At 63.8% G+C, this 56,365-nt stretch carries 54 protein-coding genes (1 of these 54 only partly in view); 27 read left to right on the top strand and 27 right to left on the bottom strand.

From position 1 onward, the window contains the following. From LB557_RS11080 to LB557_RS11065, 4 genes are all read right to left on the bottom strand, one after another. Window positions 1-465, bottom strand: partial view of an alcohol dehydrogenase family protein gene (locus LB557_RS11080; protein ID WP_224643388.1) — the beginning only. The gene continues 630 nt to the left of window position 1, outside the view; 465 of the gene's 1,095 nt are visible here — the first part of the coding sequence; it begins with the start codon at window positions 463-465; its stop codon lies beyond the left edge, outside the window. A gap of 8 nt (window positions 466-473) precedes the next feature. After that, entirely contained in the window at window positions 474-1,853 is a 1,380-nt protein-coding gene (locus LB557_RS11075) for an aspartate aminotransferase family protein (protein ID WP_224643389.1), read from the bottom strand. 33 nt (window positions 1,854-1,886) lie between these two features. Then, window positions 1,887-3,380, bottom strand: coding sequence for an NAD-dependent succinate-semialdehyde dehydrogenase (locus tag LB557_RS11070; RefSeq protein WP_224643390.1), 1,494 nt, complete (start codon window positions 3,378-3,380; stop codon window positions 1,887-1,889). Window positions 3,381-3,509: 129 nt separating this feature from the next. Next, window positions 3,510-4,001 carry an Lrp/AsnC family transcriptional regulator gene (locus LB557_RS11065; protein WP_140823474.1) on the bottom strand — a complete coding sequence of 164 codons (492 nt, stop codon included), beginning with the start codon at window positions 3,999-4,001 and terminating at the stop codon, window positions 3,510-3,512. 83 nt (window positions 4,002-4,084) lie between these two features. Here LB557_RS11065 and LB557_RS11060 point away from each other — a divergent pair, with 83 nt between their 5' ends. From LB557_RS11060 to LB557_RS11000, 13 genes are all read left to right on the top strand, one after another. Continuing rightward, window positions 4,085-5,470 (top strand): PLP-dependent aminotransferase family protein, encoded by a 1,386-nt coding sequence (locus LB557_RS11060; protein WP_140823473.1) that lies wholly within the window; start codon window positions 4,085-4,087, stop codon window positions 5,468-5,470. A 178-nt stretch (window positions 5,471-5,648) separates the two neighbouring features. Further along, entirely contained in the window at window positions 5,649-6,440 is a 792-nt protein-coding gene (gene ehuA / locus LB557_RS11055; RefSeq protein WP_140617493.1) for an ectoine/hydroxyectoine ABC transporter ATP-binding protein EhuA, read from the top strand. A 91-nt stretch (window positions 6,441-6,531) separates the two neighbouring features. Beyond that, window positions 6,532-7,383 (top strand): ectoine/hydroxyectoine ABC transporter substrate-binding protein EhuB, encoded by an 852-nt coding sequence (gene ehuB, locus LB557_RS11050; RefSeq protein ID WP_015319079.1) that lies wholly within the window; start codon window positions 6,532-6,534, stop codon window positions 7,381-7,383. A gap of 172 nt (window positions 7,384-7,555) precedes the next feature. Further along, a complete protein-coding gene (ehuC, locus tag LB557_RS11045) occupies window positions 7,556-8,215 on the top strand; it encodes an ectoine/hydroxyectoine ABC transporter permease subunit EhuC (protein ID WP_015319078.1) in 660 nt (219 codons plus the stop codon). Between the two features lie 34 nt (window positions 8,216-8,249). Next, the gene (gene ehuD / locus LB557_RS11040) at window positions 8,250-8,909 is read left to right on the top strand and encodes an ectoine/hydroxyectoine ABC transporter permease subunit EhuD (RefSeq protein WP_015319077.1); all 660 of its coding nucleotides are present in this window, start codon (window positions 8,250-8,252) and stop codon (window positions 8,907-8,909) included. A 3-nt stretch (window positions 8,910-8,912) separates the two neighbouring features. Beyond that, window positions 8,913-9,692, top strand: coding sequence for an ectoine utilization protein EutA (gene eutA, locus LB557_RS11035; RefSeq protein ID WP_140877894.1), 780 nt, complete (start codon window positions 8,913-8,915; stop codon window positions 9,690-9,692). 5 nt (window positions 9,693-9,697) lie between these two features. After that, window positions 9,698-10,690: a hydroxyectoine utilization dehydratase EutB gene (gene eutB, locus LB557_RS11030; RefSeq protein ID WP_140617491.1), complete on the top strand. Its 993-nt coding sequence runs from the start codon at window positions 9,698-9,700 to the stop codon at window positions 10,688-10,690. Continuing rightward, window positions 10,687-11,679: an ectoine utilization protein EutC gene (gene eutC, locus LB557_RS11025; protein WP_224643391.1), complete on the top strand. Its 993-nt coding sequence runs from the start codon at window positions 10,687-10,689 to the stop codon at window positions 11,677-11,679. Before eutB ends, eutC begins: the two co-directional genes overlap by 4 nt. A 132-nt stretch (window positions 11,680-11,811) precedes the next feature. Next, complete coding sequence (gene doeA, locus LB557_RS11020; RefSeq protein WP_224643392.1) at window positions 11,812-12,990, top strand: ectoine hydrolase DoeA; 1,179 nt, start codon at window positions 11,812-11,814, stop codon at window positions 12,988-12,990. A 5-nt stretch (window positions 12,991-12,995) separates the two neighbouring features. Further along, on the top strand, window positions 12,996-13,997 hold the full coding sequence (gene doeB / locus LB557_RS11015; RefSeq protein WP_224643393.1) for a N(2)-acetyl-L-2,4-diaminobutanoate deacetylase DoeB: 1,002 nt from the start codon (window positions 12,996-12,998) through the stop codon (window positions 13,995-13,997). Continuing rightward, window positions 13,994-14,221, top strand: a complete 228-nt coding sequence (locus LB557_RS11010) for an FCD domain-containing protein (RefSeq protein WP_224643394.1) — start codon at window positions 13,994-13,996, stop codon at window positions 14,219-14,221. Before doeB ends, LB557_RS11010 begins: the two co-directional genes overlap by 4 nt. Window positions 14,222-14,321: 100 nt before the next feature. Next, window positions 14,322-15,110 (top strand): DeoR/GlpR family DNA-binding transcription regulator, encoded by a 789-nt coding sequence (locus LB557_RS11005; RefSeq protein ID WP_224643395.1) that lies wholly within the window; start codon window positions 14,322-14,324, stop codon window positions 15,108-15,110. An 82-nt stretch (window positions 15,111-15,192) separates the two neighbouring features. Further along, on the top strand, window positions 15,193-17,670 hold the full coding sequence (locus tag LB557_RS11000) for an FAD-dependent oxidoreductase (RefSeq protein WP_224643396.1): 2,478 nt from the start codon (window positions 15,193-15,195) through the stop codon (window positions 17,668-17,670). Here LB557_RS11000 and LB557_RS10995 read toward each other — a convergent pair. Beyond that, window positions 17,667-18,536, bottom strand: a complete 870-nt coding sequence (locus tag LB557_RS10995; RefSeq protein ID WP_140617485.1) for a LysR substrate-binding domain-containing protein — start codon at window positions 18,534-18,536, stop codon at window positions 17,667-17,669. The two genes, LB557_RS11000 and LB557_RS10995, sit on opposite strands and share 4 nt — an antisense overlap. A 265-nt stretch (window positions 18,537-18,801) precedes the next feature. Here LB557_RS10995 and LB557_RS10990 point away from each other — a divergent pair, with 265 nt between their 5' ends. From LB557_RS10990 to LB557_RS10960, 7 genes are all read left to right on the top strand, one after another. Continuing rightward, a complete protein-coding gene (locus LB557_RS10990; protein ID WP_224643397.1) occupies window positions 18,802-20,001 on the top strand; it encodes a 2-aminoethylphosphonate--pyruvate transaminase in 1,200 nt (399 codons plus the stop codon). A gap of 24 nt (window positions 20,002-20,025) precedes the next feature. Further along, a complete protein-coding gene (gene phnA / locus LB557_RS10985; protein ID WP_224643398.1) occupies window positions 20,026-21,282 on the top strand; it encodes a phosphonoacetate hydrolase in 1,257 nt (418 codons plus the stop codon). A gap of 72 nt (window positions 21,283-21,354) precedes the next feature. Then, on the top strand, window positions 21,355-22,812 hold the full coding sequence (gene phnY, locus LB557_RS10980; RefSeq protein ID WP_224643399.1) for a phosphonoacetaldehyde dehydrogenase: 1,458 nt from the start codon (window positions 21,355-21,357) through the stop codon (window positions 22,810-22,812). A 73-nt stretch (window positions 22,813-22,885) separates the two neighbouring features. Next, a complete protein-coding gene (locus LB557_RS10975; RefSeq protein WP_224643400.1) occupies window positions 22,886-24,244 on the top strand; it encodes an aspartate aminotransferase family protein in 1,359 nt (452 codons plus the stop codon). 2 nt (window positions 24,245-24,246) lie between these two features. Then, window positions 24,247-25,260 carry an NAD(P)-dependent oxidoreductase gene (locus tag LB557_RS10970; protein ID WP_224643401.1) on the top strand — a complete coding sequence of 338 codons (1,014 nt, stop codon included), beginning with the start codon at window positions 24,247-24,249 and terminating at the stop codon, window positions 25,258-25,260. A 250-nt stretch (window positions 25,261-25,510) separates the two neighbouring features. Further along, window positions 25,511-26,539 carry a 2-aminoethylphosphonate ABC transporter substrate-binding protein gene (locus LB557_RS10965; RefSeq protein WP_224643402.1) on the top strand — a complete coding sequence of 343 codons (1,029 nt, stop codon included), beginning with the start codon at window positions 25,511-25,513 and terminating at the stop codon, window positions 26,537-26,539. A gap of 32 nt (window positions 26,540-26,571) precedes the next feature. After that, on the top strand, window positions 26,572-27,717 hold the full coding sequence (locus LB557_RS10960; protein ID WP_224595434.1) for an ABC transporter ATP-binding protein: 1,146 nt from the start codon (window positions 26,572-26,574) through the stop codon (window positions 27,715-27,717). Window positions 27,718-27,810: 93 nt separating this feature from the next. Here LB557_RS10960 and LB557_RS10955 read toward each other — a convergent pair whose 3' ends face one another. Continuing rightward, window positions 27,811-28,086 carry a hypothetical protein gene (locus LB557_RS10955; RefSeq protein WP_224643403.1) on the bottom strand — a complete coding sequence of 92 codons (276 nt, stop codon included), beginning with the start codon at window positions 28,084-28,086 and terminating at the stop codon, window positions 27,811-27,813. A gap of 83 nt (window positions 28,087-28,169) precedes the next feature. Here LB557_RS10955 and LB557_RS10950 point away from each other — a divergent pair, with 83 nt between their 5' ends. Together LB557_RS10950 and LB557_RS10945 are read left to right on the top strand one after the other, a co-directional pair. Then, entirely contained in the window at window positions 28,170-28,571 is a 402-nt protein-coding gene (locus tag LB557_RS10950; protein WP_224713061.1) for an ABC transporter permease subunit, read from the top strand. A gap of 2 nt (window positions 28,572-28,573) precedes the next feature. Beyond that, the gene (locus LB557_RS10945; protein ID WP_140823460.1) at window positions 28,574-29,371 is read left to right on the top strand and encodes an ABC transporter permease subunit; all 798 of its coding nucleotides are present in this window, start codon (window positions 28,574-28,576) and stop codon (window positions 29,369-29,371) included. Window positions 29,372-29,382: 11 nt separating this feature from the next. Here the strand turns inward: LB557_RS10945 and LB557_RS10940 are convergent, their stop codons facing one another. The 8 genes from LB557_RS10940 to LB557_RS10905 form a co-directional block, all read right to left on the bottom strand. Next, complete coding sequence (locus tag LB557_RS10940) at window positions 29,383-29,832, bottom strand: MaoC/PaaZ C-terminal domain-containing protein (protein WP_181171274.1); 450 nt, start codon at window positions 29,830-29,832, stop codon at window positions 29,383-29,385. Next, complete coding sequence (locus LB557_RS10935; protein WP_140793959.1) at window positions 29,829-30,905, bottom strand: Gfo/Idh/MocA family protein; 1,077 nt, start codon at window positions 30,903-30,905, stop codon at window positions 29,829-29,831. The genes LB557_RS10940 and LB557_RS10935 overlap by 4 nt, the downstream gene beginning before the upstream one ends. After that, the gene (locus tag LB557_RS10930; protein ID WP_140715275.1) at window positions 30,898-31,227 is read right to left on the bottom strand and encodes an L-rhamnose mutarotase; all 330 of its coding nucleotides are present in this window, start codon (window positions 31,225-31,227) and stop codon (window positions 30,898-30,900) included. The genes LB557_RS10935 and LB557_RS10930 overlap by 8 nt, the downstream gene beginning before the upstream one ends. Before the next feature lie 9 nt (window positions 31,228-31,236). Next, window positions 31,237-32,349 carry a mandelate racemase/muconate lactonizing enzyme family protein gene (locus LB557_RS10925; RefSeq protein ID WP_140617474.1) on the bottom strand — a complete coding sequence of 371 codons (1,113 nt, stop codon included), beginning with the start codon at window positions 32,347-32,349 and terminating at the stop codon, window positions 31,237-31,239. Between the two features lie 5 nt (window positions 32,350-32,354). Continuing rightward, the gene (locus LB557_RS10920; RefSeq protein ID WP_140715273.1) at window positions 32,355-33,452 is read right to left on the bottom strand and encodes an ABC transporter ATP-binding protein; all 1,098 of its coding nucleotides are present in this window, start codon (window positions 33,450-33,452) and stop codon (window positions 32,355-32,357) included. A 4-nt stretch (window positions 33,453-33,456) separates the two neighbouring features. Beyond that, on the bottom strand, window positions 33,457-34,323 hold the full coding sequence (locus LB557_RS10915; protein ID WP_140617472.1) for a carbohydrate ABC transporter permease: 867 nt from the start codon (window positions 34,321-34,323) through the stop codon (window positions 33,457-33,459). Window positions 34,324-34,325: 2 nt separating this feature from the next. Further along, window positions 34,326-35,222, bottom strand: a complete 897-nt coding sequence (locus LB557_RS10910) for a carbohydrate ABC transporter permease (protein WP_224595444.1) — start codon at window positions 35,220-35,222, stop codon at window positions 34,326-34,328. A gap of 125 nt (window positions 35,223-35,347) precedes the next feature. After that, window positions 35,348-36,667: an ABC transporter substrate-binding protein gene (locus LB557_RS10905; protein ID WP_224640998.1), complete on the bottom strand. Its 1,320-nt coding sequence runs from the start codon at window positions 36,665-36,667 to the stop codon at window positions 35,348-35,350. A 168-nt stretch (window positions 36,668-36,835) separates the two neighbouring features. Between LB557_RS10905 and LB557_RS10900 the strand changes: the two genes are divergently transcribed. Then, window positions 36,836-37,621 (top strand): IclR family transcriptional regulator, encoded by a 786-nt coding sequence (locus LB557_RS10900; protein WP_015319051.1) that lies wholly within the window; start codon window positions 36,836-36,838, stop codon window positions 37,619-37,621. 63 nt (window positions 37,622-37,684) lie between these two features. Continuing rightward, complete coding sequence (locus LB557_RS10895) at window positions 37,685-38,524, top strand: amidohydrolase family protein (protein WP_224640996.1); 840 nt, start codon at window positions 37,685-37,687, stop codon at window positions 38,522-38,524. 9 nt (window positions 38,525-38,533) lie between these two features. Here LB557_RS10895 and LB557_RS10890 read toward each other — a convergent pair whose 3' ends face one another. The 3 genes from LB557_RS10890 to LB557_RS10880 are packed head-to-tail and all read right to left on the bottom strand — an operon-like array spanning window position 38,534 to window position 41,393. Then, the gene (locus tag LB557_RS10890; protein ID WP_181177810.1) at window positions 38,534-39,682 is read right to left on the bottom strand and encodes an extracellular solute-binding protein; all 1,149 of its coding nucleotides are present in this window, start codon (window positions 39,680-39,682) and stop codon (window positions 38,534-38,536) included. Then, window positions 39,679-40,839 (bottom strand): CaiB/BaiF CoA transferase family protein, encoded by a 1,161-nt coding sequence (locus LB557_RS10885; RefSeq protein WP_015319048.1) that lies wholly within the window; start codon window positions 40,837-40,839, stop codon window positions 39,679-39,681. Before LB557_RS10885 ends, LB557_RS10890 begins: the two co-directional genes overlap by 4 nt. A 2-nt stretch (window positions 40,840-40,841) precedes the next feature. Then, window positions 40,842-41,393, bottom strand: a complete 552-nt coding sequence (locus tag LB557_RS10880; protein ID WP_015319047.1) for a MaoC family dehydratase — start codon at window positions 41,391-41,393, stop codon at window positions 40,842-40,844. A 198-nt stretch (window positions 41,394-41,591) separates the two neighbouring features. Between LB557_RS10880 and LB557_RS10875 the strand changes: the two genes are divergently transcribed. Continuing rightward, window positions 41,592-42,689, top strand: a complete 1,098-nt coding sequence (locus LB557_RS10875) for a lactonase family protein (protein WP_224640994.1) — start codon at window positions 41,592-41,594, stop codon at window positions 42,687-42,689. 25 nt (window positions 42,690-42,714) lie between these two features. Here the strand turns inward: LB557_RS10875 and LB557_RS10870 are convergent, their stop codons facing one another. From LB557_RS10870 to LB557_RS10860, 3 genes are all read right to left on the bottom strand, one after another. Next, on the bottom strand, window positions 42,715-43,707 hold the full coding sequence (locus LB557_RS10870; protein WP_224640992.1) for a Tim44 domain-containing protein: 993 nt from the start codon (window positions 43,705-43,707) through the stop codon (window positions 42,715-42,717). A gap of 75 nt (window positions 43,708-43,782) precedes the next feature. Then, window positions 43,783-44,082, bottom strand: coding sequence for a zf-TFIIB domain-containing protein (locus LB557_RS10865; RefSeq protein ID WP_224640990.1), 300 nt, complete (start codon window positions 44,080-44,082; stop codon window positions 43,783-43,785). Window positions 44,083-44,267: 185 nt separating this feature from the next. Next, a complete protein-coding gene (locus LB557_RS10860) occupies window positions 44,268-45,257 on the bottom strand; it encodes a zinc-dependent alcohol dehydrogenase family protein (protein WP_224640987.1) in 990 nt (329 codons plus the stop codon). Between the two features lie 103 nt (window positions 45,258-45,360). Here LB557_RS10860 and LB557_RS10855 point away from each other — a divergent pair, with 103 nt between their 5' ends. Further along, on the top strand, window positions 45,361-46,320 hold the full coding sequence (locus LB557_RS10855; protein ID WP_224640986.1) for a LysR family transcriptional regulator: 960 nt from the start codon (window positions 45,361-45,363) through the stop codon (window positions 46,318-46,320). Window positions 46,321-46,351: 31 nt separating this feature from the next. Next, window positions 46,352-47,998, top strand: a complete 1,647-nt coding sequence (locus LB557_RS10850; RefSeq protein ID WP_224640983.1) for an acetolactate synthase large subunit — start codon at window positions 46,352-46,354, stop codon at window positions 47,996-47,998. Window positions 47,999-48,035: 37 nt separating this feature from the next. Here LB557_RS10850 and LB557_RS10845 read toward each other — a convergent pair whose 3' ends face one another. The 7 genes from LB557_RS10845 to LB557_RS10815 form a co-directional block, all read right to left on the bottom strand. Continuing rightward, the gene (locus tag LB557_RS10845) at window positions 48,036-49,205 is read right to left on the bottom strand and encodes a substrate-binding protein (protein WP_140661558.1); all 1,170 of its coding nucleotides are present in this window, start codon (window positions 49,203-49,205) and stop codon (window positions 48,036-48,038) included. 41 nt (window positions 49,206-49,246) lie between these two features. Beyond that, a complete protein-coding gene (locus LB557_RS10840) occupies window positions 49,247-49,948 on the bottom strand; it encodes an ABC transporter ATP-binding protein (protein ID WP_224640982.1) in 702 nt (233 codons plus the stop codon). Between the two features lie 2 nt (window positions 49,949-49,950). Then, window positions 49,951-50,655, bottom strand: a complete 705-nt coding sequence (locus LB557_RS10835; protein WP_140617462.1) for an ATP-binding cassette domain-containing protein — start codon at window positions 50,653-50,655, stop codon at window positions 49,951-49,953. Beyond that, window positions 50,655-51,638 carry a branched-chain amino acid ABC transporter permease gene (locus tag LB557_RS10830; RefSeq protein WP_224640979.1) on the bottom strand — a complete coding sequence of 328 codons (984 nt, stop codon included), beginning with the start codon at window positions 51,636-51,638 and terminating at the stop codon, window positions 50,655-50,657. Before LB557_RS10830 ends, LB557_RS10835 begins: the two co-directional genes overlap by 1 nt. Beyond that, window positions 51,635-52,492 (bottom strand): urea ABC transporter permease subunit UrtB, encoded by an 858-nt coding sequence (gene urtB, locus LB557_RS10825; RefSeq protein ID WP_224640978.1) that lies wholly within the window; start codon window positions 52,490-52,492, stop codon window positions 51,635-51,637. Before urtB ends, LB557_RS10830 begins: the two co-directional genes overlap by 4 nt. Window positions 52,493-52,496: 4 nt before the next feature. Beyond that, the gene (locus LB557_RS10820) at window positions 52,497-53,618 is read right to left on the bottom strand and encodes a class II histone deacetylase (RefSeq protein ID WP_224640976.1); all 1,122 of its coding nucleotides are present in this window, start codon (window positions 53,616-53,618) and stop codon (window positions 52,497-52,499) included. A gap of 80 nt (window positions 53,619-53,698) precedes the next feature. After that, entirely contained in the window at window positions 53,699-56,341 is a 2,643-nt protein-coding gene (locus LB557_RS10815; RefSeq protein WP_224523776.1) for a LuxR C-terminal-related transcriptional regulator, read from the bottom strand. Window positions 56,342-56,365 lie beyond the last annotated feature (24 nt).

The following is a 56,365-nucleotide window of genomic DNA, read 5'->3' as shown; positions in this document are numbered from 1 at the left end:
GTCGACAACATGCGCGTTCTCGGCCGGCACGGTCTGATACTCGGCATAGCCGCCGTCGCGGCCATGGCCCATATAGTCGATGTCGGCAAGTGAATCGTCGTCGCGGTTGTAGATGGAGAAATCGACCATCACCCGTTCGCCGATTCGATCCGACGAAACGCCTTCGCCGACGGCAACGATGGTGCCGACAGTGTCGGTGCCCTGGATGCGCGGGAAGGTCAGCGTGTTGCCCTGGCGGCGCCAAGTCGAAACGGCGGCCGCGTCTTCTTCGGTGCCATAGGCGCCTTGGCGCACCCAGACATCGGTATTGTTCATGCCGCAAGCGGTGACTTTCACCAGCACTTCACCTGACGCGGGCGCGGGCACTTTCACATCGGTTCGGTAGACGAGCTTTTCCGGTCCGCCGTGCCCGGTGAGCAGCACGGCGGCCATGGTGGCGGGGACGGTTTTGGTCATGGCATTCATCGGTCGTCTCAGAGATTGGCAAATACGCTGTTCACGGCATCGGCGGTCTTGGCCACCACGATGTCGGCTTCCTCGCGGGTCAGGCACAGCGGCGGCGCGAAGCCAAGAATGTCGCCCTGCGGCATGGCGCGGCCGATGACGCCGCTTGCGGCAAGGGCCGTGGCGACCTGCGGCCCGATCTTCTGCGAAGCATCGAAGAAGACACGGTCGTCACGGTCTTTGACGAATTCCACCGCCGCCAGCATGCCGTCGCCGCGCACCTCACCGACGTGTTTGTGACCCCCGACGGCCTTGGCCAGTTCGGCACGGAAATAAGCGCCGGTCTCGCCGGCATTCCGCACCAGGTCCATCTCATCGATCAGTTCGAGATTGGCGACGCCGGCGGCAACGCAGATCGGATGCGCCGAATAGGTCCAGCCATGGCCGAGCGAGCCGAGCTTGTCGGAGCCTTGCACCAGCACCTGCCACATCTTGTCGGCCACGATGACGCCCGACAGCGGCGCATAGGCCGAGGTCAGGCCCTTGGCGATGGTGATAAGGTCGGGCTTGATGCCGTAATGGTCGGAGCCGAACATGGTGCCCAGCCGGCCGAAGCCCGTCACCACCTCGTCGGCGACCAGGAGCACGTCATACTTCTTCAGCACCGCCTGGATCTTTTCCCAATAGCCGGCGGGCGGCGGCACGATGCCGCCGGTGCCGAGGATCGGCTCGCCGATGAAGGCGGCGACGGTTTCGGGCCCTTCGGCGAGGATCATCTCCTCGAGCTTGTCGGCGCAATGCTGCGAGAACTGCTCCTCGCTCATCGATCGGTCGGCGCGGCGGAAATAGTAGGGCGCCTCGGTGTGCAGGATCGGCGCGCGCGGCAGGTCGAAGGCATTGTGGAAGAGGTCCAGCCCGGTCAGCGAGCCCGTCATGACGCCCGAGCCGTGATAGCCGCGCCAGCGCGAGATGATCTTCTTCTTCTCCGGCCGCCCCAGCACATTGTTGTAGTACCAGATCAGCTTGATGTTGGTTTCGTTGGCATCCGAACCGGAGAGGCCGAAATAGACCCTCGACATGCCTTTCGGCGCGCGGTCGATGATCATCTTGGCGAGCGTGATCGACGCCTCGGTGCCGTGCCCGACATAGGCGTGGTAATAGGCGAGGTTCTTCGCCTGGGTCGCGATGGCATCTGATATCTTCTGGCGGCCATAGCCGACATTGACGCAATAGAGGCCGGCGAAGGCATCGATGCTCTTCCTGCCATTGTTGTCCCAGACGGTGACGCCTTCACCGCCGGCCATGATCCGCGTCGGCGATTCACCGCGTGCGTGCGTGCCCATATGCGTTGAGGGATGGAAGAAATGGTCGCGATCCCATGCGGCGAGTTCGTTGGATTGGTCGAGCATTTTTAACTCCTTGAAAGAGATCCGGGTGCGAGCCTACGCCACATCCAGGCAAAGGTATTTGAGGTCGGTAAAAGCTTCTAGCCCGTGGCGCGAACCTTCGCGGCCGATGCCGGACTGCTTGACGCCACCGAACGGGATCGGCGCGCCGGTGATCTTCACACGGTTGATGGCGACCATGCCGTAGTCGAGCGCGCGGCCCATGCGCTGCTGGCGCGCGCCGTTCTCGGTCACCACATAGGCGACCAGGCCATATTCGGTCGCATTGGCGCGTGCGATGACTTCGTCCTCGCTGTCGAAAGGCGTGACGGCGGCGACCGGACCAAAGGTCTCTTCGCGCATGATCAGCGCGTCGTCGGCGACATCGGCCAGCAGCGTCGGCTGGTAGAAGAGCGGTCCGGCCTGATGGCGCTTGCCGCCGGCGAGGCAACGCGCGCCGAGGACCACGGCGTCGGCGACCTGTTCCTCGACCTTCTTGACGGCGCGCTCATGCATCAGCGGCCCGATGTCGATGTCATCGGCCAAGCCATTGCCGGCCCGCAGCGCCTCGACGCGCTTGGCGAAAGCGGCGCAGAAGCGGTCATAGAGCGGACGCTGGACATAGATGCGGTTGGCCGCAAGGCAGTCCTGGCCTGATGTGGCGAATTTGGCGTCGATGGCAATGGTGACCGCTTTGTCGAGATCGGCATCGGCAAAGACGATCAGCGGCGCGTGACCACCAAGCTCCATCACCAGCCGCTTCATCGTCGGCGCGCTTTGGGCGGCGATCAGCCGGCCGATCTCGGTCGAGCCGGTAAAACTCATGGCGCGCACGCGCGAATCTTCGCACATGCGTCCAACGATCGTCGCGGCCTTGCCGGTGACGATGTTGAAGACGCCGGCCGGCAGTCCGGCGCGTTCGCCGAGTTCGGCCAGCGCCAGCGCCGAAAGTGGCGTCTCAGAAGACGGATGGGTAACGATGGTGCAGCCGGCGGCAAGAGCGGCGGCTGCCTTGCGGGTCAGCATCGCCGAAGGAAAATTCCACGGCGTGACCACGCCGACGACGCCGAGTGGTTCGCGCCGCACCATCATTTCCGCGTTCGGCAGATGGCTGGTGACGCTCTCGGCGTTGAGGCGTTTTGCTTCCTCGGCATACCACTCGATGAAAGAGGCGGCGTAGTCGATTTCGCCAAGCGACTCCTTGAGCGGTTTGCCCTGCTCAAGCGTCATCAGCAAAGCGAGGTCGTCTTTCGCTGCGATGATCAGCTCGAACCATTTTCGCAGGATTTTGGAGCGCTCCTGCGGCAGCAGCGCCCGCCAGGCCGGAAAGGCGCGCGCGGCGGCGTCGATGGCTTTTGTCGTCTGGCCGGCATCGAGCGCTGCGACGAAGGCCACGGTGGTGCCGGTCGCGGGATCGGTGACCTCGAAACTCTCGGCCGCCTCGCTTGCCGTCCAGTGGCCGTCGATATAGGCGAGTTCGCGCAGCAGCCGGCGGTCGGCGAGCCGGTCGAGCGCTTCGTGGCGATGCGAGCGGGCGAAATGCGCGGACATGGTCGAAGCCTCCCGGTTCGGTTTGATGCGGGGAGACTACCCATCACCGGCAGACAGAGAGGCTGTTTGGACGCCTGGCCGTAGAGAGAGTCTCTCTATTGCGGCGAGGGGGCAGTCGATCTCTCCGGTCTAGGTCGACGCCGGCAGCAGGTCCGCTATCGGCAGCGCGACATCATCCTTCACTGTCTTGATGACGATGTAGGTGAAGTAGCGGTCGATGCCGATCTCGCGATCGAGCAAGCCGTCGACCAGCCGCTGATAGGCGTCGATGTCGCGCGCCATCACCTTCAGCACATAATCGACGCCGCCGCCCACCGACCAGCAGGCGACGATCTCGGGAATGTCGCGGACGACGCGCTCGAAGCGGTCGAAATCGGCCTGGCGATGGCTGGCCAGCGTCACCTCCATCAGTACGGTGGCGACTGGCGCCACAACGCGCATGGCGATCCGGGCATGATAACCCGAGACGATGCCGGCCTTTTCCAGCTTGCGCAGCCGCATCCAGCACGGCGTCGGCGACAGCCCGACCTGCTCGGCCAACGCCAGCTTGGTGATGCGTCCATCACGCTGGATGGCGTCGAGGATTTTGAGGTCGATCGCGTCGAGTTTCGCAGCAGTCATCAGCGCTCACTTTTTCGTCGATCGTACCATGACGGCGCATTATTTCGATTGTCAATTGCACTGATTTCGATCTCTAATAAGTCATGACATTGTGGCACCCTGATCCCGCGCTCATCCGGCGGCCGGCCTATCAATCGTTGGCCGACCAGTTCGCGCGCGCCATCCACGACGGCCGCCTCGCCAACGGCACGCGGTTGCCGACCCACCGCCGCCTGGCCGACGACCTCAAGCTTTCAGTGCAGACGGTCAGTCGTGCCTATGAGGAACTGATCCGGCGCGGCCTGATTTCGGGCGAGATCGGCCGCGGCAGCTTTGTGCAGACGCAGCGCCGCGAACCGGAGCCGCCTTATCTGCCGGAGCGCCTGGGTGAAGTCATCGACCTGTCGATCCTGAAGCCGGTCTGCGAGCCGATGCACCTGGAGCAGATGAAGCAGGCGCTGGGCTGGCTCGCCGAAAACCTGCCTTCGAGTTCGGCACTGTCGTTCCGGCCAAACATGGTGTTCCCGCGCCACCGTGCCGTGGCGGTCGAATGGCTGAAGCTGTGCGGGCTGGACGCCTCCGCGCAGAACATCAGCCTCACCAATGGCGCCACGGCCGGCATGACGGTGGCGCTGATGAGCGTGGCGCCGCCCGGCTCCACCGTTGCCACCGAGGCGATCGGTCATCATACGCTGGTGCCGCTGGCGCGCTATCTCGGCTTCAATCTTCAAGGCCTGCCGATCGACAGCAATGGCCTGATTCCGGAAGCGCTGGACGAAGCCTGCCGGCTGTCCGACATCCGCGCCGTCTTCGTGCAGCCTTCGGTAATCAATCCCACGGCAACGCTCATGGATGCGGAGCGTCGCGAGCAGATCGCGGCGGTGGCGCGCAAGCACGACATCGCCATCATCGAGAACGACGTGCTGGGTCCCTTGGTCGAGGATCGACCGCCGCCGGTCGCCGCTTTCGCGCCGGAACGGACGCTCTACGTCACCTCCTTCACCAAGATCACCGTGCCCGGCCTGCGCATCGGCTATCTCGCCGCGCCCGATCGCTACGTTGCCGCTGTCGCCAACCGGCATCTCGTCTCGAACTGGATGGCGACACCGCTGGTGGCCGAGATCGCCACCAAATGGGTGACCGACGGCACCGCGATGGAGCTGGTGCGCTGGCAGCGCGCGGCGTTGCGGCGGCGACAGGACATCGCGGGCGAGGTGCTGGCCGGCGTCGACTACCGTGCCCGTCGCGACGGGTTGCATATCTGGCTGCAACTGCCGGCCGACCGTTCCGAGGAAAGCTTTGTCGCCCAGGCTCGGCTGCAAGGCGTGGCCATTGCGCCGGGCACCTCCTTCCGTATTTCGGATACGCCCTGGCATCCGGCGGTGCGCATTTCGCTGGGTTCGACCACCGAGGGGGAACTGCGCGCGGGTCTCGGCGTTGTCACCAAGCTCTTGCTTGGCGATCCGGAGCATCTGCTGCTTGCAATCTGAGCATGCCGCCCAATACACCAAGGCGTTCTGACAAAGGCATGTCCAAAAAGCCGGCTGGGATTGACCGGAAAATGTGCGCAATCAGAATAATTGTCATGATATTATTTTCCCAATTGACATGATTTGGCGCGTTCCGCATCGTTAGGGCACCAGGCTTCTCCAGCACGGGGAAATTCATTTGTCCGCAACCGCGCCCATCATCAAGATCGACAGCATCTCGAAGAGCTTTGGCAGCTTCAAGGTTCTGGACGGCCTGTCGATGCAGGTCATGCCGCGTGAGAAGCTGGCGCTGATCGGCCCCTCCGGCTCGGGCAAGACGACGATCTTGCGCATCCTGATGACGCTGGAGCGCATCGACGGCGGTCACATCCAGATCGACGGCGAGCAACTCTACCACATGGAGCGCAACGGCCAGCTGCTGCCGGCCGACGAGCGCCACCTGGCGCGAATGCGCCAGAAAACCGGCATGGTCTTCCAGCTGTTCAACCTGTTTCCGCACAAGAGCGTCATCGATAATGTGACCCTGGCGCCGATGCTGACCAAGGGCACGCCGCGCGCCGCCGCGCAGAAGCGGGCGATGGAACTGCTCGAGATGGTCGGCATGGCCGACAAGGCGAAGGCGATGCCGGCGCAGCTGTCAGGCGGTCAGAAGCAGCGCGTGGCGATCGCCCGTGCGCTCGCTTTGCAGCCGAAGATCATGCTGTTCGACGAGGTGACGTCGGCGCTCGACCCGGAACTGGTCGAGGAGGTGCTCAACGTCTTGTGGCGGCTCTGCGCCGAGACCGACATGACCATGCTGCTGGTCACCCATGAGATGGGTTTCGCCCACGACTTCGCCGACCGGGTGCTGTTCTTCGATCGCGGCAGAATAGTCGAGGAAGGCAAGCCCGACGAGATTTTCCGCAATCCCAAGCAGGAGCGCACGCAAGGGTTCCTGAAGAAGATCATCGCGGCCGGACATCGTGTCTGACCGCATGCCAAAGGCGGCAATGCCGTCCCCATGGGCGGTTGAGCCGTCCTAAGATCACGCAAACCAAGACAAGAACAAGGAGTTGGGAACAATGAAGAAACTTGGCACTCTGGCCGGCGTCGCCGGTCTCGCGCTTTCGGCGGTTCTGGCCGCCTCGATCACGGGTTCGGCCGACGACAGCAAGCTCGAACAGCTGAAGTCGCAAGGCTTCGCTCGCTTGGCCATCGCCAATGAGCCGCCCTATACGGCTGTCGCCGCCGACGGCAAGGTTTCGGGTGCCGCGCCCGACGTCGCGCGCGAGATATTCAAGCGGCTGGGCGTCGCCGATGTCGCTGCCTCGATCTCGGAATATGGCGCCATGATTCCCGGCCTGCAGGCCGGCCGCTTCGACGTCGTCACCGCCGGCCTGTTCATGAAGCCGGAGCGTTGCGCCGCCGTTGCCTATTCCGAGCCGGTTCTGTGCGACGCCGAAGCGATGCTGGTGAAGAAGGGCAATCCGAAAGGCTTCAAGAGCTACGAGGATGTCGCCAAGGACACGTCCGCCACCATCGGCGCGCCGGGCGGCGGCACCGAGGAGAAGCTTGCGCTCAACGCCGGCGTGCCACGCGAACGCGTCATCGTCGTGCCGGACGGCCAGAGCGGCCTGAAGATGGTGCAGGACGGCCGCATCGACGCCTATTCGCTGCCTGTCCTTTCGATCAACGACCTGATGAAGAAGGCCGCCGATCCGAACCTCGAAGTCATCGCCCCGGTGCAGGGCGCGCCGGTCTATTGCGACGGCGCGGCCTTCAAGAAGGGCGACGAGGCGTTGCGCGATGCCTTCGACGTCGAACTCGCCAAGATGAAGAAGTCGGGTGAGTTCGCAAAGATCATCGAGCCCTACGGCTTCTCGGCGGCGGCGGCTATGTCGACCACGCGCGACAAGCTCTGCGCGGCGAAATAAGGGCGTCTTTCTTGCCTTCTCCCCGTTCACGGGGAGAAGGTGTCACGAAGTGACGGATGAGGGGCGGCGCCATATTTGGACAAGCTGGCGCTGCCCCTCATCTGCCTGCCGGCATCTTCTCCCCATAAACGGGGAGAAGGAAGCTGAAACCAACGTTGGAAACTTCAACTCAATGACCCAGTGGTCCGGCTATTTTGGCCTGATATTGCAGGGAGCGCTTGTCACCATCGAGCTGACGCTGATGGGGTCGGTGCTCGCCCTGATCATGGCCTTTCTCGCCGGCATGGGGCGCCTGTCGCGCTTCTTCGTGCTGCGGGCCCTGGCCACGGCCTATATCGAGTTCTTCCGCGGCACCTCGATCTTCGTGCAGCTGTTTTTCGCCTATTTCGTGTTGCCGCTGGTGGGCTTCGAACTGACCCCGCTGCAGGCCGGTGTGTTGGCGCTGGGCTTGAATGTGGGCGCCTATGCAGCCGAGGTGGTGCGCGGCGCCGTGCAGTCGATCGGCCGCGAACAGCATGAGGCCTGCGTCGCGCTCAATCTCGGCCGTTGGCAAGGCATGCGACACGTCATCCTGCCGCAGGCGTTTCTGGTGATGCTGCCGACGTTCGGCAACAACGCCATCGAGCTGCTCAAGGCGACATCGGTGGTCTCGCTGATCTCGCTCGCCGACCTGACGTTCCAGGCACAGGTGGTGCGCGCCCAGACCGGCAACACCATGGTGCCGTTCACCACCATCCTCATCATCTATTTCATCCTGGCGCTGCTCATCTCGTGGGGTGTGCGCTCGCTGGAACGCCGCATGGCGCGCGGCCTCGACGGAGTGCGCGTCTGATGGCCAGAGCATTCCTGATGAATTGGGTCCGCTGATGGATTGGGACTGGGACTTCGTCCGGCAGATCCTGCCGACCCTGATCCAGGGGGTGAAGATCACCATCCTGGCGACGCTGCTCGGCTCGGTGCTGGCCGCGATCGTCGGTCTGGGCATCGCGCTGGCGCGCCGCTCGCCCAACAAGGCGCTGTCGCGTACCGTCGGTTGGGTGGCTGAATTCATCCGCGGCACACCGCTCCTGGTGCAGCTCTATTTCATCTTCTACGTCTTGCCCGACATCGGCATTCTCTTGCCGCCGCTGGTCGCCGGCGTCATCGGACTTGGCCTGCACTACGGCACCTACACGGCGGAGGTCTACCGAGCCGGCATCGACAATGTGCCGCGTGGTCAGTGGGAGGCCGCCAAGGCGTGCAATCTCAGCGCGCGGCAGACCTGGTCCCACATCATCATCCCGCAGGCTATTCCGCCGATGATCCCGGCGCTGGCCAACTACTTCATCGCCATGTTCAAGGAGACGCCGCTGCTCTCGGCGATCACAGTGCTGGAGCTGATGAACCAGGCGAAAAGCGTCGCCAACACCTATTATCGCTACCTTGAGCCGATCACGCTGGTCGGCGCCTTCTTCCTCGCCATCAGCCTGATTTCGGTCGTGCTGCTGCGCTGGCTGGAACGCCGCTACGGCAAGATCGAAAGATAAAAGATGAAGCCCTTGTCCGAGATCAAGCTTGTGCCCGACCGGCCAGCGCTCGATGAGCGTCCGCTGGAGCGGCGTGTCGGGCTGATCATCCTGGCCACCGACCACACGACCGAGCCGGATTTTCGCCGCATGGTGGCGAGCGAACGGATCGGCGTCTATGTCGCGCGCATTCCCTACGCCAACCCGACGACGCCTGAGAACCTGCGCAAGATGCAGCCGGCGCTGACGGCGGGCGCTGCCTTGATCCTGCCCGACGAGCCGCTCGACGCCATCTGCTACTCCTGCACGTCGGCCTCGGTGGTGATTGGCGATGCCGAGATCGAGACGGCGATCCAGGCCGCCAAGTCAGGTATACCCGTTGTCACTCCTCCGATGGCTGGCGTGCGCGGGCTGAACGCCTTCGGGGTGCGCCGGATCAGCATCCTCACGCCCTATACCGTGGAAACCTCCAGACCGATGGCGACCTATTTCGCCGAACGTGGCTTCGAAGTCCTAAGCTTCACCTGTCTCGGCTTCGAGGACGACCGCGAGATGGCGCGCATTGCCCCGGCAGCCCTCATCAATCTCGCGCGCCGGGCGATGCATCCGCAGGCAGACGCGCTGTTCGTGTCGTGCACGGCGCTGCGCGGCGCGCTGGCGGTCACTGGCATGGAACAGGCGATCGGCCGCCCGGTGGTGACCAGCAACCAGGCGACCGCCTGGAATTGCCTGCGCCTTTGCGGTGATGAGACAGCCCATCCCGAATTCGGCCGTCTGATGACGCTGCCCTTGCCGCGCGGTTGACGACCATGGCGACCGTGACCCTTGGCGATATCCGTACCGCGCGCGCTCGAATTGCCGGCAAGATCGAGCGCACGTCGATCGTGCTTTCGGCAAGTCTCTCCGAAAGGCTGGGCGTTCCGGTTCAACTCAAGCTCGAGCACCGCCAGACCACCGGCAGCTTCAAATTGCGGGGCGCTTCGAACGCCGTCGCTTCGCTCAGCGCAGGGGAGAAGGCGCGCGGCGTCGTCGCGGCATCGACCGGCAATCATGGCCGTGCGCTTGCGCATGCGGCAAAGCTCGAGGGCATGCGTGCTGTGATCTGCATGTCTCGACTGGTACCCAGGAATAAGCTGGACGAAATCCGCCGCCTCGGCGCGGAAATCCGTATCGTTGGCAACAGCCAGGACGATGCCCAGCAGGAGGTCGAGCGGCTGGTGACGGAGGAGGGGCTTGTCATGCTGCCGCCCTTCGACCATCCGGCCATCATTGCCGGTCAAGGCACGCTCGGGCTGGAGGTGATGGAGCAGGTCCCGGATGCCGCTCTGGTACTGGTGCAACTCTCCGGAGGTGGGTTGGCCTCGGGTGTAGCGGCGGCCGTCAAGGGTGTCCGTCCCGGAACAAGAGTCGTCGGCGTTTCGATGGCGCGGGGCGCCGCGATGAAGGCCAGCCTCGATGCGGGCCGCCCCGTGCTGGTCGAGGAACTGCCGACGCTGGCGGATTCGCTCGGCGGCGGCATCGGCCTCGACAACCGGCTGACCTTCGCCATGTGCCGCGACCTGCTCGACGATGTCGTCCTGCTCAGCGAGGACGAAATCGCTGCCGGCATTCGCCACGCCTATGAACAGGAACGCGAGATCGTCGAGGGAGCCGGTGCGGTAGGCATCGCGGCGCTGCTCGCCGGCAAGGTCAAGGCGGAGGGGCCGGTTGTGGTTCTGCTTTCCGGCCGCAACATCGACATGCAACTGCACAGGAAGATTGTCTGCGGGGAAATGCCATCGATTTCGGAGCGCGCCGCATGAGCAGGATGACCATCCTCACCGAAGCTGAACTGCGCGCAATCGTGACGCTCGATCTCGACGCCGTCGCCTGTGTCGAGAACGCTTTTCGTGCGCTCGCCACGCTGCCGGTGGCGATGCCGCCGATCCTGCGGCTCGATATCCCCCAGCATCGCGGCGAGGTTGACGTCAAGACCGCCTATGTGCCTGGTATCGATGGCTTCGCCATCAAGATCAGCCCCGGCTTCTTCGACAATCCCAAACTTGGCCTGCCCAGCGTTAACGGCATGATGGTGCTGCTGTCGTCGAAGACAGGGTTGGTCGAGGCTTTGCTGCTCGACAACGGCTATCTCACCGATGTCCGCACCGCTGCTGCGGGAGCCGTCGCGGCCAAGCATCTGTCGCGGCCGGACTCGTCGGTCGCCTCGATCTTCGGCGCCGGCGTGCAGGCCGGGCTGCAACTGCAAGCGCTGACGCTGGTGCGGCCGATCACGCAGGCCCGCATCTGGGCGCGCGATGCCGCCAAGGCCGAAGTGACCGCGGCCACCTTACGCGAAAAGCTCGGCATCGACGTGCGCGCCGAGACTGACGCAGCCAACGCTGTTGCCGGTGCCGACATCGTCGTCACGACCACCCCGTCGACCGAACCACTGATCAAGGCAGGGTTTGTCTCGGCCGGCCAGCACATCACCGCCATGGGTTCGGACGCCGAGCACAAGAACGAGATAGCGCCGGCGATCCTGCGCATGGCCGATCTCTATGTCGCCGACAGCGCGAAACAGACGCGGCGCCTGGGCGAATTGCACCATGCCATCGCGGCGGGCGTGATGGCTGGAGACGCGGAGGTGACCGAGCTCGGCCAGATCATCGCCGGCGCGAGGCATGGCCGGCGCTCGGCTGGCGACATCACCATCGCCGATCTGACCGGCACGGGCGTGCAGGATACGGCGATCGCCACGCTCGCCCGCGACCGTGCGCTGGCCGCGAAAGCCGGAACGATCTTTGAAAGCTGACGCCGGCCGCAGGAGCATGATCCGGAAAATGGCAACCGGTTTCCCCAGCATCATGCTCAATCAAAAAATTCCCTGGAGCCAGATTCAACGAGTTGAAACGGGCTCCAGCCCCAACAAACGAGGACCAACAAAATGCAGCCGAACCTGAAATTCTCGCGAAGCGAATATGCGGAACGCCTCGCCAAGACGCGGAAAGCCATGGAGGCGAAAGGCGTCGATCTTTTGATCGTCAGCGATCCCTCCAACATGGCCTGGCTGACCGGCTACGACGGCTGGTCCTTCTACGTCCACCAGGCGGTCATCGTGCCGCCATCGGGCGAGCCGGTCTGGTACGGCCGTGGCCAGGACGCGAACGGCGCCAAGCGCACCGCCTACCTCGCACATGACAACATCGTCGGCTATGCCGACCACTATGTGCAGTCGACCGAGCGCCACCCGATGGATTTCCTGTCGAGCGTGCTGACCGATCGCGGCTGGGGCAAGCTCACCGTCGGCGTCGAGATGGACAATTACTGGTTCTCCGCCGCCGCCTTCGCCTCGCTGCAAAAGCATATGCCCAACGCCCGTTTCGTCGACGCCACCGCGCTGGTCAACTGGCAGCGCGCGGTGAAGAGCCCAACCGAGATCGACTATATGCGCAAGGCCGCCCGTATCGTCGAGGCGATGCACCAGCGCATCGTCGACAAGATCGAAGTCGGCATGCGCAAGAACGATCTCGTCGCCGAGATCTACGATGCCGGCACGCGCGGCGTCGACGGCATTGGCGGTGACTACCCCGCGATCGTGCCGCTGCTGCCCTCGGGCGCCGACGCCTCGGCGCCGCACCTGACCTGGGACGACAAGCCGATGAAGTCGGGCGAGGGCACTTTCTTCGAGATCGCCGGCTGCTACAACAGGTACCATTGCCCGCTGTCGCGCACCGTCTTCCTCGGCAAGCCGACGCAGGAATTCCTCGATGCCGAGAAGGCAACGCTGGAAGGCATGGAAGCCGGCCTTGCCGCCGCAAAGCCGGGTAATGCCTGCGAGGACATCGCCAATGCCTTCTTCGCCGTGTTGAAGAAATACGGCATCGTCAAGGACAACCGCACCGGCTATTCGATCGGGCTTTCCTATCCACCGGACTGGGGCGAGCGCACGATGAGCCTGCGCCCCGGCGATCGCACCGAACTCAAGCCCGGCATGACCTTCCATTTCATGACCGGCCTGTGGTTGGAGACGATGGGGCTGGAGATCACTGAATCCATCCTGATCACCGAAACCGGTGTGGAGTGCCTGGCCAACGTGCCGCGCAAGCTGGTGGTGAAGGATTGAGCCCGATGTCCAGTCTTCGCCCGTCGCCGGTCACGCCGACCGTCGATTTCGATCGTGACGGCGTCCAGCATGGTTTCCTGCGCCTGCCCTATAGCCGCGACGACTCGGCCTGGGGCTCGGTGATGATCCCGATCTGCGTCATCCGCAACGGCAAGGGGCCGGCGGCGCTGCTGACCGGCGGCAATCATGGCGACGAGTATGAAGGGCCGCTGGCGCTCTACGAACTCGCCCGCACGCTCGATCCCAGCCAGGTCAGCGGCACCGTCATCATCGTGCCGGCGATGAACTATCCTGCTTTTCGGGCCGGCACGCGCACCTCGCCGATCGAAAAGGGCAACATGAACCGCAGTTTCCCCGGCCGGCCCGACGGCACGGTGACGCAGAAGATCGCCGATTATTTCCAACGCGAGCTGCTTCCCCGCGCCGACATCGTCTTCGACTTCCATTCCGGCGGCAGGACGCTGGATTTCGTACCGTTCTGTGCCGCCCACACTTTGCCCGACAAGGCGCTGGAGCAGAAAGCCTTTGCCGCGGTGGCGGCATTCTCGGCACCATTCTCGATGCGCATGACCGAGATCGATGCGATCGGCATGTATGACACGGCGGCCGAAGAGATGGGCAAGGTCTTCGTCACCACCGAGCTCGGCGGTGGCGGTACGTCGCGAGCCGAGACGGTGCGGATCGCGCGGCGCGGCATCCTCAACGTGCTGCGTCATGAGGGTATCGTCGCCGGGGCGGTCGAGATGGGCAGAACGCAGTGGCTGGACATGCCCTCGGGCGATTGCTTCTGCTTCGCCGAGGATGACGGCATGATCGAAACCATGGTCGATCTCGGCGAACCTGTCGAAGAAGGCGCGGTGGTGGCCCGCATTCATTCCACCGGCCGCACCGGCGTCGCGCCGCGGGAAATCCGGGCCAAAATGTCGGGCATGCTGGCGGCGCGGCATTTCCCTGGCCTGGTCAAGGCCGGCGACTGCGCCGCGGTGGTCGCCGTAAAGGTCGATTGACTGATTTCTCCGCCCGGACCATGCCGGGCGGACCCACTCTTCTGCTCGAGCTGTCGAATCCGGATTATCGCACCCGCTCGCAGAGCGAACACCGCGATCTGCTGACCGCCTGCCGCCGGCGCGATGGCAAGAAGGCGGTGAGCGTTCTGAGACAGCATCTTCGCGAGGGAAGCGACACGCTGGTCAACGCGACGGATGGCGGCGGGTTGTCGCGAAAATTCTAACCCCGAAGGGCAGGGGGCCGCCCGCAAGCGTGGCGCGTGGTTGCCACCGCGCCGGTTCGCTGCCACATATTGCAACATCAATGCTCGACACGAGGATGCCATGTCTCCCGTCAGCCGCCTGCCGGCACGTGCCCTTGCCCCGCGCCGCCATGACGAGATCCTGCGGCGGCTGGGCGCCCAGGGTTCCGTTAGCGTCGCCGAACTGGCTGGGTTCTTCGACGTCTCGCGCGAAACCATCCGCCGCGATTTGAAGCTGCTTTCCGACCAGGGCAGGCTCGGCATCGTGCATGGCGGGGCCGCCCGCTTCGAACCCAGCGAACCCGCGATGAGCCAGCGCAGCCAGGAAAATGCCCAAGGCAAGGCCGCGATCGGCAGGGCGGCCGCCGGGCTGGTCAGGGATGGCATGGTGGTCTTTCTCGATTCCGGCACCACCACGTTGGCCATCGCGCATGCAATGACGGAACTGCGCGATGTGACGATCTGCACGGCCAGCCTGAAGATAGCGCTGCACCTATGCCATGTCCCCGGCATGCGCGTGCACATGCTGGGCGGCGAAGTCGACCCGGGCGAGGAGGCGGCTTCCGGCATCGACACGCTCGATGCGATGGCGCGCTTTCGCGTCGATATGGCCTTTCTGGGTGGCGGAGCGCTGTCTCCGGACGGCGAGGTGACCGATTTCACCCGCGCCGGGGCCGAACAGCGGGGCCGGATGATTAGCCTCGCCGGCAAGGCCTATTTCGTGCTCGACAGCAGCAAATTCGGCAAGCTGACGCCGCTCAGGATTCCGAATTTCGAACGTGCCGCTGGGGTAATCGTCGACACCGACCCCGAATTCGCGCTTGCCGAGGCGCTTTCGCAAAGGGGGCCTGAACTCATCGTTGCAGCTTGATGTGATATTTTGTGATATTATGAGTTGATATTTGGTTTTCCCATGGTAATGTCTCGGCCATCCCTCAAATGGCGGAACGCTCATGGCACATGAATTTCCCACCCAGGCTCGAATTGTCATTGTCGGCGGCGGCATCATCGGCTGCTCGGTCGCCTATCATCTGACCAAGCTGGGCTGGAGCGATGTGGTGCTGCTTGAGCAGGGACAACTCAGCGGCGGCACCACCTGGCACGCGGCTGGCCTTGTCGGTCAGCTGCGCAGCCATTCCAACATGACCAGCCTGATCCGGTACTCCACGCAGCTCTACAGCGAACTGGAGGCCGAGACCGGCCTCGCCACCGGCTGGAAGAACTGCGGTTCGCTGTCCGTCGCGCGCACCACCGACCGCATGACGGTGTTGAAGCGCACGGCCGCGTCGGCGCGTGCCCAAGGGGTCGAGATCGACGTCATCTCGCCTCGCGAGGCAGCCGAGCTCTGGCCGGTGATGGCGACAGACGATCTGGTCGGCGCCGTCTGGCTGCCCGGAGACGGCAAGGCCAATCCCACCGATCTCACGCAATCGCTGGCCAAGGGCGCGCGCAATGGTGGCGTCAAAATCTTCGAGCGGGTGCAGGTCACCGGCATCACGGTGAAAAACGGCGTCGCCTGCGGCGTCGAGACGGACCGCGGCGACATCGCCGCCGAGATCGTCGTCAACTGCGCAGGCCAATGGGCGCGCAAGGTCGGGCTGATGTGCGGCGTCTCGGTGCCGCTGCATTCGGCCGAGCACATGTACATCGTCACCGGCCGGATCGAGGGTGTGCATCCGGACCTGCCTGTCATGCGCGACCCCGATGGCTTCATCTACTTCAAGGAGGAGGTCGGCGGTCTGGTGATGGGTGGCTTCGAGCCGCACGCCAAGCCGTGGGGCATGAACGGCATTCCCGAAAATTTCGAATTCGCGCTGCTGCCCGACGACTGGGACCAGTTCGAGATCCTGATGGAAAACGCGCTGGTGCGCGTGCCGCAGCTGGCGCGGGCCGAAGTCAAGAAATTCTACAACGGACCCGAAAGCTTCACGCCGGACAACAATTTCCTCCTCGGCGAGGCGCCGGAGTTGAAGAATTTCTATGTCGGCGCCGGCTTCAATTCGATGGGCATTGCCAGTGCCGGTGGCGCCGGCAAGGCACTGGCCGAATGGATCGTCAACGGCGCGCCGACCATGGATTTGTGGCCGGTCGACATCAGGCGCTTCGCCGCTTTCAACAACAATCCGCGCTGGCTGCATGACCGCGTCAAGGAGACGCTCGGCCTGCATTACGCCATGCCGTGGCCGAACCGCGAATTGGATACCGCGCGGCCGTTCCGCCGCTCGCCGCTCTATGATCGGCTCGCCGCCAAGGGCGCCTGCTTCGGTTCCAAGATGGGCTGGGAGCGTGCCAACTGGTTCGCGGCGCCGGGAGAGAAAGCCGGGAACGACTATGCCTTCGGTCGCCAGAACTGGCACGAGGCCGTGCGGCGCGAGATGAAGGCGACGCGCGAAGCCGTCGCCATCTTCGACCAGACCTCCTTCGCCAAGCTTCTTGTCCAGGGCCGCGATGCCTGTGCCGTGTTGAACCGCATCTGCGCCGGCGACATCAATGTGCCGGTCGGCACGTCGGTCTACACCGGCGTGCTCAATGCGCGCGGCGGTTACGAAAGCGATCTCACCGTGATGCGGCTTGGCGCGGAAAGATTCCTCATCGTTACCGGCTCCGCCCAGGCGGTCCACGATGCCGACTGGATCGTCAAGAACATTCCGGCCCATGCCCACGCCGCCCTGACCGACGTTACCTCTGCTTACGCGGTGCTGGCGTTGATGGGGCCGCGTTCGCGCGATCTCCTCTGCAAACTGTCGTCGGCCGATCTTTCCAACGCCGGCTTCCCCTTCGCCAGCATTCGCGAAATCGATATCGGCTACGCCACTGCCTATGCCAACCGCATGACCTATGTCGGCGAACTCGGCTGGGAACTGATCGTGCCGGCCGAATTCGCCGTCGGCGTCTACGAGGCGTTGCACAAGGCCGGCCGTGAATTCGGCTTGGCCGACGCCGGCTACTACGCGCTCGACGCCTTGCGCATCGAAAAAGGTTTTCGAGCCTGGGGTCGGGAACTGACGCCTGATATCAATCCCTGGCAGGCGGGGCTTGGCTTCGCCGTTGCTATGGACAAACTGGGTGGGTTCATCGGCCATGACGCGCTTGTTGAGGCAAAGTCGTCGTCGGCACCGGCAAAGCGTATCGTGCTCCTTACGCTCGACGATACCGAGCCGATGCTGTGGGGCGGCGAGTTGGTCCTACGCGACGGCAAGCCGGTCGGCGAGGTTCGCTCGGCCGCCTACGGCCATACGCTTGGCCGGTCAGTGGCGCTCGGCTTGATCGAAAACGAAACCGGCGTGGATGCTGTGTTCCTGAGCGGCGGCCATTTCGAGATCGATCTAGCCGGCGTACGCCATGCGGCTACCGTGCATCTGCGCAGCCCCTACGATCCGAAGTCGGAGCGGGTGAAAGCCGATGCAATGGAGATCAGGGCCGCGGCTTAATCCGTCGACATAGAGCGCGCCATGTCGAGAAAGGCGCGCACCAGTTTGCCGCCGCTGCGCTCGCGCAGGCAGATCAGCGCCTCGTCCATCAAGGTCTCGGGCGCGTCGATGGTGATTGGGACGAGCCGCGAATCCTGGCCGAATTCGGCCGCCGAGACAAAGCCGATACCGGCGCCCGAGGCGACGATTTCGCGCACGGCTTCGCGGCCTTCTGCCTCGATCACAGGCCTGAGTTCGACCTTCGACGCGGCGGCCAGGTCTTCGAGCTTCTGGCGCGTCTTCGAGCCGCGCTCGCGCATGACCAGGGATTCCTGTGCGAGCTGCTTGAGCGTCAGCGATTTCTTCCCCGACAGCGGATGGTCAATCGAGGTGAAGGCGATGATGGGCGTCGAGTTCAGTTTCAGCACTTCGAAGTCGCGTCCGGCGGGCACCTCGCCCAGCACGCCGATATCGGCATCGTAGCTGTAGAGGCTGCTGATCACCGTCTCGGTGTTTCCGGCACGCACCGAGACCTGCACTCCGGGATAGCGGGCGCGGAAGCTGCCGAGAATGTGAAGCAGATGATGCGCGGCGTCGGCGACGATGCGCAGCGTGCCGGAACGCAGCGCGCGCGACTCGGTCAGAAGCTCCAACGCCTGCTGCTCGGTGTCGAACATGCGGTGGGTTATTTCGAGCAGTTTCTGGCCGGAATGGGTCAGGGTGACCTGCTTCTTGTTACGATTGAACAGCAGGACATCATACTCTTCCTCGAGCTTGCGGACCTGGTCCGATATCGCCGGCTGGGTCAGGAACAGCGCTTCGGCCGCCCGCGAAAAGCCGCCGGAGATCGCCACCTGATGAAAGGCCCGCAACTGAACATAGCGCATCTTCTTCGCTCCCGAGCCTCTCTGGTTACCAGCAGCCTATCATAAGCCCTGCTATGCAAAAGCCGGAAACAAACGATTCGGTTTATGTCTTGGAATGGGCCTGCCGGGTTTCACGAAGCTGTCACGAGCGCCATGCAGCTTCTGCTGTCTGTATCGGATCATCACTGAAATCGATACGTCGATACAAAATAACGATTTTACAAATATACGCCCTCAGCCAACAATGGCGCCAGATCAAAAAAGCAGCGACCTGTCGGAGGACATCATGCTCGCCGAAACGAAATTTGCCGCGGAGCCGCTGGCCAGGCCGGCGCTGGGCGAGCGCTATCTGTTGACCCCCGGGCCGCTCACCACGGCCTATTCAGTCAAGCAGGCGATGCTGCGCGACTGGGGATCGTGGGACGGCGACTTCCGCGCCATGACATCAGACATGCGCCGCCGCCTGCTGGCGCTGACCGGTGACACCAATGGCGAGTTCGACTGCGTGCCGATGCAGGGCTCAGGCTCGTTCTGCGTCGAGGCGATGCTGGGGTCGTTCGTGCCCAGGGATGGCAAGGTTCTGGTGCTGGCCAATGGTGCCTACGGCCTTCGTGCCGCACAGACCATGCAGTATCTCGGCCGGGCCTATACGCTGATCGACAAGGGCGATTACCTGCCGCCGCGCGGCGACGAGGTGGCGGCAGCGCTCGAAGCCGACCACGCCATCACCCACGTCATAGCCATTCATTGCGAGACCAGCTCCGGCATTTTGAACCCGGTCGCCGAGATCGCCGAGGCGGTGCACACCAAGGGCCGCAAGCTGCTGGTCGATTCCATGAGCGCGTTCGGCGCCGTCGCGCTCGACGTCAACGAGATCCGCTATGAGGCGATGGTCTCGTCGGCCAATAAATGCATCGAGGGCGTGCCCGGCTTCGGCTTCATCATCGCCCGCAAGAGCGAACTCGAGGCAGCCAAGGGGCGCAGCCATTCCCTGTCGCTCGACGTCCACGCGCAGTGGGCGCACATGAACAAGACCGGCCAGTGGCGCTACACGCCGCCGACGCATGTCGTCGCCGCTTTCCTGGAGGCGCTGCGCCAGCATGAGGCTGAAGGCGGCGTCGCCGGCCGTGGTGCCCGCTACACCAGGAACCGCGACGTCATGGTGTCGGGCATGCGCGAACTCGGCTTTGAGACATTGCTCAAGGACCGCTGGCTGTCGCCGATCATCGTCACCTTCTTCAACCCGGCCCACGCCAACTTCGCCTTCGATCGCTTCTACGAACTGATGAAGGACAAGGGCTTTATCATCTACCCCGGCAAGCTGACGGTCGTGGACTCCTTCCGTGTCGGCTGCATCGGCCAGATGGACGAACATGTCATGCGTCGCGTCGTCGAGGCGGCGGCGCAGTCGCTTGATGAAATGGGCGTCGACACCGCCGCTCCACCCGCCGCGGCAATCGCCGAGCGCGCCAAACTCGCCGCCTGAAGCGGCCGATTTCGAGGATTTTTGATGAACCAGATGTCTCCCATCAACGTCGCGGTCAACGGCCGCACCTACGCCTGGCCGCGCGTGCCGGCGATCGCCATCTGCCTCGACGGCTGCGAGCCGGCCTATCTCGATGAAGCGATCAAGGCCGGGCTGATGCCGGCCCTGGTCAGGATCAAGGAGAAGGGCACGGTGCGTTTCGCACACTCGGTCATTCCGAGCTTTACCAATCCCAACAATTTGTCGATCGCCACCGGTCGCCCGCCCTCGGTGCACGGCATTTGCGGCAACTATCTCTACGAGCGCGAGACCGGCAAGGAAGTGATGATGAACGACCCGCGCTTCCTGCGCGCGCCGACCATTTTTCAGGCCTTCTATGATGCGGGCGCCAAGGTTGCCGTTGTGACCGCCAAAGACAAGCTGCGTGCGCTGCTCGGCAAGGGTCTGTCTTTCGACGAAGGGCGCGCGCTGTGCTTTTCGGCGGAGAAGTCCGATACAACCACGGTTGGCGAGCACGGCATCGACAATGCCTCGAAGCATTTCGGCCTGCCTGTGCCAGAAGTCTATTCGGCCGAACTGTCGGAATTCGTCTTCGCCGCCGGCGTCCAGTTGCTGCGGGAATTCCGCCCCGACATCATGTACCTGACGACGACGGACTACGTGCAGCACAAATACGCACCGGGCGTGCCGCAGGCCAACGCCTTCTACGAGATGTTCGACAAGTACCTGACCGAACTTGATGCGCTGGGCGCCGCGATCGTTGTCACCGCCGACCATGGCATGAAGCCCAAGCACAAGGCCGGCGGTGCGCCCGACGTCGTCTACGTCCAGGACCTGCTTGACGAATGGCTGGGCAAGGATGCCGCCCGCGTCATCCTGCCGATCACCGACCCCTATGTCGTGCACCATGGCGCGCTGGGCTCTTTCGCCACCGCCTATTTGCCTGATGGCGCCGATCAGGCCGGCATCATGGCGCGGCTGGCCAAGGTCGACGGCATCATGCTGGTCGTCGATAGCCGGACGGCCTGCGAGCGCTTCGAACTGCCGGCTGACCGCATCGGCGACATCGTGCTGGTCTCGACCGAGAACAAGACGATCGGCACATCGGAACATCGCCATGATCTGGCGGCGCTGAACGAGCCGCTGCGCTCGCATGGCGGACTGACCGAGCAGGAAGTGCCGTTCATAGTCAACCGCGTGCTGCCGGATATGCCCAATGAGCCGACCTTGCGCAATTTCGACGCGTTCTATTACGCCACCATGGCGGCTGCATTGGCATAGGCCGAGCCTGATGATGTCGAGTGGGGGTCGACCCTCTGCCGCAACGCTCACAAATCTGCCGGAGCAGAGCACATGACCAAGCTTGACCCTGCCATCAAAGTTCGCCACGAGCCGATGCGCATTGCCGGCAAGAAGGTCGATGCCGGTGGTGTTGTCGAGGTGCGTTACCCCTGGAACGACACCGTCATCGGCACCGTCCCCGCCGGCCGCGTCGAACACGCCCGCCAGGCCTTCGAGATCGCTGCAGGCTACAAGTCGAAGCTGACGCGCTACGAGCGCCAGCAGATTCTGTTCCGCACGGCGGAAGCACTGGCGTCGCGCCGGGAAGAAATATCCGATCTGATCACGCTCGAGCTCGGTATCTCCAAGGCCGACTCGCTCTACGAAGTCGGCCGCGCCTATGATGTGTTCACGCTGTCGGCGCAGATGTGCATCCAGGACGATGGCCAGATCTTCTCCTGCGACCTCTCCCCGCACGGCAAGGCGCGCAAGATCTTCACCACGCGCGAGCCGCTGAAGGCTATCTCGGCGATCACGCCATTCAACCATCCGCTCAACATGGTCTCGCACAAGGTGGCGCCCGCCATCGCCACCAACAATTGCGTGGTGGTGAAGCCGACCGAACTGACGCCGATGACGGCGTTGGTGCTGGCCGACATTCTTTATGAAGCCGGCCTGCCGCCGGAAATGCTTTCGGTGGTGACCGGCTGGCCGGTCGACATCGGCAACGAGATGATCACCAACGAGAATATCGACTTGATCACTTTCACCGGCGGCGTGCCGGTCGGCAAGATGATCGCCCGCACCGCCGGTTACAGGCGCCAGGTGCTGGAACTCGGCGGCAACGATCCGCTGATCATCCTCAACGATCTCTCAGATGACGATCTGGCCAAGGCCGCCGATCTCGCGATCGCCGGTGCGACCAAAAACTCCGGCCAGCGCTGCACGGCGGTCAAGCGCATCCTCGTCCAGGAAAGCGTCGCCGACCGCTTCGTGCCGCTGGTGCTGGAGCGGGCGAAGAAGATCCGCTTCGGCGATCCGATGGACCGCTCGACCGATCTCGGCACCGTCGTGCATGAGAAGGCGGCGGCGTTGTTCGAAGCGCGCGTCCACATGGCGGCCGAGCAGGGGGCAGAGATCCTCTATAATCCGGGTCGTCAGGGTGCGCTGCTGCCGCCAATCGTCGTCGACCGCGTGCCGCACACATCCGAACTGGTGATGGAAGAAACGTTCGGGCCGATCATCCCGATCGTGCGCGCGCCGGATGACGATGAAGCACTGATCGCGTTGTCCAACTCGACCGCCTTCGGCCTGTCGTCGGGCGTCTGCACCAATTCGTTTCCCCGCATGCAGAAATACATCGCCGGCCTGCAGGTCGGCACGGTGAACATCTGGGAAGTGCCGGGCTACCGCATCGAGATGTCGCCCTTCGGCGGCATCAAGGACAGCGGCAATGGCTACAAGGAAGGCGTCATCGAGGCGATGAAGAGCTACACCAATGTGAAGACATTTTCGCTGCCTTGGTCCTGACCGGATCACATAAGCTGGCGGAACAAACCGAGGGAGCGTCCCACGCTCCCTCATTCGCATTTCGGAGACAATGATGGCCGCGATACCAGAGCTTGTGCATACCGAAGGCGATTCCAACACGACGGCGGCGCGCGGCCGCTGGGATACCGGCCAGAACGATCCCCGCATTCGCGGCCTGCTCGATCGCGATGCCGCCGCGTTCATGCACCAGAGCCTGTCCAGCCCCTGTCTTTCGACGATCGCTAGGGCGGAAGGCATCTGGATCGAGGACACCGCCGGCCGCCGCTTCATGGATTTCCACGGCAACAGCGTGCATCACCTCGGCTACGGCCACCCAAAACTGGTGGCGGCGATCAAGAAGCAGCTCGACGACCTCTGCTTCGCGCCGCGTCGTTTCACCTGCGAGCCCGCCGTCGAACTGGCCGAAAAGCTGGCCGCGCTGGCTCCCGGCGATCTCGGCAAGGTGCTGTTCACCACCGGCGGCTCCGATGCCATCGAGGTCGCGCTGAAGATCGCGCGCGCCGCTACAGGCCGCTTCAAGACGGTGTCGTTCTGGGACGCGTTTCACGGCGCCGGTTTTGGCGCGGCAAGCGTCGGCGGCGAAGCGACCTTCCGTTCGCATATCGCAGGCCCGATGATGACCGGCACCGAGCATGTCGCGCCCTGGGATGGCTATCGCTGTCCCTATGGTCACGATTCCCTGGAGGCATCGGGGCTCGCTTGCGCCAACATGATCGCCTATGTGCTCGGCCGCGAGCAGGACGTGGCGGCTGTCGTTGCCGAGCCGATGCGCGCGACGCCCAATCCACCTCCGCCCGGTTTCTGGAAGCGCGTGCGCGAGGCCTGCGACAGGCATGGCACGCTGCTGATCTTCGACGAGATCCCGACCGGCCTCGGCAAGACCGGAAAATTCTTCGCCCATGAGCATGACGGCGTAACGCCCGACATCGTCGTCCTCGGCAAATCACTCGGCGGCGGCATCCTGCCGATCGCCGCCGTTATCGCCCGCCGCGACCTCGACGTCACCGGCGGCTTTGCCATCGGTCACTACACCCATGAGAAAAACCCCGTGACAACGCGTGCGGCGCTGGCGACCATCGACATCATCCTGGAGGAGGGGCTGGTCGAGCGTTCGGCTGAGCTTGGCCGCCATATGCTTGCACGTATGCAGGACCTGATGGCGCGCTCGCCCCATGTCGGCGACGTCAGGGGCAGGGGGCTGATGGTCGGCGTCGAACTCGTCGAGGACCGTGCTTCGCGACAGCCGGCGCGGGACCTCGCCGAACGTGTCTTCTACACCTGCCTGGAACAAGGCCTGAGCTTCAAGGTGAGCCACGGCAATGTGCTGACGCTCTCGCCGCCGCTGGTGATTTCGAAAGCCGATCTCGACCGTGCGCTCGACATCGTCGAACGCGCCGTGTTGACGGCCTGACCGTGAAAGCGGTCCGCACCGACCGCGAGCTCGAATGCCCAGGCATCGATGCCGGCTTGCGGGCAAGGGGCGTCGAGCTGGTAACGCTGCCGGATGGCATCCCCGAGGCGGAGCTCAAAGCCGCGATCGCCGACACCGATCTGCTCTTGATGTGCTACACGCCAATCACTGCGGGGGTGATCGACGCGGCGCCCAGGTTGAAGGGCATCGTCAAATATGGCGTCGGCATCGACGCCATCGATATCCCCGCCGCCATGCGGCGCGGTATCCCCGTCGTGAACGTGCCCGAATATGCCGAGGAAACCGTCGCCGAAGGCGCCTTCGCGCTGATGATTGCGCTCGCCAAGCGGCTGCCGGGGATCACCCAGGCAATGACGCGAGACGGCTGGATCTGGCCCGAACAGCGCTGGCTGGGACGCGATATATCAGGCGCCACGCTTGGGCTGGTCGGCTGCGGCAAGATCGGCCGCAGCATGGCGCGCATGGCCGGCCAGGGATTTCGCGCGCGCGTCATTGGTTTTGATCCCGGTGTAGATGCCGGGACGATGCGCGCCGCCGGCATCGAGAAGGCCGACGACCTGCACGCCATGTTGCGTGCCTGTGATTTCGTTTCGTTGCATTGCGTGCTGAACGACGAGACGCGCGGCCTGATCGGCAAGCATGAGCTCGCCTGCCTCAAACCGTCGGCCATCATCGTCAATGTCTCGCGCGGTGCGCTGATCGATGAGGCGGCGCTCGTCGAGGCGATCGTTGCCGGTCGCATCGGTGGTGCCGGGCTCGATGTCTATTCGGTCGAGCCGCTGGCGAGGTCAGGCCATCCGATGAGCGCATTGTTCGGTCGCGACAATGTGATCCTGTTTCCGCATCTTACCTTCTTCACCTACGAGGCGATGCGCCGGCTGGAAGACGACACGCTCGCGCGCTGTTTCGAAATTCTCGAAGGCCGGCCAGTGACCATCCGCTCGCATGATCCGCGATTACGGGCACAGACCGCAGGCGTGGCGTTCGGCCGATAACCTGTATTTTCAAACCGATAGCCGCCATCGGCGCAGCATGCTTGTATCCACGACATCGATGCGACAGTTCCATGACAAATATCAGAGAAAGTTTGGCTCTCATAAAATAAATAGATTTTACTTATCGATGCCCAATCCCCAGAGTTGTCACAACGAAGACATCCAACCGGCTCAACGTCCGCCAGAGACCCAAAGGCCGGTTGGTTCTAGTGCATCGCAGAATGTGCCTTCAATCAAAGGGGAACTGGTTATGAAATCAAGGAACGCAACCATGGTCGCGGCCTTCGCCGCATTGCTCGCATCGGCGGCTCTCATTGGGCCGGCACTCGCCGACGGCGTCGTCACCGTCTACTCCGCCGATGGGCTGCATGACGGCAATGGCAGCTGGTACGAGACCGAATTCGCAGCCTTCACGAAGGCCACCGGCATCACCGTTCAGTATATAGAGGCAGGCTCGGGCGGCGTCGTCGAGCGCGTCGCCAAGGAAAAGTCGAACCCGCAAGCCGACGTGCTGGTGACCTTGCCGCCCTTCATCCAGCGCGCCGCCGCGGACGGTCTGCTGCAGGATTACAAACCCGAAGCCGCATCCCAGATCGACGGCGGCACCGACAAGTATCGGCCGCTGGTCAATAACTACATGAATTTCATCTACAACAGCGCCGTGCTGTCCGAAGCGCCGAAGAGCTATAACGATCTGCTCGATCCGAAGTTCAAGGGCAAGATCCAGTACTCGACCCCCGGCCAGGCTGGAGACGGGACGGCCGTCATGCTGCAGATCATCCATGCCTTTGGCGGCGAGGATGCCGGCTTCGAATTCATGAAGAAGCTGCAGGACAACAATGTCGGCCCGTCCGCCTCGACCGGCAAGCTGACCGCGCTGGTCAACAAGGGCGAGCTGCATGTGGCCAATGGCGACCTGCAGATGAATATGTCGCAGATGGCAGACAATCCCAACATCAAGGTGTTCTTGCCCGCTGGCCCCGATGGCACCCGCTCCACCTTTGCGCTGCCCTATGAAATCGGCCTGGTCACCGGTGCGCCAAATAGCGACAACGGCAAGAAGTTGATCGACTTCCTGCTGTCCAAGGAGGCACAGTCGACTGTAAGTTCCGTTGCCCTCGGCATGCCGGCCCGCAAGGACGTGACGCCGTCCGACGCCAATTTCGCCAAGCTGCAGGAGGCGATGAAAGGCCTGACCATCTGGTCGCCGAACTGGGACGAGGCGCTGAGCAAGCTTCCCGACTACGTCAAGAAGTGGAACGAAGCGACCGGAAGTTGATCCGCACGGGAAGCAATCCGGAGAACAATGCCATGTCGGCCGCCGCCTTCACGGGCCCTAGTGTCACGGACATCGACGCCGCGAAGGTTCGCGGCGCCGGCTCGAACGTCCACTTCGACAAGGTCGTTGTCGCCTATGGCGCCCATGTCGTCCTGCATCCGCTGACCCTCGACATCGCGCCTGGCGAAATCCTGGCGATGATAGGCCCGTCCGGCTCCGGTAAGACGACCGCTCTGCGTGCCGTTGCCGGCTTCGTGCGACCGGCAAGCGGCCGCATCCGCATCGGCGCCACCGACGTCACCGATCTGCCGCCCTATGAGCGTGGGCTCGGCATGGTGGTGCAGAACTACGCGCTGTTCCCGCATATGCGGGTCGAGGACAACGTCGCCTTTGGCCTCAGGGCACAAGGCGCCGACAAGGCGCTGATCGGCGAGCGGGTGAAGGATGCGCTCGCCACCGTCGGCATGGCGACCTTTGCCCGGCGTTATCCGCGCGAGCTTTCGGGCGGCCAGCAGCAGCGCGTCGCGATTGCGCGGGCGCTTGCCGTGCGGCCGCGCGTGCTGCTGCTTGACGAACCGCTTTCGGCGCTCGACGCGCAGATCCGCCGCAACATGGTCGAGGAGATCGCCCGTCTGCACCGCAGCCTGCCGGGCCTGACCATCCTCTACGTCACCCACGACCAGACCGAGGCGCTGACGCTTGCCGACAAGATCGCCATCATGCGCGACGGCAGGGTCTGTTCGCATGGACCGACGACCGAACTCTATCGCCGTCCGCCAAACCGCTTCACCGCCGAGTTTCTCGGTCGTGCCAACCTTCTGCCGGTGACGGTTGCCGATGCTGCCGGCCCGAAAGGCTTTGCCACGGCCAGGCATGGCGATGCCGTGCTCGCCGGTGCCGGTCGCGGCGAGAAGGTTGGCGACAAGAGCCTGCTTTGCATCAGGCCGCAGCATCTGAGCCTGACGGCCGACAGCGAGCACACCAACCGCATTGTCGGCACGCTCAGGGAAGTGCACTGGCAGGGTGAACTCACGCATCTGGTGCTCGATGTTGACGGCACGCCGGTGCGCGTCTCGGCAACGAAACTGCCAATGGCCTTGCCGGAACCCGGCACAGAGGTGCCGCTGTTCTTTGCGCCGGCCGATACGTCGCTTCTTCCGGAAGACGCCGGTGTCTGAAGCGCTCGCCATTGGTATGCCGACGGCCAGAAAGCGAGAGCCGGGCCGGCTGTGGATCGTGCCGCCGGCGGCCCTGCTGGCACTGCTGTTCTTCTACCCGCTGGCGTTGATTGTACGCCAGGCCTTCCTCGACGACAGCGGCGTCGCCAATGTCGCCGAGATCGTCCGCGTCCTGCATTCGCGCTTCTTCCTCAACGCGCTGTTCAACACGGTGACGATCTCGGTCACGGCGACGGCCGGATGCCTGGTCGTCGGCCTGGTGCTGGCGCTGATCCTTGCCTTCGTGCCGTTTCCAGGCAGCGGCTTCATCGCCAGGCTGATCGACACTTTCATCGCCCTGCCGACCTTCCTGGTGACGCTGGCCTTCACCTTCCTTTACGGCTCCGCCGGCATGCTCAACTCCGGGCTGATGGAAGCCTTCTCGCTGCCGCTGCCGCCGGTCGACTTCCTTTATTCGAAAATGGGGCGTCGTTCTGGCCGAGGTCACGGTCTACACGCCCTTCATCCTGCGGCCGCTGCTTGCCGCCTTTTCGCTGGTCGATCGCGGCCAGATCGAAGCGGCAAGCGTGCTTGGCGCGCGACCGTTCCGCATTGTCCGCCAGGTCATTCTGCCGGCGGCGGTACCCGCGCTCATCGCCGGCGGCAGCCTCTGCCTGCTCCTCACCGTCAACGAATTCGGCATCGTCCTGTTCATCGGCGCCAAGGGCGTCATCACGCTGCCGCTGCTGATCTATGGCAAGGCGATCCAGGAATCGGCCTACCAGGTCGCCTGCATCATCGCCGTGGTCAACATAGCCCTGTCGCTCGGCCTGTTCGGTCTCTACCGGTTCGCTGCCGGCCGGTTGGGAGTCTAGCGATGCTGGTCTGGTCGCGTTCCGGTCGCTTCGTCATCTGGGTGATCTTCGCGCTGGTCTTCGGCGTGCTGTTCCTGGCGCCGCTGGCGGTGATCCTGCTGTCCAGCTTGGCCGACCAGTGGAACGGCGTGCTGCCCAATGGCTTGACCACGGAGCACTACACCGATGTCGCGCGCGGCGCGGCCTGGAACGCGGTCAAGGCCAGCCTTGTCACCGGCTTCCTGGCCAGCGCGCTGGCGCTGGTCAGCGGCACCTGGGCAGCACTTGCGCTGCGCATCCAGGGCGCCACGCTGGCGAGGGCACTCGGCCTGCTGTTCTTCATCCCGAGCGCTGTGCCTTCGGTGTCGGTCGGCCTTGGCCTGCTGGTTGCGTTCAGCCATCCCCCGCTGTTGCTCAACGGCACGATCGCAATCGTCATGATCGCGCATTTCGTGCTGATCTCGGCTTTCACCTTCGGCAATGTCTCGGCCGGGCTTGCGCGGCTGTCGCCCGACTTCGAGCAGGTCGCGTCGAGCCTTGGCGCACGCCCTGCCTATCGGCTCCGGCATGTCACGCTGCCCTTGCTCGCACCCTATCTGGTCGCGGCCTTCGGGCTGAGCTTCGCGCTGTCCATGGGCGAGCTTGGCGCGACCGTGATGGTCTATCCGCCGGGTTGGGTGACGCTGCCGGTGTCGATTTTCTCACTGACCGATCGCGGCGACATCTTTGCCGGGGCGGCGCTCACCATGATCCTGGTGGCGGCAACGCTGGTCCTGCTGCTCGGTCTGGAGCGCATCACCAAGCGCGCTACCGGCGCATAGCGGACATTGCCTCAGGCCGGCTGGCGTTCGACGATGTAGATGTGGTCGGCCGCCAGCACCACCTCGCCGCGCTGGTTGATCACTTCGCAGCGCTCGATCACGCGTCCGGAACCCGGTCGCTTGGGGTCGTCCTCCTTGGCCGCGATGGTGGTGCGTGTGCGGATCGTGTCGCCGATGAACACGGGCTTGATGAAGCGCAGCCGGTCGTAGCCATAGGAAAAGGCGACGGGATTGATGACCGTTGCCGTCAGCCCGATGCCGACCGAGAACACCAGCGTGCCATGCGCGATGCGCTGGCCGAACGGTGTTGTCTTCATGAACTCGGCGTCCATGTGGTGCGGGAAGAAATCGCCGGTGTGACCGGCATGGACAATGAAGTCGGTCTCGGTAATCGTGCGGCCGTTGGTCAGCCGCGTCGAGCCGATCTCGTACTCCTCGAAATACTGGATCTGTTCCATCAGGGCCTTTCCGCGATCGGCGTCGCCGGCGCCGCGCTCGAACGATAGGCGGCTTCCACCAGCGCCATTGTGTTCCATGCATCCTCGACCGAACTGATCAGTTCGGCGTCTTCGCCGGATGCAAAGCGCTGGACATTTGCCATGCGCCCGACAAAGGCGTCGGGAAACCACTCGCCGGCCAAGGGCACCGCGATCCAGTCCGATCCGCCCTTCGGATAGATTTCCAGAATATCCGGCTCGCCCCGGGGATAATCGAGATTGAGACCGAGCTTGAGATAGGCGGCACCCTCGGTGCCGCAGACGCGAAATTCGCAGGCTTGATGCCGGCGCCCGAACTTGTGGTCGTGGTTGATCGATAGCGCGCAGCGCACGGTGTCGCCATAGTCGAGAATGGCGCTGGTGCGCGTCTGCGCCACGGAATGATTGGGATGGCCCAGCGTCTTGGCATGCACGCCCTTGGGGTCACCGAGCAACTGCCGGATCAGGTCGAGATAGTGGATCGAGTGCATGGCGATCTCGACGCGCGGCGCCTTGAGCAGGAATTCCCACAACTGCCACGGCGTCGCCAGCGCCAGCCAGGCGTCGAAATCGACGATCTCGCCGAGCCAGCCCTTGGCGATGGCGTCCTTCAGCGCCAGCATCATCGGCGCGAAACGGAGCTGGAAATTCACCGCCGCCTTGAGCTTCTTGGCGCGGCAGATTTCGAGGATTTCGCTTGCCTCGCCGAGATAATTGCCCATTGGCTTCTGGATCAGGGCGACCGCACCGCCGGGCAGAGCCTTCAGGATGTCGGCGTGCCGCCCCGGTGGCGTTGCCAGATCGAAGATCGCGTCCTTAGCTCCAGCGGCTTCTTGCACCGATCCGAACGCCGTCACGTCCCATTTATCGGCCAGGGCCTGCGCCTTGGCCTGGTCCGGATCGTAAAGACCGGCGATCGGAAACCCCGCTTTTCGGTAGGCCGGGAAATGCGCGTCGCCGACAATCGACCCTGCACCGAAAGTGACGATCGGTCGGGGTCGTGAGGGTTTGGCCCAGGCCTGGACGAGTGAGGCAGGGTCGAAACCGGCCTCAGTCATGATGGAAGACCTCGTCCATCGAAGCCCACCATTCACCCTCCTTGCGGGTCGCAAGCGGCTCCTGGCAAGGTATGCAGACGGCCCACCATTCCTGCGTCTTCGGATCGGCCGCCATCTTGGCCATGTCGGCCTCGTAGTCGATGCCGTGGTATTCGAAGGTGCTGAACAGCAGGTTCTCCGGCCGCTTCAGGTAAATGGAATAGTTCTTGATGTTGCATGCCGAAATCATGGTCAGCACGTCCGGCCAGACGGCGGCATGGAGGCGAACATAGTCCTCGACCTTCTCCGGCTTCAGCCCAAGCACAAATCCCATCCGCTGCATATCAGCTCCTTATCTCGTGATCGCCGTGGTGAATTCGGCGATGCTCATGGCCTTGACCGCGTCCCAGTCCCAATCGATGCCGATACCGGGCTCGTCGGGCGCCAGCGCATGCCCATCCTCGATGCGCATGTGCTTGCCGGTCAACTGGTCGAGTTGCGGAATGTACTCGACATACCTGCCGTTCTGAACAGCGCAGGTCAGGCTGACATGCAATTCCATCAGGAAATGCGGGCAGACTGGAATGTCGAAGGCCTCCGCCGCATGGGCGATCTTGAGCCAGGGCGTGATGCCGCCGATGCGGCCGACATCGACCTGCACGATCGAGCAGGCGCCTTTCTGCATGTATTCGCGGAAGTGCCTGACGGAATAGAGCGACTCGCCAATGGCGATCGGCGTCGGCGTCGAATTCGACAGCCTGATATGCCCGTCTATGTCGTCGGCCGGCAGCGGCTCCTCGATCCAGGCGAGATCGAGTTCTCGAAGCCTCGCCGCACGCCGGATTGCCTCGTCGACGGAGAAACCCTGATTGGCGTCGGTCATGATCTCGTAGCCGTCGCCCACCGCCTTGCGCACCGCCGACAGCCGCGCGAGATCCTCGGAGCCATGCGGCCTGCCGATCTTCACTTTCGAGCCGCGAAACCCCTTGGCCTTGGCGGCCACCGCATCGTCGACCAGCGCCTGCGTCTCGATGTGCAGCCAGCCGCCTTCTGTCGTGTAAAGCGGGCAGCGGTCCTTGGCGCCGCCAGCGAGCTTCCATAGCGGCAGGCCCTGTTTCTTCGCCCTGAGGTCCCAGAGCGCCGTGTCGATCGCCGCGATGGCGATTGCCGTGATGGCGCCGATCGTGGTGGCGTGGGTGGCGAATTCGAGATCGTGCCAGATCGCTTCGATCATATCAGGATCGCGGCCGATCAGGCGCGGCGCCAGGTGATCGGACAGGAGCCGCATCACCGACGAGCCGCCGGTGCCGATCGTGTAGCTGTAGCCGGTTCCGACCGCGCCGTCGGAATCGGTGATGGTGACGATTGGCGTCTCTTGGCTGACGAAGCTCTGGATCGCGTCGGTGCGCTTGACCTTGGGCACAAGGTCGACCATGCGCAATTCTATCTTTTCGATCTTGGCCATGTCGGTCAGCTCCGCAATGTCTTTCCGGTCTCAGCGGCAAACAGATGCGCCTGCGACAGGTCGAGGCTCATGGCGACGCGCTCGCCTGGCTTCAGCGGCCTGGGGTTCAGCATGCGAGACACCCAGTCACTGCCGTTGAACTCGACGAACACCAACGTCTCGTTGCCGAGCGGCTCGGTGACGGTGATCGGCAGTTCGATCTGATGCACGTCGGCCGCGCCGCCGGAGCTGATACCATGGCCGGTCGGATAGATGTCGTCTGGCCGCAACCCGAACACGACCTTGGCGCCGCCAGCGACGTTGGCCTTGAACTGACCGGGCAGGGGCAGCTTGGCGCCGCTGGCGAAAACCAGCTGGCCGTCGTCGACCGTCGCCTCGTGCAAATTCATCGGCGGTGAGCCGATGAAGCCGGCAACGAAGCGCGTGGCTGGCCGGCGGAACACTTCATCTGGGGTGCCAACCTGTTCGATATGTCCGTCGCGCATGATAACGATACGATCGGCAAGCGTCATCGCCTCGACCTGGTCGTGGGTGACGTAGATCACCGTCGATTGCACCTTGGCGTGCAGCTTCTTGATCTCGGTGCGCATCTGCGTTCTGAGCTTGGCATCGAGATTGGAAAGCGGCTCGTCGAACAGGAAGACGTCGGGGTCGCGCACGATGGCACGACCCATGGCGACGCGCTGGCGCTGGCCGCCGGACAGTTGCGACGGCCGACGGTCGAGCAAAGCATCGAGCCCCAGGATAGCCGAGGCCTCGGCGACGCGGCGATCCATGTCGTCCTTGGCGGCGCCGGCGATCTTCAAGGAGAAGCCGAGGTTTTCGCGCACCGTCATATGCGGGTAGAGCGCATAGGACTGGAACACCATCGAGATGTTGCGCGAACGCGGCGGCAAATCGTTGACGACGCGCCCGCCAATCTCGATCGAACCGGCGCTGATCTCTTCCAGCCCGGCGATCATGCGCAGCGTCGTCGACTTGCCGCAGCCGGAAGGACCGACCAGCGCGATGAATTCGCGGTCGGTGATGTCGAGGTCGATGCCATGCACGATCTCGATATTGCCGTAGCGCTTGGTCAGCTTTTTGAGGGAAACCGTTGCCATGAGATCAGCCTTTCACCGCGCCGGAGGTCAGGCCGCCGACAAGGTGCTTCTGGACGATGAAAGTGAGGGTGAGCGCCGGAATGATCATCACCACGGCGAGCGCGCACATGCCGCGCCAGTCGATGGTGAACTCGGCCGTGTAGTCGAGCAGGCCGACCGGCAGCGTCTTGGCGCTGACCGAGCGGGTCAGTTGGGAGGCCAGCGCGAACTCGTTCCAGCAGGTCAGGAAGGCGAAGATCGCGGCCGATGCGATGCCTGGTCCGGCGAGCGGGAACTCGACCTGCCAAAAGGCCTGCCAGCGCGTGCAGCCGTCGATTTGTGCTGCCTCGGCGAGATCCTTCGGCACCTGGCGAAAGAAGCCGTCGATCAGCCAGATGGTGAAAGGCACGTTGAGCGCGACATAGGCAAGGATCAGCCCGAAATGCGTGTCGATGATACCGAGCCGCACATAGAGGAAGAACAGCGGCAGCGACAGCGCGATACCGGGCACCGTGCGTGTCAGCATCAGGCCGAGGAAGACGCTCGATTTACCGCGAAAGCGATAGCGCGCGAAGGCATAGCCGCCCGCCATGCCGATGGCGACCGCGATCACCGTCGAAGTCACCGATATGATCAGCGAGTTGCGGAAATATTCGATGACAGGGATGCCGCCCTTGCCGATGCCTGAGAACATCGCGACATAGGCGTCGAACGAAATATCCTGCGGGATCCACACCGGCGGCTTGGCCATGATCTCGACCGTCGGCCGCAGCGACGACAGGACGATCCACAAGCCCGGCAGGCAGATGGTCAGCATCGCCAGGAACAGGCCGATGCGATAGACGATATCAAGCAGCCTGCGCTTAAGGCGGGCGGAAGAATTCTCGTCCATCTTCACCACTCCGCGCCGATTTGCGTGCGCGCCGCGGCGAGCTTGTTGAAGAAGTAGACTGTGAAGGCGATCGACAGCAGGATCGAGAAATACGCCATGGCGTTGGCCATGCCCATGCGCCCGTCGCTGTAGGCGGTGCGTGCGACCAGAGTCCACAAAAGCTCCGTGCGGCCGGCCGGACCGCCATCGGTCATGATCTTGACGATGTCATAGGCACGCGCCACGTCGAGCGAGCGGATGGTCATGGCGATGTAGGCGAAGGGCATGACGAACGGCCAGGTCACATAACGGAAGGTCTGCCACGGCGTGCAGCCATCGACGCGCGCCGCCTCGATCGGCTCTTTGGGCATGGCGAGCAGCCCGGCGAGGATCAGGATGGCGAAGATCGCCGTCGACGACCAGATCTCGGCAACCGAGATGGCGATGAAGGCGAGGTGACCCTCGATCAGCCACGGGATGGCGTCCCTGGTGATGCCAAGCGACTGCAGCGCATTGTTCACCAGGCCGATATTGTCGTTGAACATGAACTTGAACTGGAAGCCGACGAGGATCGGCGAGAACATCATCGGAAACATCATCAGCGTGCGCAGGATGCGCTGGCCGCGCGTCGCCTTCTCAACCAGCATGGCGAGACCAAGGCCAAGCAGCATTTCAAGATTGAGCGCGATCGTCAGCAACAGGACGGTACGGCCGAATGCCCACCAGAAATCGGTGTTGGCCAGGATCGACAGGTAATTCCTGAGGCCGATGAAGACGAAGAACGTCTCGGGCTTGGTCAGGCGGAACGGCGTGAAGCTTGAATAGAGCGACAGAAGCAGCGGCACCACGACGACCGCCGCCAGAACGACGATGGCCGGAAGCAGCAACAGGAACGGCGCGGGTGGCTTGAGGCCCTTCATCGGGCTCCTCTGGTGTCTGGCATTCAGATTTTGGCCCGAGGCCCGATATGATGAAACGGACAACGCCGGCAAAAGGCGATTACCTCCCCCATTGAGGATGAGGGAGGCAATCTTGTGAGCAATGCTTACAGTTTGCCTGCGTCCTGCAGGATCTGCGTCGCCTTGTCGGCGGCTTCGTCCAGTGCCTGCTTGGAGGTCTTGTCGCCGAGGATCGCGGCCTGCAACTCGGGATAGACGGCGTTCGAGATCTCGATCCACTCAGGCGTCTGCGGCACGGCAAAGGCGTGCTTGGCTTCTTCCTGGAAAGCCGACAGAACCTCCTTCTTGTAAGGGTCGTTGGCGGCCTGCTGCAGGTCCCAATCCCAGACCGCGGTGCGCGTTGGCAGCGGGCCGGCGGTGGCCTCGAGCTTCTGGCTGTCCTCGTTGGTCAGCCACCATACGAGCGATGCCGCTGCCTTCTTGTTCGGGCAGTTCTCGGTCACCGAGAAGCCATGGAAGCCTGACCAGCCGGTGCGCACTCCGGCGGAGCCTTTCGGCGCGACCTTGACGCCGACATTGCCCGCGACCTTGGACGATTTCGGATCGTTGAAGAAGCCGGCCCAGCCCGGCCAGTCCAGATTGATGGCGACGGTGCCCGAGGCAAAGCCCTGGCCGAGATCGTCCCAGAGGTAGTTGGTGGTTCCGGCCGGCACGGCCTTGGCCTTGTAGAGGTTGACGAACCAGTCGAGCGCCCGGATGCCGGCTTCGGAATTGAAGACCGGCTTGCCGTTCTTGTCGAGATATTCGCCGCCCTCGGCGACGACCATTTCGTAGAAGCGGCCATTGATCGCCTCTTCCTTGCCGGCAAACTGCGTGCCGTAGAAATTGGGCGGGTTGGCGAAGAACTCAGCCTGGTCGGTGACTTCCTTCCAGGTGTCCGGCGGCACCAGGTCATAGCCGTATTTGGCCTTGAACTTGGTCTTGTTGTCGGCGTTCTCGTACAGGCTCTTCTGGTAGTAGAGCGCCGAGACGTCGAACTGCGCGCGCGGCAGCATTTCCAGCTTGCCGTCGATGGTTGCCGCCTTGATCGTCGATGGCACGAAGGCGTCGATCTCCGACTTCGGCAGGAGCTTGCTGAGGTCGGTGTAGAGGCCGGTGTATTGCGGCGCGAAGGAGGAATGATTCCAGCCGACGCACCAGTTGGTGCTGCCCGAGGCGATGTCGGACTTCAATTCCTTGTCGATGTCGAAGCCGTTCTTCTTGGTCAGGATGTTGACCTTGGCGCCTGTCGCCTTCTCCCATTCGGGAATGCGCTCGTAGAGCTTCTCATATTGCTGGCCGCCGATCAGCTTCACGTCGACGGTCACGCCGTCGAACTTGCCGGGCAGGTCGCCGGCAAGGGCGGTGCCTGCGCCTGACGCAAGCATCAATGCGCCGGCGCATACGCCGGAAAGCAGTCTGTTCATTGGTATCCTCCCTGGGTGCGCCTCGGTGGCGCCCGCAACTCGTCACGTGACAAGAAATGCTACATTCATATACAAACAAAACATTCACCCGTACGTCAAGGCGAAATTTGTTTCCGCCGGCCTCGTTCCTGCGTATATGAAGAGTTGAATTCACTGGAGGGATGAGCCATGGACGACAGCGAAGACGAGCGTTATCGCGCGCCGGCCCTCGACAAGGGGCTCGACATCCTTGAGCTTCTAGCGGGCGTGGACGGTGGCCTGACCCAGGCGGAAATCGCCAAGAAGCTCGACCGCAGCCCCAATGAATTCTACCGCATGCTGGACCGGCTGGTACGGCGCGGCTACGTCACGCGGCTCGATGGCGACCGTTATTCGCTGACGCTCAAGCTGTTTGGCCTGGCACAATTGCACGCGCCGGTGCGGCGGCTGGTTTCCTATGCGACGCCGCTGATGCGGGAGCTGGCCGAGACCTCGCAGCAGGCCAATCAACTCGTTGTCTTTGATCGTGGTTCCGCTGTGGTGATAGGCCAGCAGGAAGCGCCAAACTACTGGGGGATTTCGATCCGGGTCGGCTCCCACATCAGCCTGTTCGACACCGGTTCGGGACATGTGCTGCTCGCCTTCCGTTCGCAGGAGGAGCGCCAGATGATGATCTCCGAACATGTCCGCAGCACCGACAATACGGCGCAGCCGCCCGAGTTCTTTGCCCGCCTGGACCAGATTAGGGAACGGGGATATGAGATGATGGCCTCGATGCAGACCGCCGGCGTCTACAATCTGTCGGCACCGGTGCGCAGTTCCGACGGCAAGGCCATCGCGGCGCTTTCAATTCCTTACATCACCGTCGTCAACGCTCCGTCCGCGCCGGACATAACGCGCACCATCGAGCTGCTGCTGGCAACGTGTGAGAAGCTTTCGCGTTTGGCCGGGTCGGCCGTCGGCTCATCGACATAATTCTTATTTGAATGAAGAATTCCTCCGTGAGATGATGTGAAAAATATAGGGGAGGAGCCCGCCATGATCATCGACACCCATTTGCATCTCATCGATCGCTCGGCGCTTCGCTACCCCTGGCTTGCCGGCGTACCGGCACTGAACCGCGATTTCTCCTATGAGGAATACGCCACGGAGGCAAAGCGTGCCGGTGTCGAACGCGTGCTGCACATGGAGGTCGATGTCGACCCGGCCGACATCGAGGCGGAGACCGCCCGTGTCGAGGGCCTCTCGCGGCAAGCGGGCAGCATGCTCTCTGGGACAATAGCATCCTGCCGTCCCGAAGACGCTGACTTTGAGGCTTATCTCGAACGCCAGCGGACAAACCCCTTCGTCAAGGGTTTCCGCCGCGTCCTTCACGTCGTGCCGGACGATCTTTCGGAAGGCGCGCTGTTCCGTGACAACATCAAGCGGCTTGGCGGCACCGGCCTGACCTTCGACCTCGTCGTGCTGCCGCATCAGATTCCCAAGGCGATCGCGCTCGCCGAACTGGCGCCCGACGTCCAGTTCGTCCTCGACCATTGCGGCGTTCCCGACATCAAGGGCGGAGCCGAGCATCCCTGGCGCGAACACATGAGCGAGATCGCACGGCGCCCGAACGTGATGGCCAAGATTTCCGGCGTGGTCGCCTATGCCGACGCCGCCAATTGGACCGTCGATACGCTGCGGCCTTACGTCGAACACACCATCAATTCGTTCGGCTGGGACCGTGTCGTCTGGGGCAGCGACTGGCCGGTCTGCACGCTTGGTGGCGGTCTCTCGACCTGGGTGGCGGCGACCCATGCGCTGCTCTCGGGTTGCAGCTTTTCGGAGCGTGACAGGCTGTTGTCGGGCAATGCCCGCAAGCTTTGGCGGTTGAAATAGCGACCTCGCTCAGCTCTCGCCAGGCGAGGGGGAACTGGCCCGGAACAGGCTGATGAGATCGGCGACGACCCGGCCGGCAGGATGGCCGGAGGTCAGGCCGGAATTGATGCGGTCTGACGCCGCCTGCTGGAACGCCATGTAGCCGTCATGGCGCGGCCGCACCCAGGCGCCCTCCAGCGTCGCGCGCGTGCCTCGATAGAAGTTGCCGGCCACTTCATTGATAGTCTGGTCTTCCCAGGCAGCCGCATGGCCCGGCTGGCCGCCGGCGGCGGCATAGATGCCACGCTGGACATCGCCGCTGGCGACCCAATAGGCAAAATCGATCGCTGCCTCTTTAGCCTTGGAGAAGGCTGATACGGCTATGCCTGTGCCGCCGAGCGCCGAGCCGATCGGACCATTGGAACCGACCGCCGGGATGTCGGCAAAAGCCAACCTGTTGGCGCGAAAACCCGACGCCGCATAAGAGACGTAGCCATAGATCAGCGGCGCGCAGACAATGCTGGAACCAGCCTCGGCCATGCGTTCCGAAACGGCGATCGGGTCCATGTCGAAGCACGTCGGGTCGACCAGCGCGGCGATCTCACGCATCGTCTCGAAGACTTCGCAGCCCGTCTCGACAGCGATGAGATCGCCCGACGGATCGGTCGCGCAGGGATGCCCGAGATTACCGGCCAGCGTGTAGAAGGTCATCAGGCAATGCGGCGGTCGCAGCGGCAGCAGCACGCGGCCTTGCCGGGCGAGATCGAGCACTTCGCTCCACGTCGCTGCCGGCGCATCGAGCGCGTCCGGCCGCCAGGCCTGCACCTGGCTGGCCGCATCGATCGGAAACGCCCATTGCCGGTCTTGCCATGTGTAACTCGGATAGGACTGGCCAACGCTCCCCGACGCAAGCGCGGCGCGTTCCGCCTCGGGGCCGGCGACGTCGAGAGGCTCGAGGCAGCGCTCCGCGGTGATCTGGCCGACATGCGGATGGTCGATGACGATGAGGTCGTAGGCGCGCGCCAACTCCTCGACCGGGAAGGACTCGAAATCCTGCAGCGAACGCTTGTCCCATTCGATGGCAACTCCCGTCCGCTCGCGCCATAGCGCCGAGCAGGCAACCATGGGATCATAGCCACGCGGATGGCTCCAGGTCATACCCCTAAGCTTGAGGCTCACAGGTCGAACTCCTCGCGGATTTTTGCGCTGTGCTCGCCGATACGGGGTGCCGCGCGGTCGACCTTGGCCCTGATACCGTCGACCCTCAGCGGCGAACTGGTGGTGAGGATCGAGACGTCGTCCTCGCGCGTCACCGTCTGCAGCATGTCGAGGGCCTGAAAACCCTCGCTTGCCAGCATCTCCGGCCAGGTCAGCACCTTGGCGCACCAGATGTCGGCGGGTTCGAGAATGGCCAGCCAGTCGTCGATGGTCTTGGTCGCGATCCTCTGGGCGATGATTGCCTTGATATCGTCGCGCGCGGTGAACCAGGATGCCGGCTTGTCGCGATAGGGAGCCAATTCATCGAGCGACAAAAGGTCGGCCAACTTGGGGATCGGCGTCATGGCGATGGCGAGATAGCCGTCCTTGGCCGGATAAACTCCGTAAGGCGCCGAGAGATAGGCATGCGCGCTGCGGAAGCTCGAGCGCCTAGGCAGGCGGCGCCCGTCATTGAGATGCGTGGTCAGCACCTCGAACTGGAAGTCGACCAGCGCTTCCAGAAGGCTGGTCTCGATATGGCTGCCCTGGCCTGTGATGCCGCGCCGCACCAGTGCGGCCAGGATGCCTTGCGCGCAGGCCGCACCCGCCAGCATGTCGCCGATGGCGAGGCCGAACGGCACCGGTCCCTGGTCTTCGTCGCCGTTCAGCCACATCACGCCGGAGCGCGACTGCGCCAGCAGATCCTGGCCCGGGCGCTTCACCCACGGGCCATCCTCGCCATAGCCGCTGATCGAGGCATAGACCAGGCGCGGATTGATCTGGCGGACGGTCTCGTAGTCGAGCCCAAGGCGCTCGATGACGCCCGGTCGGAAATTCTGGATCAGCACATCGGCCTTGGCCAGCAGCCCGCGCAATGTATTGAGGTCCGCCTCGTTCTTCAGATCGATGGCGAGGCTTTCCTTGGCCCGGTTGATGGCATGGAAGATGGTGGAATCGCCGCCGATCTCGGTGTCGCTGAGATAGAGCCGGCGCGACAGGTCGCCGCCGTCAGGACGCTCTATCTTGATGACGCGGGCGCCGAGATCGAGCAGCCTGAGCGAGCAGTAGGGTCCGGACAGGAATTGGCTCATGTCGACGACGACGAGACCGGCTAGCGGCAATTCGGCTGCTGCCGGCATTTCTACTTCTCCGTCTTGCCGACGAAATCGGCAGGGTTGCGGTACTTCACCGTCTGCAGATGCTCGCAATAAAGAACGAGCTCGCCTTCGCCCTTGAACACCTCGTAGCTGGCGCGGATCAGCCCCATCTCCTTGTAGCGGGGGTGTTTGTCGAGGTTGGAACGGATCGAATAGATCGTGTCGCCGATGAAGACAGGCTTTATGAATCGTAGCTTGTCATAGCCATAGGAAAAAGCGTTGACGCAGTTGGTGGCGACCAGCCCGAGGCCCGCCGAGAAGACGAACGCGCCGGCAATCAGCCGCTTGCCGAAAATGCCCTCGCTCTCGGCAAACATCTGGTCCTGCACGTAAGGATGGATGTCGAGCACCAGTGTGTTGAAAAGGTGACAGTCGCCCTCGGCCATGGTGCGACGCAGCGAGCGGATTTTCTGGCCGACCGGCCAGTCCTCATAGAACCAGTTCTCGGCGTTCCACACCGGCAGGGCGGCATGATCGGCGGGCATATTCCTGGGATGCGTCGAGACAACGCCAACGGTTGGCGCGAAATCGCTCATGGCGTAGTCCACCGGGCTCGCGAGAGCGCCCATCCAGCCATTCGAGCACGCTTCAAAGCGCCTGGGTGCACGACGTCTCCTCCCGTCAATCTTCTTTTGTAAATACTATTTTCACATATGGGGTCGCGTTGCAAGCGAGGACAAGCGAAATTTTGGCGGTCCCACGGCACTGAGCACCGGCGGGCAGGGAGGGAAAACATGCGCAAAGCCTGTCTGGTCTTCGTCGGCAGCCTGAACCGCGAAGCGCCTTATTTTCAGGGTGCGCGAGGCGTCGGCCTTGGTGTCTACGGCTTCGACGAGGAAACGCTGGAAACAAGAAAGCTGGCCGAGACGAATGATATCGACAACCCGACCTTCCTGTCGTTGACGCCGGATGGCTCGCGCATCTACGCCAATTCGGAAGTCTTCTCCTGGCGCGAGGGCACGGTCTCGGCCTACAGCTTCGATCGCGGCTCGGGCACGCTCGCCTATTTGAACAAACAGCCATCGCTGGGCAGCATCACGGCGCACAATACCGTCACGCGCGACGGCACCAAACTCCTCGTCGCCAATTACGGCATGGGCGAGGGTGGTCCGGACCGTGCGGTGGCCGTGTATGGTTTCGACGGGGAGGGCGCATTGTCCGCGCCATTGGCCAGCGTTTCGCACAAAGGCACCGGCCCCAACGCGACGCGGCACGAACGCTCGCATGCCCACAGCGTCACCGAAACCATTGCCGGTGGAACGGCAATCGTCGCCGATCTCGGCATCGACCGGCTGGTGTCCTATCGGATCGGACAGAACGGAAGTCTGGTGAAGCTCGCAGAGTCCGCGCTCCCTCCGGGTGCCGGCCCGCGTCACATTGCCTTGCACCCGAACGGCCGCTTTGTCTTTGTCATGAACGAGCTGGATTCGACCGTCGCGTCGATGGCGCTCGACAATGCGACCGGCAGGCTATCGATCATCGACACCAAGCCGGCGGTGCCGGCCGAGGCCCGCGACAGCAATCACTGCGCCGATATCCAGATCTCGCCGGACGGCCGTTTCGTCTATGGCGGCAACCGTGGCCACGACAGCGTCGTCATCATGGCGGTCGACCAGCAGACCGGCAGCTTAAGTCTTGTCGGCTATGTCCCTTGCGGAGGCGCCACGCCACGCAACCTGGCGCTGACGCCTTCGGGCGGCCATCTGTTCTCCGCCAACCAGAATGCCGACCGCATTTCGATCTTCGTCCGCGACGCCGGCAACGGCATGCTGACCAATACCGGGCGCAGCATCGAGATCGGCACGCCGATGTGTGTCAAGATCGTCGCGTGACCGCCGGCCAGCAGACTAGCCGGGCTCAAGCCTCTTGGATGGCCGAGAGCTTCCAGGTCGAGCCATTCTGGCGCGTGAACGTCCACAACTCGGTCGTCTCCGTCGGATGCTCTTCGTCGCCCTCGACGACCTTGCCGCTCGCCCGTTCGCGCATCACGTCGCGAGACTCGTAGCGCAACGCCGCCGTGGCGTAGTCGCGGTCATCCTCGCGCCAGCTTTCCGCGATGTCGGCCTGCAGCAGGGTGACGTCGGACACTTCGTTCCTGAGACCTTTCCGGGCATTGTCGGCCAGCTCTTCCGAGAGATAGGATACCATCTCGGGCGTGACCGACCGGCGCAATGCCGCATGGTCTTCGCGCCCGAACGCTTCCTGGACATCGGTCAACAGCTGCTGGAACGCGTCAAGGTCGGCCTGGGCCAGCGTGATCTCTTCGGATCGGGTGGTCTCGTAGCCTCCGCCCGATCCGCCGCCAAACCCGGGAATTGTGAAGGAGCCAGCGCTGCTCGTGTTCTGCTGTGCCGTTGCGCGGTTCTCGAACCGTGAAGCTTGGGCATCGCCCATGCCGGCGAGCGCGGGCGCGGGGCCACGCGCGGATTGCGACCGGAAGAACCTGATGGCCAGCATGATCGCGCCACCGATGAGCAGGGCCTGGAGCAGGAATCCGAACATGCCGGCGAGGCCGCCGAAACCTTGGCCAAGGAGCAGTCCGATCAGGCCGCCGATCAGCAGGCCGCGCATCATCGTTCCACCGAAGCCGCTCATGAAGCCGGGCCTCTGCAGTCCGGCCTGCGGCTGCCGGGCCGCATTGTTCACGCCGGTGTTGGGTGTCATCGAACGCTCGACCGGCGCGGTCGGCGCCGGCGCGGTCCGGGTCGGCGGTGCCGATTGGAACGTGCGTGTGCCGCGGCTGCCGAAGCTGCCGCCGCGCCGCGCCTCGGCATGGTCGATCGCGACCATGGAGAATGCAAGGAACAGGCCGGCAAAGAGGGTGGCAAATCGGCTTGTGCGGGAAATCATCGGGGTGACCTTTATCGCTGTGGTTTCGGACGTTTTCGGCAAAGGGCTGGCCTCGGGAAGACCGGGCTCATATGGTCAATCGAACAGCTCTTCGAAAAATGATTTCTTTCGCTTCGGATAGCGGTGGCCATGCGAGCGGGAATAGTCGTCATCGCGGTCCCGGCCGTGTTGCGGCTGGGCAAACGGCGCCGGCTGTGGCTGCGGCGCGGGCGACGCGTCCCTGCCGGACCGTTCGACAATCTTATCGAGTTCGCCACGATCGAGCCAGACGCCGCGGCACTGCGGACAGTAGTCGATCTCGATCCCCTGGCGTTCGCTCATCACGAGGGCGACGCGGCAGGAGGGGCAAACCATGCCAAGGAGGGAAGATGTCATGCGGGGCTCCTAACCAGAAAGGAATGAGCCCGCTTAACCGAAACGAATGGAAACGGGCCCGTTGAAGCGGTCCGACATCACGGTCGCCAAAGCGACAGTCAGAGGGGCCCGGCCCGCACACGGGAGTTAGGAATGCGGGGCGAAGCCTTCAAGGGGCAATGTTGCCGGTGAGAACGATTTGCTGCTCAAACAGTCACCACGATCTTGCCGAACTGCCCGTTCGATTCGAGATAGCGATGCGCCTCGACGATCCGGTCGAAGGGAAAGATCCTGTCGATGATCGGCCTGAGCGCGCCGTCCGCGAGGCCTTCGAGGATGAATGCCTTGGCCGCCTCCAACTTCTCCGGGTTGCCGGTGATCTCATGCACGAGATAGCCGCGCAATGTCAGTGTCTTGCCCAGTACCGCAGGCAACGGGAACGGCGTCGGCTGGCTGCTGAGGCCGCCATATTCGATCAGAATGCCGCCGCGCGACATCGCCGCCGTCAGCGGCTCTAAGATCGGCCCGCCGATCGCATCCAGCACCACGCGCACGCCTTGCGGCCCGGCGATCTGGCTCAGTCTGTCGGCAAGTTCCTCTTCCTCAAGGACCACGACATGCGCCGCGCCGGCGTCGAGCAGAGCCTGCCTCTTCACCGATGTCCGCGTCACCGCGATCGTTATCGCGCCAACGCTGTTGGCGATCTGGATCGCCGCAAGCCCGACGCTGCTCGAAGCCGCCGTGATGACGACGACCTCTTCGCGGCGCAGCCTGGCGATGTCGATCAGGGCGCCGTAGGCGGTGAGGTACGGCATCCAGACCGCCGCCGCGGTTTGCCAGTCGAGGGACGCCGGATGCTTGACGATGAGCCCCGCGGGAAAGGTGACAAGCTCACCGTAAGCCGGCCAGCGAACCATCGATTGCGGCGGGATGACGCTCACGGCGTCACCATGTGCCAGCCCCATCACGCCTTCGCCAATTGCCTCGATGACGCCCGCCGCTTCCAGCCCAAGCCCGGAGGGCAGGACGGGTGTCTCAATGTAGCTGCCCGCGCGCAGCAGCGCCTCGGCGCGGTTGAGGCCGAGCGCCTTGACGCGGATTTGAACCTCGTCCGGGCCCGGTGGCGGAAGGTCGACCTCCTCGATGCGCAGGACCTCGGGACCGCCATGCTGGTGGAAGCGAATGATACGGGCCATTTGGCTCACTCCAAAATATCTGACACTGAATGAGCTATGACGCGAAAGCTTTGTGCGATAAACGGCTGTTTGGATTGTTCAGTAGAAACCAGGAGTTTCGAATATGGATAGGCTCGAGAGCATGGCCGTGTTCGTCAGGGCGGTCGATCTTGGCTCGTTCGCGGCGGCGGCCACCGCGCTCGATCTATCCGGACCGATGGTCGGCAAGCATGTCCGGTTTCTCGAGGAGCGGCTTGGCATGCGTCTCATCAACCGGACCACGCGCCGCCAGAGCCTGACCGATTTCGGCCGCGCCTATTATGAGCGGTGCCGCCTGGTGCTGGCCGAGGCCGAAGCCGCCGATGCGCTCGCCGCCGACCAGCTCGCGGAACCGCGCGGAAAACTGCGCGTCACCATGCCGGCGCATTTCGGGCGCCATTGCGTCACCCCCGTGCTGCTGAAGCTGGCAGGGCAATATCCAATGCTGCAACTCGACCTGTCGCTCAGCGACCGCTTCGCCGATCTCGCCGAGGACGGTTTTGACCTCGCCATCCGGACCGGCGGTCTGGACGATAAGGCTGGCGTGATCGCGCGTCGCCTTGCACGCCAGGACATGGTCGTTTGTGCCGCGCCTTCCTATCTGGAAATTCATGGCGAACCACGGCGGATCGAGGACCTCGCCGATCACCAGGCGATTGTCTACCACCGGCCCGGCATGATCGTTCAGCCGTGGCTATTTCCGCGCGAGGGACAGACTGCGCTCGAGGTCACCCCAAACGGCCGGCTGCGGCTCGACGATCTGGATGCCATCGCCGATGCGGCCGTCGACGGCATGGGGCTGGCGTGGTTGCCTTACTGGCTGGCTCGCAAGCGCATCCAGGCCGGCACGCTGGTCGAGCTGTTGCCGGACCAGCCACGCTATCCCTACGATTGCCATGCGCTCTGGCTGCGGACGCCGCATCTGTCGCTCAAGGTCCGGTTGGCCGTCGACGCACTGGCGGCCGCCTTGCCGAAAATGATGGCGCCAACAGACGGCTTGCGCTCTTTGAGGCGTGACGTTCCGGTGCCATATGAAGGTGGCTGATAGGGTGTGCGCATCGCAGGAGAGACGGTTGATGACCAAGGGTTCGGATCTGTTCGTGGCGGCCCTCGAAAATGAAGGGGTCGAACGAATTTTCGGCATTCCGGGCGAAGAAAATCTCGACATCGTCGAATCCATCCGCCGCTCGTCGATCCAGCTGATCCTGACGCGCCACGAGCAGGCGGCGGCCTTCATGGCCGCCACCTATGGCAGGCTCACCGGCAAGCCGGGTGTGTGCATCACAACACTTGGCCCCGGCGCGCTCAATCTGACCACCGGCTCTGCCTATGCGCTGCTCGGCGCGATGCCGATGATCATGATCACCGGCCAGAAGGGCATCCTGTCGTCCCGGCAGGCGCGCTTCCAGATCGTCGACATCGTCGCGGCGATGAAGCCGCTGACCAAGCTGTCGCGCCAGATCGTCTCGCCTAGGATGATCCCGTCGCTGGTGCGCGAAGCCTTCCGCGTCGCCCAGGAAGAGCGCCCCGGCCCCGTGCACCTCGAACTGCCGGAAGACATTGCGGCGGCGGAATGCGAGCCGATCGCGCTGGTGCCGACACATCCCGTCGAATTGCCCCTGGCCAGCGCTGGCGCGCTCGATCGCGCCGCCTGCATGATCATCGAGGCCAAGCGTCCGCTGCTGATGTTCGGCGCCGCGGCGTCGCGCCCGCGGGTGACTCCCGATGTCGCCCAGTTCGTGCTGCGAACGCAGATTCCCTATTTTACCACGCAGATGGGCAAGGGCACGGTGCCCGGCGGCACCGAACTCTACATGGGCACGGCGGCTCTTTCGGAACGCGACTACGTGCACGAGGCCATCGAACAGGCCGACCTGATCATCACCATCGGCCACGACACGGTCGAGAAGCCGCCCTTCATCATGGGGGCGAAGGGGCCGAAGGTCATTCATGTCGGCTACCAGACGGCTGATGTCGAGCAGGTCTATTTCCCGCAGGCCGAGATCGTCGGCGACCTCGGCCCATCGCTGGCGCTGCTGGCGGACCGCGTCGAGGGCAGGATTCCCAATGCGCAGGCCCTGTTGCCGCTGCGCGAAGGCATTTTGAGCCGCATCGCCGCGCGCGCCACCGAAGACCGCTTCACGCCGCAGCGCATCGTACATGACGTGCGCGCCGTGATGCCGGCGGATGGGATCCTCGCGCTGGACAACGGCATGTACAAGATCTGGTTCGCGCGCAACTACCGCACGCGCATGGCCAACACGCTGCTGCTTGACAATGCGCTGGCCACCATGGGTGCCGGCCTGCCGTCGGCGATGATGGCGGCACTGCTCTATCCCCAGCGTCGTGTCATGGCTATCGCTGGCGATGGGGGTTTCATGATGAACAGCCAGGAACTGGAGACTGCTGTTCGGCTCAAGCTCAACCTCGTCATCCTGCTGCTGGAAGACCACGCTTATGGCATGATACGCTGGAAGCAGGCTGTCGACGAATTCCCGGATTTCGGCATGACCTTCGGCAATCCCGACTTCGTCAAATACGCCGAAGCCTATGGCGCCAGGGGCACCAGGGTTGGCGCGATAGCCGACCTGCAACCGGCGTTGGAACAGGCCTTCGCCGGCGGCGGCGTGCATCTCGTCGTGGTGCCCATCGACTATTCCGAAAACACCAGGGTGCTCGTCGACGAATTGCGCGAGCGACTGCCGGCGCCAAAGGCACCCTGACGGCAGCGGCAAAGCCGCCGTCAGGATCGGTTGATGCCTACAGCTTGCAGTAAGGCGTTACCGGCGCGATCGTGCCGAAATCCTTGACGATCTCGTAGCCGATGCCGTCCGCCGCCGCCTTGCCGACATAGGAATGGCAGAGTGTGTGGTTGTTGCTGGCATCGACCCGGATCTTGCCTTGTGGCGCATCGAACTCGATCGTCGGCAGCGCCTTGAGCACATCGTCGTCCTTCAGCGAGCCGGCCTTCTCCGCCGCCAGCGCGTAGAGATGCAGGCCGTTATAGCCGGCCTCGCCGATGCCATTGACCATCTTCTCCTGGCCGAATTTTTCGCGGAAGTTCGCGATGAACTTCTTGTTGACCGGGTTGTCGAGCGCCATCCAGTAGGGCTGCGGCGCGTAGGTGCCGGCGGCGACGCCAGGCGGCAGCGCGTCCTTGTTGAAGACCTCGTCGAGCGGTGCGATCAGAGGCTGCTTGATGTCGAAGCTGCGATACTGCTTGAGCTGCGTGACGGCGTCGTTGCCGACCACCATCGACCACACGACGTCGGGCTTCAGCGACTTGATCTTCTGGAAGGCCGGGCCGAAATCCGTGGTGCCGAACGGATAATAGTCGGCGCCGACAATCTTGCCGCCGGCCTTTTCATAGGCCGCTGTGATCGCCTCGGTCATTTTCTGCGGCCAGGCATAGTCGGACGCCATGATGTAGATGGTCTTGCCGAGGTTTTCGGCCACCCACGGCATCATCGGGTCTACCTGCTGCATCGGGATAGGTCCGGTGGCGACGAAGTAGCGATTGCATTCGCCGCCCTCGAAATTGGTCGGGTAGAAGAACAGCTTCTTGGCCTTCGAGGTGACGGAAAGCGTGGCGCTGCGCTCGGGCGAAATGATCGTTCCCATGATTACGTCGACCTTGTCCTCGTTGAGGAGCTTGCGGGCCTTGTCGATGGAGCCCTTGGTCGTGGTCTGGTTGTCCTCGATGAAGAGCTCCACCTGGCGCCCGCCAATGCCGTTGGCGGCGTTGAGTTCGGCGGCGGCGAGCTTGTAGCAGTTGAGCAGCGTCTCGCCGAGGATCGCCTGCAGCCCGGTGATCGGGATCGACAGCCCGACCTTGACCGTGTCTGCGGCGCGCAGGATTCCCGGCGCGCCGACCATTGCGAAGGCGGCCGCGGCGCCGCCGGATTTCAGAACAGTTCTTCTGTTTATCATTGTCGTGTTCCCTTCCAGTCCAGGCGCGCCCCATGCACGCCTTACAAAGCCAAGAGGTCCTTCAGCAGGGTCTCGTCGGCGAATGCTTCCGGCGTGCCCTCATGCACGATCCTGCCCTTCTCCATCACCAGGCAGCGGTCCGCCGCCTTGAGGACGAGATCGAGATTCTGCTCGACCAGGACGATGGCGATGCCGCGCTCGCGCGCGATGCGCGGCACCAGCTCGGCGATCGACTGCACGATGTTCGGCTGGATGCCTTCCGAAGGCTCGTCGAGCAGCAGCACCGACGGCAGGCCGCACAGCGCGCGGCCTATCGCCAGCATCTGCTGCTGGCCCCCCGAGAGCGTACCGGCGGTCTGCGCCTCGCGCTCGCGAAGGATGGGAAAATAGCCAAAGATGTCGGCTGGAATGTCGCCGTCGCCACGATCCTTGGCGGCGCGCGTGCCGACTTCCAGGTTCTGCCGCACCGTCAGCTGGTTGAAGATACCGCGGCCCTGCGGCACATGGGCGATGCCCGCCCGCGCGCGGCGGAAGGCCGGGGCATTGGTGAGATCCCGGTCGCCGAGAACCACCGCACCGCCGCTCGCCTTCAGGCCCCCGGCGATGACGCGCAGCAGCGTTGTCTTCCCGGCGCCGTTGCGGCCGAGCAGGCCGACCACTTCGCCCGCCGCGACGCCGAGGTCGATGCCGTTCAGCACCGGGAGCAGGCCGTAGCCGGCCGACACGGCAAGTGTCCGCAGCATGGTCAGCGCCTCCCCAGATAGACGTCGCGGACCATCTCGTCGGCCTCGATGTCGTGGAAGGGACCGCTGCGAAGCCGGCGACCCTGGTGCAGCACCAGCGTTTCGCAATTCAGCGCCCGCACGAAGCGTATGTCGTGCTCGACGGCGACGATCGAGAACTCGCCCTTCAGCCGCAGCAGCATTTCGGCCGTCGCCAGCGTCTCCTGCGGCGTCATGCCGGCGGTTGGCTCGTCGAGCAAAAGCAGCCGTGGCTCGATGGCCAGCGCCATGCCGATCTCCAGCCATTGCTTCTGGCCGTGCGCCAGTTCGCCGGCCAATGTGGCAGCACGATTGGTCAGCGCGACCAGTTCCATCAATTCACCGATTGGCCGCGCCGGGGAGGGGGCACCCCATCGTGCGACCTTGAGGTTGTCCTCAACCGAGAGGCTCGGGAAGACCGACGGGATCTGGAACTTGCGGGCAATGCCGAGCCGGGCGATGCGATGCAGCGGCAGGCCGGCAATGTCGCGGCCGAGGAAATGGACGCTGCCGCTGGTCGGGCGCAACGTGCCGGTCAGCACGTTGAGGAAGGTACTCTTGCCGGCGCCGTTCGGGCCGATGATGCAGCAGAGCGCCTTGTCGCGGACCGTCAGGTTCAATCCTTCGAGGGCCTGCAACCCTCCGAAGCGGATGCCGACATTTTCGGCTTGGAGCAGGACGTCGCTCATCAGGCCTGGCTCCTGCCTTTGAACAGGCTCTTCAGCCGCGCATAGATCGACAGGATGCCGTCCGGCAGGACAAAGACGATGATGACGAAGACGCAGCCCAGCAGCAGCGGCCACAGGCTCGGATTGAAGCTGCTGATCGTCTGCTGTGCGCGCTGGATGAAGATTGCGCCCAGCACTGGGCCAAGCAGCGTGCCGCGCCCGCCGACCGCCACCCAGACAATGACCTCCGTCGACAGAAGCAGTCCGGACAGATCGGGGGCAACCAGCCCGGCCATGCAGACATAGAGCGCGCCAGCAAGCCCGGCGATGGCTGCCGAAAGGATGAAGGTGACGAGCAGCCGTAACGGCGCATTGTGGCCGAGTGCCGCCGCCCGGACCTCATTGTCCTGAATGGCGGTCAGCACCGTGCCCCAGCGGCCACGGCTGATCGACCACAGCGACAAAACGGCCACCGTCACGATGGCTGCGACGAACATATAGCTCGACAGGTCCTGGCTGAGATCGACATGCCGGCCGCCAAAATCGAATTCGATCGGCGGGATCCCGATCAGGCCGCTATCGCCGCCGGTGACCGAACTCCAGGAGATGGCCGCCTGCTGGCAGATAACGCCCATGGCCAGCGTGACGATGGTGAAGTAGCTGCCGCGTATGCCGCCGAAGAACAGGAAGTAGCCGATGATGGCGGCGACGAAGGCCGCCCCCGCGACCGCGCCTGTGATGCCGACAAGGCTGGCGAAGGGGATCGCGTCATTGAGCGTGACCAATGCCATGATGTAGCCGCCGATGCCAAAGAAGGCGGCGTGGCCGAAACACAGGATTCCGGTGCGGCCCCAGAAGAAGTCGAGGCTCGCCGCGAACAGGCCGAAGATCAGCGCGTCGCGGATCACCGTCAGTTGGTAGCCGTCGGCGAAGAAGAGATAGGCGATGGCAAGCGCCACGCAGACGGCGAAGATCAGCAGCCAGTTGCGGTCCCGGGCGATCATCGCGACGCCCCGTTGAACAGGCCGTTGGGCCGCACCCGCACGGCGACGATGGCCGCCAGCAGCACGACGGCCTGCGCCAGCGAAGGCGATATCTGGTAGTTGAGGATGCTGGTCAGGCCGCCGACGAAGACGCTGCCGGCGACGAGGCCGCCGATCGAGCCGACCCCGCCGACGATGACGACGAAGAAGGCGTTGGCGAGATAGTTCACCCCCATCTGCGGCAGCACGATCGCCAGCGGCGCGACCAGTCCCCCAGCCAGCCCCGCGATTGCCGCACCGAAGGTGAAGGCGATGGCGTAGGTGCGGCGCGTGTTGATACCGACGCCCTCCGCCATTTCGCGGTTCTGGATGACGGTGCGGATATCGAGGCCGAAGGATGTGCGGCTGATCAGCAGGATGACGCCGAGCAGGGTCAGCATGGCGATGCCGATCAGGATCAGCCGATAGGCCGGATAGACGGTGAAGAAGAGGTCGAGCGTGCCCTCGATCGGCGGCGTCACCGGCTTGGCGCCGAGGCCAAAGGTCAGCTCCAGCCCTTGCTGCAGGATCAGGCTGACGCCCCAGGTGGCGAGCACGGTCGAGACCGGCCGCGAATAGAGATGGCGGATGATGGCGAATTCCAGGATGCAGCCGACCACGGCACCGGCGATCGGCGCCGCCGCCAGGCCCAGCCAGAACGAACCGCCCATGCTCTGGATGAAGTATACCGCGAAGGCGCCGACAGTGACGAACTCGCCATGCGCCAGATTGGTCACGTTCATCAGGCCGAAGCTGATGGCGAGCCCGAGCCCGACCAGCATCAGGATGCTGATCAGCGTCAGCGCATTGAGCAATGTCGTGATGGCGAAATCCATCGCTTCAGGCCGCGCTGGCGAGGCGTTGGCGCAAGCCCGTGAGCAGGCCTTCAGCGGCATCGATCACCGCCGCCTGATGCGGCTGCAGGTCCTGCCCCGCCCACTCGTCGATATGGTCCGACAGCGGGTCGACCACCTCGGTGCGGTGATTGGCCAGCGTCTCTATGACGGCGTGGCCGCAGAATGGCACATAGCCCTCGGAATAGCCGCCTTCATGGCTCATCATCAGCCGTCCGTTCGAGACTTCGGCCGCAAACGCCACCATGCGCGCGGCAAGGCGGCGAAAACATTCGCTGTTGAGCATCATGCGGCCGAGCGGATCGAAGCCGGACGCGTCGAAACCGGAAGCGACGATGACGAGATCGGGCTTGAACGCGCGCAAGGCAGGGCCGATGACGCGGTCGAACGTGGCTTCATAGGCGCCGGTGCCGCTGCCGGCCGGCAATGGGATGTTGATGTTATAGCCTTCGCCTTCGCCCTTGCCATTGTCGGCCAGCGCGCCGCGTCCGGTCGGGTATAGATTGTCCTGATGGAGCGAAATCGTCAGCACCGACGGATCGGAATAAAACACCGTCTCGGTGCCATTGCCGTGATGCACGTCCCAGTCCACCACGGCGGCACGGCCGAGCAGGCCCTCGTGCTGCAGCCGCCGCACGGCGACGCCGATGTTGGAGAACAGGCAATTGCCCATGGCCTGGTCGGGTTCGGCGTGGTGCCCGGGCGGCCGCGCCAGCGCATAGGCGTTGTCGACGCGGCCGGTCAGCACCGCACGCATCGCGGCATAGGTGGTGCCGGCGGACAACAGCGCGATGTCGAAACTGTTGAGGCCGATCGGTGCCTGAGGCCCGGCGAAACCGGATCCGCCTTCGCTCAGCATCCTGATATCATCGACGTGGCGTTGCGTGTGGACGCGCAGCAGGTCTTCCACCGTTACCGGTTCGGCAATGATCGGAACCAGATGGCGTGCCAGGCCACTGACCTGGATGAGATTGTTGAGCCGTCGTTTGGATCCAGGCGATTCCAGGTGGCGTCCAGGTTCCACGAAACGGCCGGGAGGCATCATGTCGGCGCTGGAGCCGGTATCATGCCACATCAGCTGTTCGTGAAAAACGTAGCCTGTCGCCATCCGCGGCATCCTCTAAAAACCAGACGCTAGCAGGCTAACAATCGCCCGGCCCGACCCTAAAGAGGGGCCATGTCAGTCATCTATGCCCCTCCTTTCGGAGGGGTGCGGAGGTTTGCGGCGACCTGCGCGGCGCGCACTGCCTGGACGCGGTTCGATACCGAGAGCTTGCCGAAGATGTTTTTCAAATGCCACTTCACCGTCGTTTCGCTTACCGACAGTGCAACGGCGATATCGCGATTTGACATGCCTTCCGACAGAAAGTGCAGCAGCTCGGACTCGCGCTGGGTGAGCTGTTCTTTCTCGACCGTCGGGGCGGCTGTTTTGCGCGTCGTCACGGGCATCGTCTGCGCGGCATCGATGATGCGCGTCGCATAGGCCGACAGTGACGGGTCGGCCTTTGCCTGGGCCGCCCGGAGCCGCATCAAACCCTCGACGACAGACTTGCCTTCGTCGACGAAGGAGCGGATGAAGCCCGAGGGTTGCGCAAGGCGCAATGCTTCGTGCAGATGGCGGTCTGCTTCCCGCTGGTCATGGCCGGCGCTCTTGGCGCGCAGGATCAGCGCCAGTATGTGCCGGCGCATGCGCCCGCTGCTTTTCGTTCGCTCCAGCAGCGCGTCGAAAATCGCCGCCGCCGCCGCGTAGGATTTTTCCGCCGTAAGCAGCCGGCCTTCGGCGAAGAACTCGAATTCATTGGCGACGGTAGAGGCGGTTTCAGCGCTTTCGCGGCGATGCTCGTCGAGCAGCGCGCGGGCTTCCGGGGTGCGGTTCTGGTCAAGAAGCAGCCGGATGCGATCGTGCACCAGCACCGAAGCGAGGCGGCGGTAGACGGAGCCGCGCACGCGCTGGTAGACGCGCTCCAGCATGTCGAGGGCGGCTTGGCCGCGACCGGTCAGCTGCAGCACCCGGGCATAGGTCGGCACGCTGGCCAGGGGATAGACAATGACCGCTGCGCCCTCGATCAGCGGCCCGAGATTCTCGACCAGCGCCAGTGCTTCGCCGGATGCGTTGGTCTCATAGGCGAGTTCGGCAAGCAGCGTTCCGGCGAGGGCCTCGGCATAGGAGTTGGCGCCGATCCGCGTCCTGGCCTCGATGATCGCGTTGCGCAGCAGCCGTTCGGCCGCGGGCAGGCGGCCGGCCGACCGCTCGATGACGGCCATGTAGCAGTTGGCGATGGTGACGCCGAGCAGGCTGCCGCTTCGCTCATGGGCCTTGCGCGCCGCATCCACAGCAGCGCGTGCCCCCTCAAGGTCGCCCAGCGCGTATAGATTGTAGCCGATGACGTTTGCCGTCGCGCCTTCCATGAACCACGCATCGGGGGCTATGATGCGCAGGGCCGCCAGTGCGGTGTCGCGCGCGTCCTCGAACTGTTCCAGCGTGCTGTGCACGGCCGCTGCAAGGACCTCGAGTTCCGCCTCGATGGTCGTGCCGGTCAGCGTGCCCGGATCCTTGCTATCGGTCGGCCCGGTTTCGACGAGCTGGCGCGCATTGGCGAGGGTCTGCTGGGCAATCTCGGGCTGGCTGCTGTGCACCGCAAGCCACAGCACGACGAGTTGCAGCCGGATGCGCTGGTCGATCAGTTTCCTTGGCAGCAGCGCCAGCAGCTGGCGCACATAGAGAAGCTGGCATTGGGCGATGAGTTCGAGCGCGTTGTTCTCGATGAACACCGCGGCGCGGGCTTCGTCGCCGGCGGCGAGCGCATGGCCGATGGCCTCGGTCAGCATCTTGCGTTCGCCGAACCATTCCGAAGCCGCCAGGTGCAGCGGTGCGATCATCTCCGGCTCGCGCCGTTCCATTTCACGGCTGAGGAAGTCGTGGAAAAGGTGATGATAGCGGAACCAGCGCCGTTCCTCGTCGAGCGGCACCAGGAACAGGTTGCGGGTCTCGATCTCGGTGATGGCAACCTCGGCGTCCGCCGCCCGCATCACCGCCCGGCAGGCCTCGGCGCTGAAGCGCTCGAAAATCGAGGAATAGAGCAGGAACTTCGCCAGCGCCGGCGGCAGTTCCAGGAACACTTCTCCCATCAGGAAGTCGGCGACGTTGCGGTTGGCGCCGGTGAAATTGCCGATGACTGTTTCGGGCGCATGGGCCGCACCGAGCGACAGCGAGGCGAGCTGCAGGCCGGCGGCCCAGCCTTCGGTGCGCGAGCACAGTGTTTCCACCGTGCCGCTGCTGACAGAGAGGCCAAGCTTGTCGTTGAAGAAGGCTTCGGCTTCCGACGAGGCGAAACGCAGATCGTCCGGGCCGATTTCAAAGATATCGCCGAGCACCCTGAGCTTGCCGAGCTGCAGCTCGGGCAGGTTGCGCGAACCGATGACGAAGACGACATTGGTTGGTGCCTGCCGGGTCAGCCGTTCCATGAACCGCTTCACCGCCGGTGCATCGATGGCGTGATAGTCGTCGAAGAACAGGGTGATGTCGGCGTGGCGTGCCGCCAAACCCGACACGAGTGCCGCAAGCACCACGTCGAGTTGCGGGATGGGGCTCGACTGGAAGGCGAGGTCGAGCTCGGCCGGGTTCTGGACGAGATGGCGCAACGCCCCCACCAGATGCGACAGGAAGGCGCCTTCGTCATTGTCCGTCGCCTCGCAGGACAGCCAGGCCGTCAGCCGGCCGTGGCGCGCGACTTCGGCCGCCCATTGCGCCATCGTCGTCGATTTGCCGAAGCCGGCGGGCGCGGCGAACAGCACGATGCGCGTGTCGACATGCCGCTCCAGCCTCGACAAGATGCTCTCGCGCCGTACCCACCG

Origin of the sequence: Mesorhizobium sp. BR115XR7A (assembly GCF_020165315.1) — a bacterium.
Taxonomy (GTDB): domain Bacteria; phylum Pseudomonadota; class Alphaproteobacteria; order Rhizobiales; family Rhizobiaceae; genus Mesorhizobium; species Mesorhizobium australicum.
The sequence above is the reverse complement of the archived record's forward strand: the minus strand, read 5'-3'. Positions and strand labels throughout refer to the sequence as shown.

What these genes read in the sequence shown, in the direction of transcription:
- LB557_RS10845 (WP_140661558.1), bottom strand. Translation starts at nt 49,205, where the DNA reads ATGATAAACAGAAGAACTGTTCTGAAATCCGGCGGCGCCGCGGCCGCC.
- LB557_RS11060 (WP_140823473.1), top strand. Translation starts at nt 4,085, where the DNA reads ATGACATTGTGGCACCCTGATCCCGCGCTCATCCGGCGGCCGGCCTAT.
- ehuC (WP_015319078.1), top strand. Translation starts at nt 7,556, where the DNA reads ATGACCCAGTGGTCCGGCTATTTTGGCCTGATATTGCAGGGAGCGCTT.
- LB557_RS10930 (WP_140715275.1), bottom strand. Translation starts at nt 31,227, where the DNA reads ATGCAGCGGATGGGATTTGTGCTTGGGCTGAAGCCGGAGAAGGTCGAG.
- LB557_RS10870 (WP_224640992.1), bottom strand. Translation starts at nt 43,707, where the DNA reads ATGATTTCCCGCACAAGCCGATTTGCCACCCTCTTTGCCGGCCTGTTC.
- LB557_RS10885 (WP_015319048.1), bottom strand. Translation starts at nt 40,839, where the DNA reads ATGCCGGCAGCAGCCGAATTGCCGCTAGCCGGTCTCGTCGTCGTCGAC.
- eutB (WP_140617491.1), top strand. Translation starts at nt 9,698, where the DNA reads ATGGCGACCGTGACCCTTGGCGATATCCGTACCGCGCGCGCTCGAATT.
- ehuD (WP_015319077.1), top strand. Translation starts at nt 8,250, where the DNA reads ATGGATTGGGACTGGGACTTCGTCCGGCAGATCCTGCCGACCCTGATC.
- LB557_RS10925 (WP_140617474.1), bottom strand. Translation starts at nt 32,349, where the DNA reads ATGGCCAAGATCGAAAAGATAGAATTGCGCATGGTCGACCTTGTGCCC.
- LB557_RS10995 (WP_140617485.1), bottom strand. Translation starts at nt 18,536, where the DNA reads ATGCGCTATGTTCAGTTGCGGGCCTTTCATCAGGTGGCGATCTCCGGC.
- LB557_RS10880 (WP_015319047.1), bottom strand. Translation starts at nt 41,393, where the DNA reads ATGAGCGATTTCGCGCCAACCGTTGGCGTTGTCTCGACGCATCCCAGG.
- LB557_RS10895 (WP_224640996.1), top strand. Translation starts at nt 37,685, where the DNA reads ATGATCATCGACACCCATTTGCATCTCATCGATCGCTCGGCGCTTCGC.
- LB557_RS10935 (WP_140793959.1), bottom strand. Translation starts at nt 30,905, where the DNA reads ATGACTGAGGCCGGTTTCGACCCTGCCTCACTCGTCCAGGCCTGGGCC.
- LB557_RS10875 (WP_224640994.1), top strand. Translation starts at nt 41,592, where the DNA reads ATGCGCAAAGCCTGTCTGGTCTTCGTCGGCAGCCTGAACCGCGAAGCG.
- LB557_RS10960 (WP_224595434.1), top strand. Translation starts at nt 26,572, where the DNA reads ATGTCGGCCGCCGCCTTCACGGGCCCTAGTGTCACGGACATCGACGCC.
- LB557_RS10975 (WP_224643400.1), top strand. Translation starts at nt 22,886, where the DNA reads ATGGCCGCGATACCAGAGCTTGTGCATACCGAAGGCGATTCCAACACG.
- LB557_RS10830 (WP_224640979.1), bottom strand. Translation starts at nt 51,638, where the DNA reads ATGATCGCCCGGGACCGCAACTGGCTGCTGATCTTCGCCGTCTGCGTG.
- LB557_RS10945 (WP_140823460.1), top strand. Translation starts at nt 28,574, where the DNA reads ATGCTGGTCTGGTCGCGTTCCGGTCGCTTCGTCATCTGGGTGATCTTC.
- LB557_RS10865 (WP_224640990.1), bottom strand. Translation starts at nt 44,082, where the DNA reads ATGACATCTTCCCTCCTTGGCATGGTTTGCCCCTCCTGCCGCGTCGCC.
- LB557_RS10840 (WP_224640982.1), bottom strand. Translation starts at nt 49,948, where the DNA reads ATGCTGCGGACACTTGCCGTGTCGGCCGGCTACGGCCTGCTCCCGGTG.
- LB557_RS11005 (WP_224643395.1), top strand. Translation starts at nt 14,322, where the DNA reads ATGTCTCCCGTCAGCCGCCTGCCGGCACGTGCCCTTGCCCCGCGCCGC.
- LB557_RS11065 (WP_140823474.1), bottom strand. Translation starts at nt 4,001, where the DNA reads ATGACTGCTGCGAAACTCGACGCGATCGACCTCAAAATCCTCGACGCC.
- LB557_RS10860 (WP_224640987.1), bottom strand. Translation starts at nt 45,257, where the DNA reads ATGGCCCGTATCATTCGCTTCCACCAGCATGGCGGTCCCGAGGTCCTG.
- LB557_RS11070 (WP_224643390.1), bottom strand. Translation starts at nt 3,380, where the DNA reads ATGTCCGCGCATTTCGCCCGCTCGCATCGCCACGAAGCGCTCGACCGG.
- phnA (WP_224643398.1), top strand. Translation starts at nt 20,026, where the DNA reads ATGAACCAGATGTCTCCCATCAACGTCGCGGTCAACGGCCGCACCTAC.
- LB557_RS10990 (WP_224643397.1), top strand. Translation starts at nt 18,802, where the DNA reads ATGCTCGCCGAAACGAAATTTGCCGCGGAGCCGCTGGCCAGGCCGGCG.
- ehuB (WP_015319079.1), top strand. Translation starts at nt 6,532, where the DNA reads ATGAAGAAACTTGGCACTCTGGCCGGCGTCGCCGGTCTCGCGCTTTCG.
- LB557_RS10820 (WP_224640976.1), bottom strand. Translation starts at nt 53,618, where the DNA reads ATGGCGACAGGCTACGTTTTTCACGAACAGCTGATGTGGCATGATACC.
- LB557_RS10835 (WP_140617462.1), bottom strand. Translation starts at nt 50,655, where the DNA reads ATGAGCGACGTCCTGCTCCAAGCCGAAAATGTCGGCATCCGCTTCGGA.
- LB557_RS10965 (WP_224643402.1), top strand. Translation starts at nt 25,511, where the DNA reads ATGAAATCAAGGAACGCAACCATGGTCGCGGCCTTCGCCGCATTGCTC.
- LB557_RS10900 (WP_015319051.1), top strand. Translation starts at nt 36,836, where the DNA reads ATGGACGACAGCGAAGACGAGCGTTATCGCGCGCCGGCCCTCGACAAG.
- LB557_RS11075 (WP_224643389.1), bottom strand. Translation starts at nt 1,853, where the DNA reads ATGCTCGACCAATCCAACGAACTCGCCGCATGGGATCGCGACCATTTC.
- phnY (WP_224643399.1), top strand. Translation starts at nt 21,355, where the DNA reads ATGACCAAGCTTGACCCTGCCATCAAAGTTCGCCACGAGCCGATGCGC.
- LB557_RS11000 (WP_224643396.1), top strand. Translation starts at nt 15,193, where the DNA reads ATGGCACATGAATTTCCCACCCAGGCTCGAATTGTCATTGTCGGCGGC.
- LB557_RS10920 (WP_140715273.1), bottom strand. Translation starts at nt 33,452, where the DNA reads ATGGCAACGGTTTCCCTCAAAAAGCTGACCAAGCGCTACGGCAATATC.
- urtB (WP_224640978.1), bottom strand. Translation starts at nt 52,492, where the DNA reads ATGGATTTCGCCATCACGACATTGCTCAATGCGCTGACGCTGATCAGC.
- eutC (WP_224643391.1), top strand. Translation starts at nt 10,687, where the DNA reads ATGAGCAGGATGACCATCCTCACCGAAGCTGAACTGCGCGCAATCGTG.
- LB557_RS10915 (WP_140617472.1), bottom strand. Translation starts at nt 34,323, where the DNA reads ATGGACGAGAATTCTTCCGCCCGCCTTAAGCGCAGGCTGCTTGATATC.
- LB557_RS10905 (WP_224640998.1), bottom strand. Translation starts at nt 36,667, where the DNA reads ATGAACAGACTGCTTTCCGGCGTATGCGCCGGCGCATTGATGCTTGCG.
- eutA (WP_140877894.1), top strand. Translation starts at nt 8,913, where the DNA reads ATGAAGCCCTTGTCCGAGATCAAGCTTGTGCCCGACCGGCCAGCGCTC.
- doeB (WP_224643393.1), top strand. Translation starts at nt 12,996, where the DNA reads ATGTCCAGTCTTCGCCCGTCGCCGGTCACGCCGACCGTCGATTTCGAT.
- doeA (WP_224643392.1), top strand. Translation starts at nt 11,812, where the DNA reads ATGCAGCCGAACCTGAAATTCTCGCGAAGCGAATATGCGGAACGCCTC.
- LB557_RS10910 (WP_224595444.1), bottom strand. Translation starts at nt 35,222, where the DNA reads ATGAAGGGCCTCAAGCCACCCGCGCCGTTCCTGTTGCTGCTTCCGGCC.
- LB557_RS10850 (WP_224640983.1), top strand. Translation starts at nt 46,352, where the DNA reads ATGACCAAGGGTTCGGATCTGTTCGTGGCGGCCCTCGAAAATGAAGGG.
- LB557_RS10855 (WP_224640986.1), top strand. Translation starts at nt 45,361, where the DNA reads ATGGATAGGCTCGAGAGCATGGCCGTGTTCGTCAGGGCGGTCGATCTT.